At 66.4% G+C, this 42,240-nt stretch carries 35 protein-coding genes, 4 tRNA genes and 4 pseudogenes; 25 read left to right on the top strand and 18 right to left on the bottom strand.

Going from position 1 to position 42,240, the window contains the following annotated elements; genetic code table 11:
• Window positions 1-754, bottom strand: a 754-nt coding sequence (locus EET13_RS10735) for a PE family protein (protein WP_136623146.1), incomplete at its 3' end; no start/stop codon positions are given.
• A 448-nt stretch (window positions 755-1,202) separates the two neighbouring features.
• On the opposite strand from EET13_RS10735, the pseudogene EET13_RS10730 reads away from it, so the two are divergent.
• Both EET13_RS10730 and EET13_RS10725 read left to right on the top strand, forming a co-directional pair.
• Window positions 1,203-2,619, top strand: a pseudogene (locus EET13_RS10730) (DUF222 domain-containing protein).
• 49 nt (window positions 2,620-2,668) lie between these two features.
• Complete coding sequence (locus tag EET13_RS10725; protein WP_122442267.1) at window positions 2,669-3,298, top strand: phosphotransferase-like protein; 630 nt, start codon at window positions 2,669-2,671, stop codon at window positions 3,296-3,298.
• Window positions 3,299-3,319: 21 nt separating this feature from the next.
• Here the strand turns inward: EET13_RS10725 and EET13_RS10720 are convergent, their stop codons facing one another.
• Entirely contained in the window at window positions 3,320-4,957 is a 1,638-nt protein-coding gene (locus tag EET13_RS10720) for an acyl-CoA synthetase (protein ID WP_122442266.1), read from the bottom strand.
• Between the two features lie 285 nt (window positions 4,958-5,242).
• Here EET13_RS10720 and EET13_RS10715 point away from each other — a divergent pair, with 285 nt between their 5' ends.
• The gene (locus EET13_RS10715; RefSeq protein ID WP_122442265.1) at window positions 5,243-5,899 is read left to right on the top strand and encodes a DedA family protein; all 657 of its coding nucleotides are present in this window, start codon (window positions 5,243-5,245) and stop codon (window positions 5,897-5,899) included.
• A gap of 11 nt (window positions 5,900-5,910) precedes the next feature.
• On the opposite strand, the gene EET13_RS10710 is transcribed toward EET13_RS10715, so the two are convergent.
• Window positions 5,911-6,516: a TetR/AcrR family transcriptional regulator gene (locus EET13_RS10710; protein WP_122442264.1), complete on the bottom strand. Its 606-nt coding sequence runs from the start codon at window positions 6,514-6,516 to the stop codon at window positions 5,911-5,913.
• A 151-nt stretch (window positions 6,517-6,667) separates the two neighbouring features.
• Between EET13_RS10710 and EET13_RS10705 the strand changes: the two genes are divergently transcribed.
• Window positions 6,668-7,096: an anti-sigma factor antagonist gene (locus tag EET13_RS10705; RefSeq protein WP_122442263.1), complete on the top strand. Its 429-nt coding sequence runs from the start codon at window positions 6,668-6,670 to the stop codon at window positions 7,094-7,096.
• Between the two features lie 140 nt (window positions 7,097-7,236).
• On the opposite strand, the gene EET13_RS10700 is transcribed toward EET13_RS10705, so the two are convergent.
• The 4 genes from EET13_RS10700 to EET13_RS10685 form a co-directional block, all read right to left on the bottom strand.
• On the bottom strand, window positions 7,237-7,983 hold the full coding sequence (locus EET13_RS10700; protein WP_168991092.1) for a TetR/AcrR family transcriptional regulator: 747 nt from the start codon (window positions 7,981-7,983) through the stop codon (window positions 7,237-7,239).
• A gap of 169 nt (window positions 7,984-8,152) precedes the next feature.
• Window positions 8,153-9,574, bottom strand: coding sequence for a serine/threonine-protein kinase (locus EET13_RS10695; protein ID WP_244603853.1), 1,422 nt, complete (start codon window positions 9,572-9,574; stop codon window positions 8,153-8,155).
• Window positions 9,571-9,843, bottom strand: a complete 273-nt coding sequence (locus tag EET13_RS10690) for a hypothetical protein (protein ID WP_136623145.1) — start codon at window positions 9,841-9,843, stop codon at window positions 9,571-9,573. Before EET13_RS10690 ends, EET13_RS10695 begins: the two co-directional genes overlap by 4 nt.
• 213 nt (window positions 9,844-10,056) lie before the next feature.
• The gene (locus tag EET13_RS10685) at window positions 10,057-13,008 is read right to left on the bottom strand and encodes an AfsR/SARP family transcriptional regulator (RefSeq protein ID WP_122442272.1); all 2,952 of its coding nucleotides are present in this window, start codon (window positions 13,006-13,008) and stop codon (window positions 10,057-10,059) included.
• A 241-nt stretch (window positions 13,009-13,249) separates the two neighbouring features.
• Between EET13_RS10685 and EET13_RS10680 the strand changes: the two genes are divergently transcribed.
• Together EET13_RS10680 and EET13_RS10675 are read left to right on the top strand one after the other, a co-directional pair.
• Complete coding sequence (locus tag EET13_RS10680; RefSeq protein WP_122442260.1) at window positions 13,250-14,968, top strand: thiamine pyrophosphate-binding protein; 1,719 nt, start codon at window positions 13,250-13,252, stop codon at window positions 14,966-14,968.
• 143 nt (window positions 14,969-15,111) lie between these two features.
• Window positions 15,112-15,453: a hypothetical protein gene (locus EET13_RS10675; protein ID WP_122442259.1), complete on the top strand. Its 342-nt coding sequence runs from the start codon at window positions 15,112-15,114 to the stop codon at window positions 15,451-15,453.
• A 75-nt stretch (window positions 15,454-15,528) separates the two neighbouring features.
• On the opposite strand, the gene EET13_RS10670 is transcribed toward EET13_RS10675, so the two are convergent.
• Window positions 15,529-15,600, bottom strand: a tRNA-Val gene (locus tag EET13_RS10670).
• Between the two features lie 170 nt (window positions 15,601-15,770).
• Between EET13_RS10670 and EET13_RS10665 the strand changes: the two genes are divergently transcribed.
• The 3 genes from EET13_RS10665 (at window position 15,771) to EET13_RS10655 (ending at window position 16,035) form a co-directional block, all read left to right on the top strand.
• Window positions 15,771-15,843 (top strand) — tRNA-Gly (locus tag EET13_RS10665).
• Between the two features lie 29 nt (window positions 15,844-15,872).
• A tRNA-Cys gene (locus EET13_RS10660) sits at window positions 15,873-15,946 on the top strand.
• Window positions 15,947-15,960: 14 nt separating this feature from the next.
• Window positions 15,961-16,035: transfer RNA gene (locus tag EET13_RS10655), tRNA-Val, on the top strand.
• Between the two features lie 109 nt (window positions 16,036-16,144).
• Here the strand turns inward: EET13_RS10655 and EET13_RS10650 are convergent.
• The 4 genes and pseudogenes from EET13_RS10650 to EET13_RS10635 all read right to left on the bottom strand — a co-directional run bounded on the left by EET13_RS10650 (window position 16,145) and on the right by EET13_RS10635 (window position 19,020).
• Window positions 16,145-16,525, bottom strand: coding sequence for a type II toxin-antitoxin system VapC family toxin (locus tag EET13_RS10650; protein WP_122442271.1), 381 nt, complete (start codon window positions 16,523-16,525; stop codon window positions 16,145-16,147).
• Window positions 16,522-16,770: a type II toxin-antitoxin system Phd/YefM family antitoxin gene (locus tag EET13_RS10645; protein WP_122442258.1), complete on the bottom strand. Its 249-nt coding sequence runs from the start codon at window positions 16,768-16,770 to the stop codon at window positions 16,522-16,524. Before EET13_RS10645 ends, EET13_RS10650 begins: the two co-directional genes overlap by 4 nt.
• A 256-nt stretch (window positions 16,771-17,026) precedes the next feature.
• Window positions 17,027-18,573: pseudogene (locus EET13_RS10640) on the bottom strand (tetratricopeptide repeat protein); the annotation flags it as partial.
• Window positions 18,574-18,690: 117 nt separating this feature from the next.
• A complete protein-coding gene (locus EET13_RS10635; protein WP_168990741.1) occupies window positions 18,691-19,020 on the bottom strand; it encodes a DUF732 domain-containing protein in 330 nt (109 codons plus the stop codon).
• A 188-nt stretch (window positions 19,021-19,208) separates the two neighbouring features.
• Between EET13_RS10635 and EET13_RS10630 the strand changes: the two genes are divergently transcribed.
• Entirely contained in the window at window positions 19,209-19,727 is a 519-nt protein-coding gene (locus EET13_RS10630) for a hypothetical protein (protein ID WP_122442256.1), read from the top strand.
• The gene (locus tag EET13_RS10625) at window positions 19,708-20,307 is read left to right on the top strand and encodes a GNAT family N-acetyltransferase (protein WP_244603852.1); all 600 of its coding nucleotides are present in this window, start codon (window positions 19,708-19,710) and stop codon (window positions 20,305-20,307) included. Before EET13_RS10630 ends, EET13_RS10625 begins: the two co-directional genes overlap by 20 nt.
• On the opposite strand, the gene zapE is transcribed toward EET13_RS10625, so the two are convergent.
• Window positions 20,225-21,298 (bottom strand): cell division protein ZapE, encoded by a 1,074-nt coding sequence (gene zapE, locus EET13_RS10620; protein ID WP_122442270.1) that lies wholly within the window; start codon window positions 21,296-21,298, stop codon window positions 20,225-20,227. The genes EET13_RS10625 and zapE overlap by 83 nt on opposite strands.
• Between zapE and EET13_RS10615 the strand changes: the two genes are divergently transcribed.
• From EET13_RS10615 to msrB, 4 genes are read left to right on the top strand one after another with little or no spacing between them, the layout of a single operon-like run.
• Window positions 21,297-22,091 (top strand): pyrimidine reductase family protein, encoded by a 795-nt coding sequence (locus EET13_RS10615; protein WP_122442254.1) that lies wholly within the window; start codon window positions 21,297-21,299, stop codon window positions 22,089-22,091. The two genes, zapE and EET13_RS10615, sit on opposite strands and share 2 nt — an antisense overlap.
• A 16-nt stretch (window positions 22,092-22,107) precedes the next feature.
• On the top strand, window positions 22,108-23,676 hold the full coding sequence (locus EET13_RS10610; protein WP_122442253.1) for an alpha/beta hydrolase: 1,569 nt from the start codon (window positions 22,108-22,110) through the stop codon (window positions 23,674-23,676).
• Window positions 23,677-23,698: 22 nt separating this feature from the next.
• A complete protein-coding gene (gene aftC, locus EET13_RS10605; protein ID WP_122442252.1) occupies window positions 23,699-25,000 on the top strand; it encodes an arabinofuranan 3-O-arabinosyltransferase in 1,302 nt (433 codons plus the stop codon).
• Window positions 25,001-25,053: 53 nt separating this feature from the next.
• Entirely contained in the window at window positions 25,054-25,461 is a 408-nt protein-coding gene (msrB, locus tag EET13_RS10600) for a peptide-methionine (R)-S-oxide reductase MsrB (RefSeq protein ID WP_122442251.1), read from the top strand.
• An 88-nt stretch (window positions 25,462-25,549) separates the two neighbouring features.
• Here the strand turns inward: msrB and EET13_RS10595 are convergent, their stop codons facing one another.
• Genes EET13_RS10595 through hemE form a run of 4 tightly spaced genes read right to left on the bottom strand, consistent with a single transcriptional unit; the run spans window position 25,550 to window position 29,511 of the window.
• The gene (locus tag EET13_RS10595; RefSeq protein ID WP_122442250.1) at window positions 25,550-26,299 is read right to left on the bottom strand and encodes a class I SAM-dependent methyltransferase; all 750 of its coding nucleotides are present in this window, start codon (window positions 26,297-26,299) and stop codon (window positions 25,550-25,552) included.
• Window positions 26,296-27,039 carry a hydrogen peroxide-dependent heme synthase gene (gene hemQ / locus EET13_RS10590; RefSeq protein WP_122442249.1) on the bottom strand — a complete coding sequence of 248 codons (744 nt, stop codon included), beginning with the start codon at window positions 27,037-27,039 and terminating at the stop codon, window positions 26,296-26,298. Before hemQ ends, EET13_RS10595 begins: the two co-directional genes overlap by 4 nt.
• A 43-nt stretch (window positions 27,040-27,082) precedes the next feature.
• Entirely contained in the window at window positions 27,083-28,423 is a 1,341-nt protein-coding gene (locus EET13_RS10585; protein WP_122442248.1) for a protoporphyrinogen oxidase, read from the bottom strand.
• Window positions 28,420-29,511, bottom strand: a complete 1,092-nt coding sequence (hemE, locus tag EET13_RS10580; RefSeq protein ID WP_122442269.1) for a uroporphyrinogen decarboxylase — start codon at window positions 29,509-29,511, stop codon at window positions 28,420-28,422. Before hemE ends, EET13_RS10585 begins: the two co-directional genes overlap by 4 nt.
• Before the next feature lie 121 nt (window positions 29,512-29,632).
• Here hemE and EET13_RS10575 point away from each other — a divergent pair, with 121 nt between their 5' ends.
• From EET13_RS10575 to EET13_RS10550, 6 genes and pseudogenes are all read left to right on the top strand, one after another.
• The gene (locus tag EET13_RS10575; RefSeq protein WP_122442247.1) at window positions 29,633-30,112 is read left to right on the top strand and encodes a hypothetical protein; all 480 of its coding nucleotides are present in this window, start codon (window positions 29,633-29,635) and stop codon (window positions 30,110-30,112) included.
• 4 nt (window positions 30,113-30,116) lie between these two features.
• Window positions 30,117-30,854, top strand: coding sequence for a gluconate 2-dehydrogenase subunit 3 family protein (locus EET13_RS10570; RefSeq protein WP_122442246.1), 738 nt, complete (start codon window positions 30,117-30,119; stop codon window positions 30,852-30,854).
• Window positions 30,847-32,541 carry a GMC family oxidoreductase gene (locus tag EET13_RS10565; protein ID WP_122442245.1) on the top strand — a complete coding sequence of 565 codons (1,695 nt, stop codon included), beginning with the start codon at window positions 30,847-30,849 and terminating at the stop codon, window positions 32,539-32,541. The genes EET13_RS10570 and EET13_RS10565 overlap by 8 nt, the downstream gene beginning before the upstream one ends.
• 9 nt (window positions 32,542-32,550) lie before the next feature.
• The gene (locus EET13_RS10560; RefSeq protein ID WP_122442244.1) at window positions 32,551-33,372 is read left to right on the top strand and encodes an enoyl-CoA hydratase/isomerase family protein; all 822 of its coding nucleotides are present in this window, start codon (window positions 32,551-32,553) and stop codon (window positions 33,370-33,372) included.
• Between the two features lie 57 nt (window positions 33,373-33,429).
• Window positions 33,430-34,064: pseudogene (locus tag EET13_RS10555) on the top strand (DUF3000 domain-containing protein).
• Window position 34,065: 1 nt separating this feature from the next.
• Window positions 34,066-35,367, top strand: a complete 1,302-nt coding sequence (locus EET13_RS10550; RefSeq protein WP_122442242.1) for an HRDC domain-containing protein — start codon at window positions 34,066-34,068, stop codon at window positions 35,365-35,367.
• Here EET13_RS10550 and dxs read toward each other — a convergent pair.
• Complete coding sequence (gene dxs, locus EET13_RS10545; protein ID WP_122442241.1) at window positions 35,364-37,304, bottom strand: 1-deoxy-D-xylulose-5-phosphate synthase; 1,941 nt, start codon at window positions 37,302-37,304, stop codon at window positions 35,364-35,366. The genes EET13_RS10550 and dxs overlap by 4 nt on opposite strands.
• 193 nt (window positions 37,305-37,497) lie before the next feature.
• On the opposite strand from dxs, the gene EET13_RS10540 reads away from it, so the two are divergent.
• From EET13_RS10540 to EET13_RS10525, 4 genes and pseudogenes are all read left to right on the top strand, one after another.
• Window positions 37,498-37,941 (top strand): CBS domain-containing protein, encoded by a 444-nt coding sequence (locus EET13_RS10540; protein ID WP_122442240.1) that lies wholly within the window; start codon window positions 37,498-37,500, stop codon window positions 37,939-37,941.
• A gap of 37 nt (window positions 37,942-37,978) precedes the next feature.
• The gene (locus EET13_RS10535; protein WP_122442239.1) at window positions 37,979-39,268 is read left to right on the top strand and encodes an ArsB/NhaD family transporter; all 1,290 of its coding nucleotides are present in this window, start codon (window positions 37,979-37,981) and stop codon (window positions 39,266-39,268) included.
• Window positions 39,269-39,301: 33 nt separating this feature from the next.
• The gene (locus tag EET13_RS10530) at window positions 39,302-40,588 is read left to right on the top strand and encodes an ArsB/NhaD family transporter (protein ID WP_122442238.1); all 1,287 of its coding nucleotides are present in this window, start codon (window positions 39,302-39,304) and stop codon (window positions 40,586-40,588) included.
• Window positions 40,589-41,392: 804 nt separating this feature from the next.
• Window positions 41,393-42,076: pseudogene (locus tag EET13_RS10525) on the top strand (PPE family protein); the annotation flags it as partial.
• Between the last annotated feature and the right edge of the window lie 164 nt (window positions 42,077-42,240).

The raw sequence follows: 42,240 nt of genomic DNA, 5'->3' as shown, positions 1-42,240 counted from the left end.
GTTCGGCAACCCCGCCGGTACCACCGATCCCGCCCGTAGTGCCCGCCGCTCGGACACCACCGAAACCGCCGGTTCCCCCGCTGCCCACCAGCCCAGTAGCCCCGCCGACACCGCCGACGCCGCCCACTCCGCCAGCGGCTGCCGCTCCGCCAGCGCCTCCGGTGCCACCGTTGCCCAACAACCATCCGCCGGCCCCGCCGGCGCCGCCGGCGCCGCCGTTCCCGGCTACCGCATCCCCACCCTTCCCGCCGATTCCGCCGTTACCGAACAAACCCGCATCTCCGCCGGCGCCACCGGGCTGACCCGCCGCACCCGAACCGCCCCTACCGCCGTTCCCCAGCAAGAGCCCACCCGGGCCACCGGCAGCGCCGGTGCCGTCGGCGCCGTTGGTGCCATTGCCGATCAGCGGACGACCGAGCAGCGCCTGGGTGGGCGCATTGATCAATCCCAGCAAGTTTTCCAACGGCGCTGCGTTGGCCGCCTCGGCGGCCGTGTACGCGCCCGCGCCCGCCGCCAGCGCTGCCACGAACTGTTCATGAAACGCCGACACTTGCGCGCTGAGAGCCTGATAACCCTGCGCATGCGATCCGAACAAGGCCGCGATCGCTGCCGACACTTCATCTTCTGCTGCCGCAACTATCGCCGTCGTCGGTAAGGCTGCTGCCGCATTGGCGGCCTTGAGCGCAGAGCCGATCCCCGCCACGTCCGACGCCGTCGTCGCCATCCATTCCGGCGCCACCACAACAAACGACATGTGCAACCTCCCGACAGGACAACGCATCAGTTGCCAGGAACCATGAGGGACCGTTGAGCACTCGGCAGCAAAATCCTATCGCCGCAGCGAACACCTCGAGGGCATTTCAGCCAAGGCGAGTCGCCGTTGGCTAGGGCGACCAGATGTTGTGGTCAGCGTCCCTCGACGGTCGGCACTTTGGCTACCGCCCGGCGCACCGGTGCTGTCAATACCAGCAAACATGCTTGGCGGCGGATGCGGTAGGACGTTGCCCGGCGGCAGCGTGGACAACGCTCAGCTTCGCCAAGCGATCAGCGACGTTCGTCAGCTGGCCGGAACCACCTTGCGGACAAGGGCAAACTCGCAGCGTTGCTGCTCGGCGCGACGGAGTTATCCACAGTCCGAAGTTCATCCACAAGCGATGCCGCGGACCCGATCGGGTGTCACGCCCATCGATATGATCGAAATCATGTTCGAAGACGGCGCGCCGGGGTCTGCGGCTCTGGACCTCCTCAGGCCGGCGCAATGGGTCACCGCAGTCGAGAGGGCCTACCGGCAGGAGTCGGCCCTGACCGCGCGACGCCTCTCCTACGTGGCGGCGTTGCTGCGTCACCGCAGCGCCGCCGAGCGCCGTGACTCCGATCTGGCCTACGCGACCGTCGACGGTGCCCGAGCAGACGTGCGCCGAGGTAGCGGCGGCGTTGAATGTATTGGCGTACAGCGCAATTGATTATCAGCCGCACCGACCTGGTCAATGACGACAAACTGGTCGCCAGGCTCGACGAGTCACTTTTTGCACGTATCAGCGGGAGCGCCAGCGTCGCGCCGATGACGAACCCGAGATCGGCATCACGCTTCATCTCGACGGCATGGCCGAGCTGTGGGACAGCGTAACCGGCGCAGACGCCACCGCCTTCGACCGCAAATTGTCGCAGTCGGCAAAGGGCGTGTGCCGCAACGACCCACGCACCATCGCACAGCGTCGCGCCGACGCATTGGGAGCACTGACCCTAGGTGGCGCCGCGTCCCGCCGATGCGGATCGAGCGCCTGTCCGGCCCGGCCCGGCCGGGCAGCCGCACCAACCGGCGCACAGGTGCTCGTCAACGTCATCGCCACCGCTGACACGCTGTCGGACGAAAGCCAACAACCCGGATACGTCGAGGGCTACGGCGTCATCGATGCCGACCTGGTCTGCGACCTGACGGCCTCGGCGATTCATCGCCTCGCCACGGGCCCACCCATCGGCGCCGACGCCTTGACGTATCACCCCTCGGCGGTACCGCAGCGCGCGGTCCGCTGCTGTGATCTGACCTGCCGCTTTCACGGATGCAGCCGCGCGGCGCGGGCGTGCGATATCGATCACACCGTCCCGTTCAACCACGCCGACCCCGGCGCCAGCAGCCTGACGGTGCCCGCAAAGCTTAGATGCCTATGCCGAAAACATTAGCGGCTGAAGACATTTCACGGCGGCATCACCGGCTGGCGGGACAAGCAACTGTCCGACGGTACCGTGATCTGGACTTCGCCGACCGGCAAGACGTATCGGACGGTGCCCGCCGGCGCCGAATTGTTCTCGAGCGCTGCGCCGCGGCGATCCCGGACCCGCGCCGACAAGCACGCCGCGCGGATCGCGCGAGCCCGCAACCGCAACCACGTTCAACGCCGCGCCAACGCCGCCGAACAAGAGTTGCGGCAGGCGCGGAAAGCAGAGATCGAAGCCCGCAAATTTCGAAACCACATGCGCGACATGCTGTTTCTCTGAAAGGGCGCACCGAGCACCAGCCCATTTTGTACTTGGGTGAACGATCCTCGTGAATCCGAGGAACTCCCGCCCGACTGGCGGCCATCGCCGCCACCCCCATTGCCCGACGATCCACCCTTTTAACCGGCAACGGCCCGCATCTGGCGGGCTACTGCGCTACCCTCATTCGGCTATGGCTGAGACAGCACCGGGCAAACTCATCATCCTCAACGGCGGATCCAGCGCGGGCAAGACATCGCTGGCGTTGGCGTTCCAAGACCTGGCCGCCGAATGCTGGATGCATCTGGGGATCGACCTGTTCTGGTTTGCGCTGCCTCCGGCACAACTGGACCTCGCGCGCGTGCGACCCGAGTACTACACGTGGGACAGCGTGGTTGAGGACGACGGCCTCGACTGGTTCACGGTGCACCCCGGTCCGCTCCTGGATCAGGCCATGCATGCCCGGCACCACGCCATCCGGGCCTACCTGGACAACGGCATGAACGTGATTGCCGACGAGGTGATCTGGAAGCGTGCCTGGCTGGTGGACGCGCTCCGGATTTTCGAGGGCTGCACGGTGTGGATGGTGGGAGTCCACGTCTCCGACGCCGAGGGCGCCCGCCGGGAACAAGAGCGCGGCAACCGGTACCCCGGGTGGAACCGGGGCAGCGCCCGCGCCGCCCATGCTGACGCCGAGTACGACTTCGAATTGGACACCACGGCCACCCCGGCCCCGGTGCTGGCCCGGGAACTGCACGAGCGCTACCGGGCCTGCCGCGAGCCCACCGCTTTCAACCGGTTGCGCAAGCGATTCGTATCCTGAACAGGTCCCGAACTGAGCGAGTCAAACTCGTGGTGTCACTTGAGCTTTCGCCCACCGATAATCCGCCTTGCCGGACGGCGAACGTTGCACCCGGCTGCAGAAGACAATGTCCTTCGGTAGCTTGTAGCGAGCGATGTGACGAGCGGCCTCGGCGATAATGCTGTCCGGGTCGGCATGGCGGCCCTCCACCAGCTGGACGATCGCGACGACTTCGCTTCCCCACCGGATACTGGGACGGCCCGTCACCACCACGTCGTACACAGCGGGATGCTCGGCGATTGCGGCCTCGACCTCTTCGGCAAAGATCTTTTCCCCGCCGGAATTGATGGTGACCGAATCGCGGCCGAGCAGCTCGATTCCGCCGTCGGAGGCCCAACGGGCCCGGTCGCCGGGAACCGAATGGCGAATCCCTTCAATGACGGGAAACGTTCGCGCAGTCTTCTCGGGGTCGCCAAGGTATCCGAGCGGTATCAGACCCTGCTGAGCCAGCCAGCCGACTTCGTCGTCTCCGGGCGACAGGATCCGGGTCATGTCCGCGCTGACCACCACCGCGCCCGGGTTCGGAGCGAAGCGGCCGGAAGCCCCCTGTGTACGGGTGGACACCTGGCCCATCTGCGATCCGGACTCCGAGGACCCACCCGCGTCCAGGATCGCCAGTTGCGGCAGCAATTCCACGAAGCGCTGCTTGATCGGTGCGCTGAGTGCGGCTCCGCCGGTGACCAGAATCAGCAGCCCGGACAGGTCGTAATCGCCGGACTCGAGTTCGTCGATCAACGGCCGGCCGAAGGCGTCGCCAACGATCGACAGCGACACCACCCGCTCCCGGCTGGCCAGCGCCCACACTTCGGCCGGATCGAAGTGGGTGGTCGTCGGCGCCATGACAAACGTCCGTCCGCCGCACAGGTTGATGAATGCCGCCCACTGGGCCGCGCCGTGCATGAGCGGCGCCGCCGTCATCGAACCCGGCCCCTCCGGACGCGACCGTTCGACGATCTCGTCCAGGCTGGTGGCCATCTCGCCGGTGCCGAAGGCCCGTCCGCCCATGGCGTTCATGTAGATGTCGTGCTGACGCCACAGCACCGCTTTGGGCATCCCGGTGGTGCCGCCGGTGTAGAGAACGTACAAATCGTCGGGTGACGGAGTGACGTTGAGCGGCTCGTCGGACGTCGCGGCCAGCAGTTCCTCGTATCGCACCGCCCCGGGCAGCGGATCGTTTCCCGAGTGGTCGTCGACATGGATCAGACGCGGCTGCCGGCCGCATCTCTGTAGCGCCTCCGCCAGCGTAGGAGCGAAGCGGGCGTGGTAGACGACGGCGTCGGCTTCGGCATTGCCAAGCAGGTACACCAGTTCGTCGGCAACATAGCGATAGTTGACGTTGAACGGGGCGACCCGGGCGTGGTAGGCGCCGATCATCGCCTCCAGGAACTCGTTGCAGTTGGCCATATACAAACCGAGGTGGCTCTGCCCCGATTCGTAGGGTGCCAACTCCGAGCGTTCCCGGCGAACGCCGAGCCCCCACCGGTGCAGGGCGTGGGCGAATCGGCGGGCGCGTTCGTCGGTCTGCGCGTAGGTGAATCGCCGGTCCCCGAACACGATGCAGTCGCGATCCGCATTGGCCGCCGCCACCGCCGAGAACACCTGGGCGATATTGAATTCCACTGACCGGCCTCCTGGCGATCTGACTGCCGAAATGTGTCATCTCAGGGATGACGTCCGGCGTCGTCCCCACGGCTGCCACCAGGGGATTTCGACCTTGTTATGGGGGTGCAGCAGAATCCTGCTCGGCCTGCTGCCCGTTCTGTTTCGGGGATCGTAGCCCCCGAGCCATCCGGTGCGCCCTACGGCGGCCCCGACGGAGCGCGTCGGCAGCGCCCGGCGTGCACTCTTGGCGTCACACGCCTCGTTACGTGGGCGCGGCTCAGCTGTGTCAGGCATCCTTTAGCAATGGATGTGGAAGCCCTGCTGCACTCGATCCCGCCGCTGGCGGTGTATCTGCTGGTAGGCGGCGTAGTCGGGATCGAGAGTCTGGGCATTCCCCTTCCCGGGGAGATCGTGCTGGTCAGTGCGGCGCTGATGTCGTCGCATCATGACCTGGCCGTGAACCCCGTCGGAGTCGGCGTGGCCGCCGTGATCGGCGCTGTCGTCGGTGATTCGATTGGTTACTCGATCGGCCGCCGATTCGGCATGCCACTGTTCGACCGGCTCGGCCGGCGATTTCCGAAGCACTTCGGCCCCGGACATGTCGCGCTCGCCGAGCGCCTGTTCAACCGCTGGGGAGTTCGCGCGGTGTTCTTCGGTCGCTTTATCGCTTTGCTGCGGATCTTCGCCGGGCCGCTGGCCGGCGCCTTGAAAATGCACTATCCACGTTTCCTGGCCGCCAACGTGTCGGGTGCGATCTGTTGGGCTGGTGGCACCACCGCGCTCGTCTATTACGCCGGGGTAGCGGCTGAACGTTGGATGCAACGCTTCTCGTGGGTCGCGCTGGTCGTGGCCGTCGTGGTCGGGATCACCGCGGCGATCCTGCTGCGCGAGCGCACGTCGCGGGCTATCGCCGAACTCGAGCAGCAGCACTATCGCGAGGCGGACACCACGGCCGCCTGAGCAGAACTCATCTAACCGGGCGCCGCACGGCCGGGCCGATGCTGCTCGATGAGGACCCGCGCCATCTTCTGGGCGCGATGGGCCGCCTCGGAGTCCCCGACAGCCGCCAAGATCATGGCTCCCTTCATGAGGATGTGCCAGGACCAGGCGAAATCATCCACGTCGCGGAGCCCCGCCGCCACCGCCCGGCCCCGCACGATGCCACGAACGTGATCGATATGGGCAACGCAAGCCTGGCCGACCGGGTGATCGCGCCCCAATTCGAGTAGCACGTTGATGAATGAGCAGCCCTCATACCCGTCGCGACTTTGGAACCAATCGTGAAGTACGTCGAAGATTGCCAGCAATTGTTCCTCGGGGGTGTTGCCCAGCTCCCGCGAGCGTGCCTCGATCAGACCGTGTGTCCAGAGTTCTTCGCGCCGCTGCAGCGCCGCGAGTACCAGGTCGTTTTTAGTCGCGAAATGCCGGTACAGCGTGGCCCTGGCCACACTGGCTCGCTCAATCACCTCATCGGTGCCTACCGCTCGGATACCGCGCCGGCTGAACAGTTCGTAGGCGGCCCCCAGTATGCGCTCACGAGCGGGAACAGCCGGCGTGGCGAACTCCGGTACGGCCATAGCGAACCCTAACCATACTCTCAGACCACGGGTGTAGACAGACCGTCCTGTCTCGTTATACAAATGAAATCTAACGAACCAAGTCTGTCTTCAGACGCGCAGGACGGGCATCCATCGCGGCGCTACCGCGCCAGTCGATTAGGAGTGCGCCATGAGCGTGGTTACAGCAGAACCGATCACCCCTCACTTGATGCTCAGCACGCGGCTTGTCAGCGAGTTGGGTGACCCGCGGAGCACCTTGCGGGCAACCACCGACCGCAACGGAGCGGCGGTGTTGATACACGCGGGCGGCGAGGTCGATGCCTGCAATGAACATACTTGGCGCCAGCTGCTCACCGAGACGGCCGCCGGCGTCCCCCACGAGGGGTTGTTCGTCGTCGACATCACTGGCCTGGATTTCATGGGTTGTTGCGCCTACGCCGTGCTGGCCGACGAGGCCGATCGGTGTCGTCGCCGCGGGGCCGAGCTGCGCTTGGTGACTCCGCATTCGACTGTCGCCCGTATCGTGGCAGCCTGCGGGTTCAGCGACTTATTGCCCGTGTACCCGACAGTGGACTCTGCCCTGCGGTCGCGCTGGTAGGCCGGACGGTTGGCTGTTCGGCTGTTCGTCTAGGACGCGAACTCCTCGGCCCGGCGCGCGATTCGAGCCGAGCGATCGTTCGGCGCGGCTACGGGAATGCCGATGTGGACGCCCGAGTCCGCGCTCGTTGCGGCTGACCCTTACCCGGCAGCGCCCTTGAGGCCGCCGCTGAACGCGTAGGCGTCCTCACAGGCGTCCTCATGAGCGCCGTCATGGACGCGGACGACGCCGAGCCCCGCGTCGGATGTCACCCGGCGCGGGGTCGCCTGCACCGATTCGCTGTGGTGAACGGACGGAGGCCCGACCTCCAACACCGACCGCACCGCCGCGCGCAGATACTCGCGCAAAATGGGCGAGCTGTATCGCTCACCCCGCTTGGTGATCCACTTGGGCAGGTCGACAATGCACGTTGCGATCAGGTCGACTGCAGCCGTATCGCTGCGTCCCCACAACGCTATCGCCAACTGCGACATGACGGCCGTGAATTCACTATTGAGAGCCAGCAGTTGTTCGGCGGTCTCCTGCGGCATCGGGTGGCGCACGACCTTCTCGCGACGCACGGTCAGCAGCAACGCCGCCGAAGCCGGATACAGTTCGGGATACAGAAGTGACGTCTCCGCGGCTGCGTGCACCCCTTCCGACGGATCCCGAGACTGCGTGTTCGCGTCGGCAACCATATTGCTCAGCAGATTCAGGAAGCGGCGCTCAGCACGAATCCACGTGCGGCCAAGCAGTCCCCCGCGCGAGTGGAAGCTACGATAAATCGTGCCATTGGAAATCCCGGTAGCCTTGGTGAGCGCTCGAATTGTCAACGCTTCTATTCCATTTTGCGCCACCAGCTCTTCGGCGGCATCGAAGACGAGGTCGGGATTAAGCCCAGTACTCAACACGGCGTGATCGCTCCTTCGGAGAATTCGTAGAAACGTGTATACGGGCGCAGGTAAATCTAAAGACATGTCCGACCTCGCCTCGTTTTTTCTCGCTGACTATGACAATATTGCCGAGCCGATATTCGGTAAGTGTTCGCCGATCATGAAATGCAGTGGCCCCCCGTTTTCAGCCGACCAAGAGCCGCGATGGCATCGGCTCAGGGGAAGTCGTTCCGGCGGTAACGCCGCCCTGTTCGACCGTCGTGACCCGCACGTAACCGGAATGGTGCTGAGCGCCCGAGTGATGACGATGAGCCATCGCCAAGGCGAGGTAACCGAGCAATAGCGCGATCGCCACGATGACCGCTGCCGCCTTGCCCAGCCTTCCCAGCGTTCGATTCCTTGTTGCACCGCCAGCCCGCTGCGGCGGACTTGGAACAGCCGGCTCCTCCCGGAGCCGCTGCGCCGGCCCGCAGGTGCGGTGCGCAACGGGGTCCAGCTGGGCTCGGCTGCGACGTGGAAGATGCGGCAGCGCCGGACTGCAACCGGCGGTCATGGTGGCCCGCACCGCCCTGGCGAACTCGCCGGCGGTTTGGTAGCGATCGCCGGGGTCTTTGGCCATCGCGGTGGCAATGATGTCGTCGAGAGCGGCCGGCAGTCCTTCCACCCAGGCACTGACTCGCGGGGCGGGCTGATGAATGTGGGCCAGCATCACCGCGCCCAAGTCGGAGCGGTCGTCGTATGGGGCGTGACCGGTAAGCAGATGGAAAAGCGAGCATCCCAACGAGTAGATGTCGGTGCGACTGTCGAGAGGCCAGCCCTGCAGCAGTTCCGGGGAGGCATAGGCCACCGTGGTGATCACATCACCGGTTCGCGTCAGCCCATGGTTGTCATTGCCATTGCGAGCGATGCCAAAGTCGGCCAGCACCACCCGCTCCCCCTCGCCGGGCAGGCCCGGAGACAGCAGGATGTTCGCCGGTTTGACATCGCGATGCAACATGTTGCGCCGATGCAGATGATCCAAGGCCATCGCCACCCCGCTGACGATGAACTCGGCGCGCGTCGGACTCATCCGTCCGGCACGCAATTCCACCTCGGCGTCCGTTCCACGCACGTACTCCATCGCGATCCACAACGCACCGTCCGCGGTGGCACCGCGGTCGTAGACAGCGACGATGTTGGGATGATGCAGCCCGGCGGCCAAGTCGGCCTCTCGCATGAACCGCGCACGATACCGCGAGTCCCGGGCCTGGGGACCGTCGAGGACCTTGAGGGCGTCGCGGCGGGGCAAACTGGGATGACGGGCCAAATACACCGTTCCCATTCCGCCCGATGAGACGACAGCCTCGATGCGGTAGCCCGCCACCAAAGTTCCTACGCGCCAGGCCGGATCGCCGCTCCAACAGGTCGGCGCGGGCAGCCTGGCCGGATACCCGGCCGGCGATGTGCGCTGCATGGGGCGGCCCGCAACCGCACGGCGGAGCCCGCGATCACTGTTGCCTTCATAACCAGCCACGGCTACGGTGGCGAACCGAAACGGAGTTCGGCCATCGAGCGTCGGCGGCAGCAGCCGCAACTTGCGATACACATCAACACGGCGGGTCTTCATCGCCGGAATTCCCGGCGCGCGACCCCCCACAGTCGATCAACCCAGCCGGATACCCAGGTCGAAAGCATCTGCATACTCGACGCAGGGAGCTGATCCAGCCACACCGCCGGACCGGTCTGCATCAACAGGAACCGGCACAGTTGCACTACGACCCAGACCACGCCCGCCGCCGTCCCAAGCAACGGCAGCCACCACGACGGCGAGTTCTGGGCGTCCAGGACTTCCGCCATGTCACTGACCGCGTCGAGGTACAGCCGGGGTCCTGGCATCCGCATCACCCGCCAACGTGATGTGCTTGCGCAGCAGCGCAGAACTCGAGGGTGTTGCTCGATGTGGGCCGCATCTTCGTTGACACCGCGGTGACTGCCTTCCGGACAAAGAGACTGCTACGGGTCAACTGTGCGGCCCAGGCATTGGGAAACTCTTCGCCAACTATGAAATGCTCTGGTCAGATGGCTATCTTGGCGGACCGGAGAGCTTGGTCAGCACGCCGATACGGTGTCGTCTTCGTACTGCCGCCGCAGGCTCGATCGGGTCCGCGCCACGACCTCGGCGATGCCGGCGGGAGCGCTGAGCGCGTCGAGACCGGCAGCACCCAGGCGTTCGAGAAGAACGTCCATGTGGGCCGGGGTCAAGGGCGCCGGTTTGGCCGCGTTCATGAAAGCCCAATGGAGGAATGCAGCGTCCTCGTACGCACCTACCCGAATCAACAACCGCGCGACATAACGCAGGGCGAGCCATTGTTCGGTCACGTCGCCGAACCGTTCCCAGTGCTCGAGCACGCCGATGAACATCTGAGCCGCCACCCGGGCATCGCCATAGACCGAACGGATCGCGGCGGCCTCCATCAACGCACTGCCGTACACCCAGAAGTTCTGTACGTCGGCGGCCAGCCGCGCGGAGTCATCGAACAGGGCCAGGGCACGTTCGGGTTCAGACCTTCTGAGCAGGTAGCCCAGCGCGAAGTAGGCCATCGACCGCGCGGTCGGGTTGCCCGTGTTATCGGCCGTCTGCACGGCCTCCTGTGCCGCTGGGACGGCAGCGTCGTCGTTGCCCAGCACTCCCTGGCAAATCGCGAGGGTAAACAGCGTCCACCCCAGCCTTGTCGGGTTCGCGTCGCGGCGCGCGTGTTCCGCCTCCGCGGTCCAGTACGCGCGGGCCGCTTCCGGGTGGCCTTCGAACAGTGCGACGTCATTGAGCACGTCGTCGGGATTTATGACGCGCGCGCTGCTCCGGGGCGGCCGTCGCCCCTGGGCCTGAATCGCCAGCGACTTGGCGCGCGCAAAGTCGGCGCGAGCCCAGGCGGCCCGAGCGGCCGTTCCCACGATCGCCGGGAACAACGGGTGGTCGGGGTCAGCCACGGCGATGACGCGCTCGGCCCATTCGGCCACCTCGTATCCGACGCGCCAACCGACCAGCTCCGGCACGGCGGCGACGAGTCGCATCGCAAGGTCGATGTGGTGTTCGTCCAGCGCATGCTCGAACGCCGCGCGCAGGTTGTCGTAGTCGGGCAATACCCGCTCGACCCATTCACGCTCCTGCGCACTGAGCATGGCAGCCCCGGCCCGCTCGGCGAGCTCGGTGTAGTACTCCGCATGCCGCATCGCACAGCGCCGATCAATACCGTTGTCCCGCAGCCGTTCTCGTCCATACACTCGCATCGTCTCCAGGACGGCGTAACGGGCATGTTCATCGACGGCGCGCACCACAACCATGGACTTGTCGACCAAACAGGTCAGTAGCTCGAGTGTGTCGTGCTCGGCGGCGCCCTCGGAGGCGCATATCCCGTGCGCGGCTTCCACGTCGAAACCCCCTGCGAACACCGAAAGCCGCGCAAACAACGCCTGTTCGGGTTCGGTGAGTAACCGATACGACCATGCGATCGTCTCGGCAAGACTCTGCTGCCGGGGCAGCACACCGCGCTTGCCGCCACGCAGCAGCCGCAAGTAGTCCGGGCGCCGGGCCACGTCGAGGCTGCTCATCACCCGCATCCGCGCCGCTGCCAACTCCACGCCCAGCGGCAGGCAATCGACCCGTCGACAGATCTCGATCACTACCCCCATCGGCTGGTCGTCGAGGGTGAAGTCCGGTCGGCTGGCCAATGCCCGATCGACGAACAGCCGGGTGGCGTCCTGGACCGCCAACGGCGACACGGGCACAATCCGCTCACCCTCGACACCCAGCGGTTGCCGGCTGGTGGCCAGTACGGATATCCGCGGGCAGTAACGCACGATCTGCTCGACAAACCGTCCCGCCGGCTCCAGCACGTGCTCGCAATTGTCGAATACCAGTAACGCCTCCCGCGACCGCAGGTACTCGATCACGGATTCCTCGATGTCCATGCCGTGCTGTTGGCGCACCCCCACACACGCCGCAACCGTGTGTCTGACCGCGTCGCCGTGCTCCAGCGGCCCCAATTCACAGATCCACGCACTGGCGGCGAAGTGCCCCTTTTCGCGGCGCGCAACCTCGAGAGCCAGGCGCGTCTTGCCGACGCCGCCAACCCCGACCAACGTGACCAGCGGGGCCAGGAGCAGGGCTTCCATCGTTTGTGCCAATTCGCGCTCGTGGCCGACGAAACTCGTCAGGGGGCGCAACAGATCCGACTGTGGTCGCTGGTGAAGCACGAGTGGGGGCGCCGGCGCGGAATGGTAGGCCGGCGCCCACCCATCCGCGGGAACCGGGCGGGCCTGCTGCGTCGCGGCCTCGCCGGTGAGTATCTGTTGATGCACTGTGCGCAGTTCGGGACCGGGATCGACGCCGAGTTCCTCGACAAGCTGTTCCCGCACCCGGCGGTAGGTATCCAGAGCCTCGGCCTGCCGACCGCAGCGGTACTGGGTCAGCATCAACTGCGCCGCCAATCGCTCGTCCAACGGGTGCGCGGCCTGCGCCGCGGAGATCTGGACCAGCAACTCGGCGTGCCTGCCAACTCGCAAGGCCGCATCGTTGCGGTCCAATTCCACCGAGAGCCGTTCCGCCTGCAGGGCACGGCGGACGTCGTTTACCCACGGCGTGTCCAGCGACACGAACGGCTCACCCGACCAGATGTCCAATGCCTCGTCGAACAAGCTCGCGGCCTCATCGGGATCCGGGGTTTCCCGGGCCTGCGAGGCCAGGGCGCGGAAGCGGTACAAGTCCACCGATAACGGGTCTACGGCAAGGACATATCCGCCCGGCTCACGAGAAATCGTTGTCTCACCCGCCCCGGCCAGCAGATTTCGCAGCCGAGACACATAACCCGCCAAGGAGTTGCGGGCACGATACGGCGGCCGGTCCGACCATACGCGGTCGACCAGCTGATCAACCGGGATAGGCCGATTCACATCGATCAGCAGTGCCAGCAGCACGCACCGCTGGCGAGCATGACCGATTTCCAGTCGTCGCCCATCAAGTCGGGCTTCGACGTCGCCGAGCAAAGTAAACTCGACCGTCATCCAGCAACCCAATCTGCAGATCGCGGCCAGCGTCGCGGTTGTGCGGTGGTGGGCAGCATACGACGAGTGCGCGTCCGTCAGTGCAGTACGACCGGATTCGCGACCGTCGTGTTGTGCCATACCCGTTCCGGGTCGGCTGCTGCCGACGAGGATCGAAGTTAGGTGACTTCAGGCTCTTCTTCTCACCCGACCGCCGGTGGTGCAATCCATGGATTAGCGACTCACGCTTGGGAGGTTGACGATGACCGAGATCACCGGCGGCGAGCTGTTCGCCCGTTCGCTTCAGGCCGAGGGGATCGAATTCCTCTTCGGTCTGCCGTCCCCGGAGATCGACCCGCTTCTGGCGCAACTGGACGCGCACGGCATCCGGCTGGTGCCGGTGCGCCACGAAGCCGCCGGGGTGCACATGGCCGAAGGTCTGTACAAGACGACCGGCAAGGTCGCCGCGGTGCTGGGCAATCCCGGACCCGGATCGGCCAACCTGCTGCCCGGTGTGGTGACCGCGCTGCACGAAGGTGTTCCGGTGCTGGCCATCACCTCCCAGCACCGGCTCGGGATCGTCTATCCCGCACCGCCGTCGACCTTTCAGGGCCAAGACCAGCTCGACCTGTTCCGGCCCGCTGTCAAGTGGGGTGGCCCCATCTTCGAGTGGGCACGCATTCCCGAGGTACTGCGCCTGGCGTTCCGTGAGATGCACAACGGGCGGCCGGGACCCGTCCACGTCGAGCTGCCGGCGCCGATTCTGTATGAGACCGGCGATCCACGGACGGCGCCGGTGTGGCCGCCCGCCGCTTACCGGATTGGGCCGCCGCAGCCCTCGGACCGCCAGCTCGACGAGGCCGCCGAGCTGCTTGCTGCCGCCCAGCGGCCGGTGGTGATCGCCGGCCAGGGCGTCGACCGCGCCGATGCGCGCGATCGGGTGCTCGACGTCGCCGAGCTGCTGGGCTGCCCGGCCATCAGCTCAATGGCCGGGCGCGCTTGCGTCCCGGCCGATCATTCGCACTATGTGTTCGGGTTCGGCCCGGCCGGCGATCTCGCGCGCAGCGAGGCCGACGTGCTTCTGGTGGTCGGCTCGCGGATGGGGAACCTGGACGTCCCCTACGACACCTACTGGGGCCACCCGGAGGGCAAGCGGGTGATCCAGATCGACATCGACCCAAGCAATTTCGGCGTTACGCGGCCGCTGCACCTGGGCATCCTGGCCGACGCGGGAGTCGCACTCGACGGCATCGCCGCGCGGCTGCGCGCGGCCGATCTCGGTGTCCGCGACGGCGCCGACCTGGCCCGCTACCGCCAGCTCGACGAGCAGGTACGGATGCAGATGGCGACCCCGATCCTCGAATGGCAGGGCCCGGGCATCCATCCCGCGCGCGCGGTCGGGGTCATCGGCGCGGTGTTCGGCCCGGAAACGGTGTACACCGTCGACGGGGGCAACACATCGCTGTGGGCTTACAACGTGCTGCCCCCGACGCGGCCCCGCTCGTATCACTCGATTCTCGAACTCGGGATGCTGGGCACCGGGATCCCGTCGGCGATCGGGGCCAAGCTGGGCGCGCCCGAGCGCGAAGTCGTGTGCGTCACCGGCGACGGGGCGGCCGGTTTCAACGTCATGGAGCTGCAGACGGCTGCGCGCGAGGGCGTCGACATCACCGTGGTGGTGTTCGCCGAGGGTTCCTGGACGATGGAGGAGCTGAACGAACTTCAGTTGTACGGAACGACTTTCGGCACGGCTCAGGGCGAAATCCGATGGGACATCGTCGCGCAGGGACTCGGCTGCCATGGCGAGTACGTGGAGCGGATCGAGGATCTCGACGGTGCGCTGCGGCGTTCGGTTGAGCACCGCGGTCCGAGTCTGGTATGTCTGCGGACCGATCATGCCGCCAACCTCGCCATCCCCGCCGAGATGACGGCCCGGTTCTTCGAGGTCTACTCCGGCCCGGCCAAGCCGGCCTTCATCTAGAGGCGCCGGGCGGCCTATGAAGCCATATGGAGGCCTGCGATGGGGCGGCGCGGGGCCAAGGTGCACATGGCCGATGTCAACACCGCGGCAGCCGCGGCGGTTGCCCACGAATCGGCTGCAGCGCACCGGATTACACCGTCGACGTGAGTCGGCCCGAGGACGTCGACAACGCCGGCATCGGCCACGGTGGTGACCCTGCGCCCTGGCATCATCAACACCGCGATCGTTCCCGACGGGATCATGCGGCCACCAGGGGTCTCGACCATGACAAGATCGCGGCTTTCTACGACAAGCATGGCGCGCCGCCGGGTACCTTCGCCGCGGCGGTGTTGGATGCGCTGGCAAGGCCCTGCCTCGTGGTGGTGTCACGTCGGTCGCAGGTGCTGGCGCCTTATCTGTCGCAGCGGCTCTCGCCATGGCTGACGCAGTCGCTCGCCCGCGTTATCACCAAGGAGGGTCAGCCGCTGTGGGCGACGCGGGTGTGACTTTGTGGCGCCGCACAGCCCCCGGCTGTAGTGCACGAGAGGCCATAAAATCGCTCTGACCTGAATGTTTACTTGTGGTCCCGGCTGGGATCGAACCAGCGACCTTCCGCGTGTGAAGCGGACGCTCTTCCACTGAGCCACGGGACCGCGCCGAGCGGCAACGAGGTCGAAGACTAGCACGATCGGCGCCTGGGCCGAACGCGCTACCTGGGCCGGCGATAGCCGAAGCGTCCCAAAGTAACCTGGACATTTGTGTGCGCCGGGTCACGTGGACTATCGTCGTGCTTCGCACCGGGCGACGATCTCGTCCGTTGCGCGCGGATGTAGCGCAGTTGGTAGCGCATCACCTTGCCAAGGTGAGGGTCGCGGGTTCGAATCCCGTCATCCGCTCGAAGGTGCAAGTGGCATCAATCCCCCGCGGTGGAGTGGCCGAGTGGTGAGGCAACGGCCTGCAAAGCCGTGCACACGGGTTCGATTCCCGTCTCCACCTCCAGATTGCAATCCCCGGCGCGATTAGCTCAGCGGGAGAGCGCTTCCCTGACACGGAAGAGGTCACTGGTTCAATCCCAGTATCGCGCACCAAAGTTTTCGCAGGTCAGAGGCGGTTTTGCATTAAGACCGCTAACGGCTGCCGACTAAGCTGAGGCCGAACCCGATCGAGTACCGCTGTGGCCGGGCGGTCATCCAGGGTTCAGACTGCCACCACCTCGAGCAGGTCGTCGAGGCCGCCGAAATCATCCGCGTTGCGGGTATAGAGCCGGGCCGCGTGAGCGTGGGCGGTCGCCGCGATCAGCAGGTCCATCGATCGCGCCCGCGGCTGACGTCCCGCCTCAATGACGGCCGCGGCCAACTGCCCGTAGCTGGCCGCCACAGCGTCATCCAGCGGCAGCGCGTCAAACTTGCGCTGGAGGACCATGAGGCGTCGCAGTCGCTCGGAGCGCATCTTTTGCTGCTTTGCCACAAGGACCCCGAAATGCAGTTCGGCCAAAGTTACTGCGCTGATCGCCAGCTCGCCCGCCAGGGGGGGGACGTCGGTCGCAATGACCACACTCGTGTCCAGAACTGCTCTCACCGCGTCGTCCACGGGTCGATGAGGTGATCGGCTATTGCCTCACGGTCGGCATTCCAGGCGGGATCTGCGGGTCCCGCGAACAGGTCGGCCACCTCGGTCCACTGCCTCCAGGATCGAGACGCTGCGGGAACGAGGCGTGCGCCGGGGCGACCGGCCACAGTGATGGTGATCTCCTCTCCTAGCTCGGCGCGTCTAACGAGTTCGGAGGCGTTCTGCCGGAGTTCGCGCAAGCCAACGGTTTTCACCTAATCATGGTAGCATATGTTCAACTTGTGCTACCCTCAATGCCATCGCTGCTCTCGACAAAGCCCGGTGGCAGCCTTACGAAGCACGAGATTGACTGCAATCGAACTGGAAGCCACTCGACTCGCCGGTGTCGACCGCGGCCGCGGAAGCCCGCCTCAGCACGCTGAGGACGGTCCGCAGCACCAAGGACAACATCGACGCCGGCAAACGCGCACTGTACGAGGCACTAGAACAGTCCCGCGGCGCGAAAGGTGACGCTACCTCGGCGGTACGGCCGAGCCGCTGCAGGCATTCGTGATACCCGTGCAGGCTCCACACGTTCCCGGGGTGCTGACAGGACCTGGCCAGCGTCGCCTCCAGACCAAGGTCGGCGGCATATACGGCCGCCGCCTCTTCGACGTGTCCCTGTTCGAGCAGCAACGCACCGTAGGCGTGCCGGGTGGGTTGCATCCAGCCCCACGGCTCGTCGTAAGGCAGCGTGTCGTCGAGTTCGACCGCGCGTCTCAGCTGAGTGAATGCCTCGTCGAAACACGTTTCACGATAAGCGATTTCACCGTCAAGCATGGCGGCGGCCACGGCCAGGATCTCTCGACTGGTGTTGTTGAACAGGCACCGCGAGCGCGGTATCCGGTTGTACGCCTTCGTGAACGCGGCGCGCTCGGTACGTGCCCGCGCCAATTGGCCGGTGGCCGCCAGCGCAACACCGCGCCGTAGTGAATTGTGGCCGTGGTGGTGCAGTACAGCTCGAAGTTGTCCGGCAGTGGCTGCGCGATCAGCTCGTCCCATCGGCCGAACCGCACCAGGACGTGCGTCCGCAGCGGCACGAACGCCTCGAGCCAGTCGGCCATCGGCGGGGATTCGATCGACAGCAACTCGGCGGTCAGTTGACCGGTCAGCTCGTCGGCGGCCTGCAATGCGGTGTGCAGCCGTCCTTCCAGCATCGCCGAATAGACGATGAAGTGCAGATCATGCGCGCGGTACAGGGAGTAGAAGTTCAGCGGGCCCGCACGGCTTACAAAACGCCGGTCCGCTTGTATCGCAGCAAGATTGGCCAGCACCGAGCTGCGGTAGTCGCCGCACAGCACGTCGATGTGGCTGGGCATATGCTGCAGATGCCCGGCGTCAGGCACCAGGCCGCGCAACAGGTCCGCTGCGGGCAAGGCCTGCTCCGGAGTCGCCGACATCTCCATGGTGTGCAGATACAGGTGCAGGACTCCCGGATGTTCCCGACCGGCCGGCGTGGCCAGCGCCCTATCGAGGATCCGCTTGGCCTCCACCACCCGTGAACCCGCCGCCGGCTCGCCGGTTGCGGAGTCCCATAGTGCCCACGCGGTGACATTGACCAGCGCATCGGCGGCCAGCGCCTGCACATCGACGTCGTCCGGATAGGTCGCGGCCAGCGAAGTCATCGCGTCGGCATAGCCGGTGACGCCGGCATTCAGGCCGCCGGCCGGAAACCGCGCCCGCAGCGCGGTGATCAGGCCATGCTCCACCCGGCTGGCTCGGCCGCGCTCGGCCAGTCGCAGTTCGGCACGCGCGCGGGCCAGCGACCCGCTCAACTCGACTGGATCGAACGCCTCCCACGCCTTGTTGTAGTTGAGCCCGACGGCATAGGCGATTCCCCACCGCGCGATCGCCAGATCGGGGTCGAGTTTCAGAGCTGCTTCGAAGCAGCGAATCGCCTCTTCGTGGTTGAACGCATACGCCCACACCAGCCCCCGATCAAACCAGATCTGCGCTTGCGCGGACGTGGTCTCGATTGGCCGGTGATACGAGCCGAGGTCGAAATACTCGGCAGCTATCTCCGCACCCTAGCGCGCCGGGAGAACCCGCACCGGAAGCTAATCTGGCGACGCTCCAGCGGCGTGTCCCGTCGTGCGGTTCACCGTCGGCGTTCGGGCGGCGTGACCGAAAGACCTTCAGCCGCCGCTAGCGGGCTTGGTGCTACCGGGCAGTTGGTCGGGACAGTAGACACCGGCCGCGATCGCGGTGAACCTGGCGGCGTTGGACTGCGTCAGTTTCGGGCTGAGGTCTTGCAGGTATTGGACGACCTCGATGGCCGACTTACCCTCCTTGGCCATATCACACACCTTCTTACCCGTGGCGATCGTGGCATTGGCGTTCTGGTAGGTGATGCCGGCGGCTCCCAATGCGACCAGGAAAGCTTGATCTTGCTTGTCGTCGGCGCGCACCGGCGCCGCCAAGCCGACGACGGCGGCAACGCCGGCCAGCAGCAATAGGAGTCTCATGACCTCCGAATTGTCCCAAAGCCGCCGAGAGGATGCACCGCGCGCGGCGAACAGCAGGTGAACTTTGCATGATGTTGGCGGCCCACAACCGTTCGCCCGACGGCACATGCCCCCCGGACCCCTCCCCTTCCCGTTACGGCGTGTGTCATCATGCGAAGGTCCCCGAACCGGGAGCCGAGGAGGCACCGATGCAGCGCTTGCTGATCATCATTTCCACCTTCCTCGTCGCCGCAGCGGGTGTCCCGGCACTAGACACCGCCCGCGCGTGGGCCGGCGACGCACCGATCGGCCACATCGGCGACACGCTACGGGTGGATACCGGCACCTACATCGCCGACGTCACCGTAGGCAGCGTGGAGCCGGTCGACCCCCCGCCGGGGTTCGGCTACACCCGCAGCGGTGTCCCGGTGAAAAGCTTCCCCGGCAGCGCGGTCAACCGAGCCGACGTGACGGTCCGCGCGGTCCGGGTGCCCAACTCCTACATCATGGCGACCAACTTCAGCTTCGACGGAGTCACCCAGTTCGCCGACGCGTACAAGCCGCGGCCCTGCGACGCACCCGATTGGCTGGACGCCGCGCTGGGCAACGCCCCGCAGGGCGCAATCGTCCGCGGCGGAGTGTATTGGGATGCCTACCGCGACCCGGTCTCCGTGGTGGTCCTGCTGGACAGGAAGACCGGCCAGCACCTTGCCCAGTGGAACCTCTGAGCTGGCCGTTCGGATCATCACGACGGATTCCGCCGACGCGGCCGAGTTGGCGGCCGTTGCCGCACAGACCTTTCCGCTGGCCTGTCCGCCCTCGGTGGCCCCCGAGGACATCGCGTCATTCATCGACGCCAACCTGTCGACAGCCCGGTTCGCCGAGTACCTGGCCGATCCGCGGCGCGCCATCCTGGCCGCCCGGGACCAGGGTCGAATTATCGGTTACGCCATGCTCGTTCGCGGTATCGACCGTGATGACTCGGCCGAGTTGTCAAAGCTGTACGTGCTGGACGACTTTCACGGCACGGGGGTGTCCTCGACGTTGCTGGGCACCACGCTGGCCACCGCCGCCGAGTGGGGCGTTCACCGCATATGGCTGGGAGTGAACCGGAGAAATGTTCGCGCCCAACGCTTTTACTTCAAGAATGGGTTCACGGTCAGCGGAACCAGGACGTTTCAGCTGGGCGATCACCAAGAGCACGACTACGTCATGACCCGAGCCGTCAGCGGGCGGTCAGTGCCAACAGGCGCGACGTGGCCCGCAGATACTTCTTCCGGTAGCCACCAGCCAGCATCTCCTCGCTGAAGATGGTGTCCAGCTTCGCCCCGGAGGCCACCACCGGTATTCCGGCGTCGTAGAGGCGGTCGGTGAGCGCAACCAGTCGCAGCGCTACGTTCTGGTCGTCGATGCCATGCACGCCGGTCAAGAACACCGCTGTCACCCCCTCGAGCAACGTCAGATAGCGCGACGGGTGCATGGTCGCCAGGTGCGCACACAGGGCGTCGAAGTTGTCGAGGGTCGCCCCGTCGGCCCAGGCGGCCCGAGCGGCGACGTCCTCGTCCGACAACGGCGGCGGCGCGGGCGGCAGATCGCGGTGCCGGTAGTCGGGCCCCTCGATCCGTATCGTGGTGAAAATGCTTGCCAGCGTGTGGATTTCACGCAGAAAATCTTGGGCGGCAAAGCGTCCTTCGCCCAGCTGCTCGGGCAGCGTATTGGAAGTAGCGGCCACCGACACCCCGCGCTCGACCAGCGCGGACAGCATCCGCGAGATCAAGGTGGTGTTGCCGGGATCGTCCAGCTCGAACTCGTCGATGCACACCGCGGTGTAATGCGCCAGCATGTCGATGCATTCGGCGAAGCCGAAAACACCGGCTAGCTGGGTCAACTCGCCAAAGGTGGCGAACGCCTTGGGCCGCTCGCCGGGCAGCGCGTAGTAGGACGACGCCAGCAGATGGGTCTTGCCCACACCAAACCCGCCGTCCAGGTACAGGCCGACTCCCGGCAACACATCCCGCTTACCGAACAGCTTCTTGCGGCCCGCCCGCCGCTGCACAGCCTGCTGGCAGAACTGCTGGCAGGCCACGACCGCGGCGGCCTGAGTCGGCTCTTCCGGGTCGGGCCGATACGTCGCAAAGCTCACCTCGGCGAAGGTGGGCGGCGGCCGCAGTTGAGCGATCAGGCGTTCCGGCGACACCGTGGGATGCCGATCCACCAGGCGGCCCGGCCGGCCGGAAGCTCCCGCAGCGGTGGACCCGTGCATGCTGGCACTGTAGCGGCGTGCTGCAATCAGACCCATGCCCGACTTCGGGGCCGGCCCGGCCGCCAACCGATCCGCCGGCATCCGCCTGACATTGCTCGGGTCCGACCGCACGCTCGACGAATCCGGCCTAGCAGAGCTCTACGGCTATCCGCCGGACCTCCACGTCATCTGGTTACGGGCCAACTTCATCAGCAGCGTTGACGGCGGTGCGACCGTGGCAGGCACCAGCGGCGGACTCGGTGGGCCGGGCGACCGCGCCGTCTTTCATCTGCTGCGTGAGCTGGCAGACGTCATCGTCGTGGGCGCGGGCACCGTGCGGGTCGAGGGTTACTCCGGTGCCCAGCTCGGTGTCACCGAGCGCGGCCAGCGGCAGCTGCGGGGCCAAAGCGAGGTCCCGCAACTGGCCATCGTCACCAAGTCCGGTCACCTGGCCCGGGATCTGGCGGTGTTCACCCGCACCGAGGTGCCGCCGCTGGTGCTCACCACCGCGGCGGCCGTCGACGACACACGCCGGCGCCTCACCGGCCTTGCCGAGGTGATCGACTGCTCCGGCACCGATCCGGCCAAGGTCGACGAAGCTGTGCTGCTGGCCAGGCTCGCCGACCGCGGCCTGCGTCACATCCTCACCGAGGGCGGGCCGATACTGCTCGGATCGTTCATCGAGCGCGGCTTGCTCGACGAGCTGTGCCTGACGATCGCGCCGTTTGTCGTGGGCGGTCTGGCCCGGCGCATTGTCACCGGACCGGGCCAGCTGAAGACCCCGATGCGCTGCGCTCACGTGCTCACCGACGACGCCGGTTATCTGTATACCCGCTACGTCAGAGGCTGACGTTACTGTGGTCGGCATGAGTCGGCGCATCACGTCCGCAACGATCCTGGTCTCGCTGGCCTGCTCGGTGACCATGGTGTTGGCCGGCTGCGTCCCAATCCTTGGCGCTGACCCGCGCTTCGCCACCTATAGCGGCGCCAAGCCGCAGGGCGTCGCCACCACGACACCACCACCTAGCGGCCCCCCACCTATCGCGGCTCCCAAGAACGATCTGTCCTGGCGCGACTGCACTTCTCAGGTCTACGGCAACGCAGCGATCCCCGCCGCGCCGGGCATCAAACTGGAGTGCGCCAGCTTCGACTCCGACCTCGACCCGCTCAACGGTGGGTCCGGGTCGATCACCATCGGTGTGGTGCGGGCCCGTTCCGGCCAAACCCCGCGCGACGCGGGACCTCTGGTGTTCACCACCGGTTCCGATCTGCCGTCTTCCACCCAGCTGCCGGTGTGGTTGTCGCATGCAGGGTCCGACATCCTGCGCAGCCACCCGATCGTCGCCGTTGACCGCCGGGGCATGGGCATGTCGACTCCGATCGATTGCCGCGACCACTTCCAGCGTGACGAGATGCGCGACCAGTCGCAGTTCCAGACCGGCGACGATCCGGTGGCCAACCTCTCGGCGATCTCGAACGAGGCCACCACGAGCTGCACCGATGTCATCGCACCCGCTGATTCCGCCTACGACAACGGACACGCCGCCTCTGATCTGGAGCGGCTGCGCAACCTGTGGGATGTGCCGGCACTGGCGCTGGTCGGCATCGGCAACGGCGCTCAGGTGGCGCTCACCTATGCCGGCTCGCGCCCGGACAAGGTGGCCCGGTTGATCCTGGACTCGCCGGTCGCGTTGGGTGTCAGCGCCGAGGCGAAGGCCGAGCAACAGGTCAAAGGCCAGCAGGCCGCGCTGGACGCGTTCGCGGCGCAGTGCGTCGCGATCAACTGCGCGCTGGGTCCGGATCCGAAGGGCGCCGTGAGCGCGTTGCTGAGCACGGCTCGCTCGCTGCGGGGGTCCGGAACCTCGGTCGCGTCGATCGCCAACGCGATCACCGCCACACTGGGCTTTCCGACCGCCGACCGCATCGGCACCACCACCACGCTGGCCAACGCGTTGGCGGCCGCACGCGGGGGCGACATGAATCAGCTGTCGAACTTGATCAACCGCGCCGACGGCCTTCAGGACACCGACGGCCAATTCGTCAATTCCTGCAGCGACGCGGTCAACCGCCCGACGCCGGACCGGGTTCGCGAACTAGTGGTTGCCTGGGCCAAGCTCTATCCCCAGTTCGGCACGATCGCCGCGCTCAATCTGGTCAAATGCGTGCACTGGCCCACCGGTTCGTCGCCGCAATTGCCGAAAGACCTCAAGGTCGACGTCTTGTTGATGGGTGTGCAAGACGACCCGATCGTCGGCGTCGACGGGGTCGCGCAGACCGCTGCCACGGTCATCAATGCCAACGCCGCGAGCAAGCGGGTGATGTGGCAGGGCATCGGCCACGGCGCCAGCATCTATTCCTCCTGTACGGTGCCGCCGCTGGTCGGTTATCTCACCGACGGCAAGCTCCCCGGAACCGACACCTACTGTCCCGCCTGACACCTGCCGGCCAGCAGCCCCGGTGTACGGTGCGCTGGTGACGGCAGCTGACACAACTCGAACCCGCCTACGCGCATCGATGCTGGCCGCATTCCGTCCCCGCACCGGCGCACCGAGCACGGCGTCGATAGTGCGGGCGGCACTCTGGCCGGCCGCGATCATGTCGATACTGCATCGCACTATCGTGCTGACCACCAACGGAAATATCACCGACGACTTCAAGCCGGTCTACCGCGCGGTGCTGAACTTCCGGCATGGCTGGGACATCTACAACGAGCACTTCGACTACGTCGACCCGCACTACCTCTACCCGCCGGGCGGCACGCTGCTCATGGCGCCGTTTGGATACCTGCCGTTTGCGCCGTCGCGCTACCTGTTCATCTCCATCAACGCCCTGGCCATCCTGGTCGCGGCCTACCTGTTGCTGCGGATGTTCAACTTCACGCTGGCCTCGGTGGCCGCGCCCGCCCTGCTGCTGGCCATGTTCGCCACCGAGACGGTGACCAACACCCTGGTGTTCACCAACATCAACGGTTGCATCCTGCTGCTCGAGGTCCTGTTCCTTCGGTGGCTGCTCGACGAGCGGACGAGCCGTCAGTGGATGGCCGGGCTGGCCATCGGATTGACCCTGGTCCTCAAGCCCCTGCTAGGTCCGTTGCTGCTGCTGCCGCTGCTGAACCGCCAGTGGCGGGCGGTGCTGGCGGCCATCGTGGTGCCCGTCGTTGTCAACCTGGCCGCTCTGCCGCTGGTGAGCCACCCGATGGACTTCTTCACCCGGACCCTGCCCTACATCCTGGGCACCCGTGACTACTTCAACAGCTCCATCCAGGGCAACGGCGTGTACTTCGGCCTGCCGACCTGGTTGATCGTGTTCTTGCGGCTGCTGTTTACCGCCCTCGCGATCGCCAGCCTGTGGCTGCTGTACCGCTATTACCGCACCCGGGATCCGCTGTTCTGGTTCACCACGTCGTCGGGCGTGCTGCTGCTGTGGTCGTGGCTGGTGATGTCGCTGGCCCAGGGCTACTACTCGATGATGCTGTTCCCGTTCTTGATAACGGTGGTGCTGCCCAACTCGGTGATCCGCAACTGGCCGGCATGGTTGGCGATCTACGGCTTCATGACGCTGGACCGCTGGCTGCTGTTCAACTGGATGCGGTGGGGCCGCGCCCTGGAATACCTGAAGATCACCTACGGCTGGTCGCTGCTGTTGATCGTCACGTTCACCGTGCTCTACTTCCGCTATCTGGATGCCAAGGCCGAAAACCGGCTAGGCGCTGGTATCGACCCGACCTGGCTGACGGCCGAGCGGGAGCGCGCGCGGTGATCGCAAGCGCGGGGGACCCAACGGGTCACCGCCATTGGCGCTAGCGTGGACGTATGACGCGTCCGAAGCTGGAACTGACCGACGACCAGTGGCGCCAAAGGCTCACCCAGCAGGAATTCGACGTCCTGCGCCGGGCCGGCACCGAGCGACCCTTCACTGGCAAGTACACCGACACCAAAACCGAGGGCGTCTACCAGTGCCGGGCATGTGGTGCCGAATTGTTCCGCAGCACAGAGAAATTCGAGTCGCATTGCGGCTGGCCCTCGTTCTTCGACCCGGCGAGCTCCGAAGCGGTCATCCTGCGTCCCGACCACTCGCTGGGGATGACACGCACCGAGGTTGTCTGCGCGAACTGCCACAGCCACCTGGGTCACGTGTTCGCCGGCGAGGGCTATCCGACGCCGACGGATCAGCGTTACTGCATCAACTCGATCTCGCTGCGCCTGGTCCCGAGGGACTAACGTCGCCGAGACGGTAATTTCGCAGGCCCTTACTCGCACTTTCGCTGCAGAATTTCAGTTTCGGCGGATGTGCCCCCAGCGGCATCCGTCAGTCCAGCCGAGTGGCGTGCACTTCCCAGAAGGGTGCGTGTACTCGGCCACCGACCAGCCATGGTTGCATCGCCCGGAACCGTTCTAGCATGGGTCGCACCTTGTCGGCCATATCGGGATTGCGCGCCGCCATCATTTCGATCACCTCGACGCTGAGGTTGATCTGATAGGTGGTCGGTCCCATATATGTGATCTCCCAGCCGCCGACGGGCAGCACCTGGCGAAAGTCGTCCTGGGACAAGGACCGCTCCATCGTGAAGCCGTTGACGTCATGCTCCCCGAACTCGAACATGTACAGCCGCGCACCGGGTTTGGTGGCCCGGTACAGCGCCTGGACGTAGGACTTTTGTAGCTCCGGGGCCGTGCTGAACGTGTGATAGAAAGCGCAGTCGACGACGGTGTCGAACCGATTGTCCAGCCCCGCCAATTTGGTGGCGTCGGCCACTCGGAAGTCCACTGACACGCCGGCCTTCCGTGCGTTGGCGCGGGCGCGCTCGATAGCGGCGGCCGACCCGTCCACGCCGGTAGCCGATAAGCCCTTGGCGGCGTAATAGATCGCGTGGTGGCCCGGCCCGGTGCCCGGGTCGAGCACCTCACCCTTGATCGCACCCAGCGCGACGAGTTGCTGGACCACCGGTTGGGGTCCGCCGATATCCCAGGGCGTGGCCGCGGGAAGGCCGTGGATTACTCGCTCGTCGCGGTACATCTCCTCGAAGCGGGTGGGATCGGTCGGGTCGGGTCGGGTCATGGCAGCGAGTTCACCAGCTGCTCTACCGGCACCCGCGGCCCGCTGAAAAACGGCGTCTCGGCGCGGGTGTGCCGCCGAGCGTCGGTGGCACGCAGTTCCCGCATCAGATCGACGATACGGTGCAGTTCGGGGGCCTCGAACGCCAGGATCCATTCGTAGTCGCCCAGCGCGAACGCCGGCACCGTGTTGGCCCGCACGTCCTTGTATTCGCGGGCGGCCATGCCATGCTCGGCGAGCATGCGGCGCCGCTCGTCGTCGGGCAGCAGGTACCACTCATAGGACCGCACAAAGGGATACACGCAGATGTAGGCACCCGGCTCCTCGCCGGCCAGAAACGCCGGAATGTGGCTCTTGTTGAACTCCGCCGGCCGGTGCAGCGCAACACTGCTCCACACCGGCATGCAAGCCCGGCCCAGGGCGGTGCTGCGCCGAAAGTCGGCATAGGTGGCTTGCAGCGCTTCCACCCGCTCGGCGTGGGTCCAGATCATGAAATCGGCGTCGGCCCGCAGGCCCGCCACGTCGTAGAGGCCGCGCACCACGACGCCGCGTTCCTCCTGCTGCTTGAAGAACATCGCAGCATCATCCACCACTGCCTCCCGCTGCTCCCCGAGCTCGCCGGGACGCACCGCGAACACCGAGAACATCAGGTAGCGAATGGTGGCGTTCAAGGCCGCATAGTCAAGTTTCGCGTCAAGTTTCGCGTCAAGTTTCGCGTCAAGTTTCGCGCCCAGGCGTGCCATGGCACCTATCGTGCCATCTGTGCGGCCACGCCTGCTCAGGGCCTCACAAGGCCTCGATGATGCCGGTGACCGCCCGATCGGCCGCTGCGACACAGGCCGGCACACCGATCCCGTCGAGGTAGCTGCCCGCCACGGCCAATCCCGCAGGCAAACCGGCGCGCACCTCGGCCGCCAGATCCGCGTGCCCGGGTCCGTACTGCGGCATCGCCTCGATCCAGCGCTGCACACGAAAATCGATGGGGTGCACGGCCAGACCGAACACCGTGGCCAGATCGTCGAGGGACCAGGCCAGCAACTCCTCGTCGGACGCGCGCTCGGCCAGGTCATCGCCGAACCGCCCGAACGACAGGCGCAACAGCTGCGTGTCCCCGCGCGGGCCCCACTTGCGTGACGACAACGTGATCGCCTTGGACCGCAACCGCTCGCCACTGGCCACCAGTACCCCGGAACACCGCGGAAACGGGATGTCGAGTGGCACCGCCAGCGCCACCACCGCCGACGAGGCACTTGTTATCCGGCGGGCGGCCGCGGCGCTGCGCGGGGCGATTTCGTCGACCAACGGCCCCAGGCGCGGGGCCGGGATGGCCAGGATCACCGCGTCCGCAGGCCAACGACCGCCCGAGTCATCGCACACCGCCCAGCCGGGCTCAAGCTGCGTCACGGTGGCGCGCACCCACTGCGCCCGGCTGCGGGCCACCAGCTCGTCCACCAGCACCCGGTATCCCCCGTCCAGCGCGCCGAATACCGGTCCATCGCCAACCGCCGGCAGCCCGTGCCGAACCGCGTCGGTCAAGCTGGCGGCGCCGTGATCGAGCGCCGCCGCCACAGTCGGGGCGGCCGCGCGCAACCCGATCGTCGCCGCCGAGCCCGCATACACCCCGCACAGCAGCGGGTCCACCGACCGAGCCACCGTCTGCTCGCCGAACCGGTCGGCCACCAGCTCCGCCACCGCTGGGTCGCTGCCCGGACGCCAGCTGAACGGTCGACCGGGTTCGCCCTCGATGCGCGCGATCGTGGCGTCGTCGACGAGACCGGCCAGCGACGACGCCGACGTCGGGATCCCCATTACCGTCCCCGACGGCAGCGCGTGCAGCTGTTGGCCGCTGTAGATCAGCGGCCGGACGCCGGTGGTGGCGCGTTGAGACTCGACCAGGCCCAACTCGGCCAGCAGTGCGGGCACCTCGGGCCGGCGCAGCACGAACGCTTCAGCACCCACATCCATCGGTTGTCCGCCGACTACCTCGGTGCGCAATATCCCGCCGAGCCGGTCCCCCGGGTCGAACACCGTGATGGTCGCGTCGGCACCGGCGGCAGCCCGCAACCGATACGCTGCTGTCAATCCCGAAATCCCGCCGCCCACAACGCAATACGCGCGCGGGCTCATAGCGAATGGACCAGCGAAACCAGTTCGGTCAGCATGCCGGGATCGGTCTGCGGCAACACCCCGTGGCCGAGGTTGAAGATGTGACCGGCGGCGCCCGCGTCGACCGCGCGGCGTCCGTCGTCGACGACGGCGCGGGCGGCGCGTTCCACCACAGGCCAGCCCGCCAGCAGCAACACCGGGTCGAGGTTGCCCTGCAGCGCCGTGCCCGGCTGCACCCTGGCGGCCGCATCGGCCAGCGCGGTCCGCCAGTCGACGCCGACGACGGTCGCCGTACCCGGCTGGACAGCCTCCGACATGGCGCCGAGCAGCTCGGCGGTGCCGACCCCGAAGTGCGTCATCGGCACGCCGTGTTCGGCCAGCGTGCCGAACACCCGCGCACTGTGCGGCAGCACGTACTGGCGGTAGTCGCTCAGCGACAACATGCCAGCCCAGGAATCGAACACCTGGATGGCGTCCACACCGGAGTGGATCTGGCCGCGAAGGAAGGCGATGGTGAGGTCGGTCAGCTTGCTCATCAGCGCATGCCAGCTCGCCGGCTCGGCCAGCATCATCGCCTTGGTGCGGATGTAGTGGCGACTGGGTCCGCCCTCGATAAGGTAGGACGCCAGCGTGAACGGCGCACCGGCGAAACCGATCAGCGGGACATCACCCAGCGCCGCGACCAACAGCTCAACGGTCTGCAGGACTGGTTGAATAGCTTGTGGGTCAAGGGGTTTGATGTGTTCGATATCGGCGGCGGTGCGCACCGGGTGGGCGATCACCGGGCCCACGTCGGCCACGATGTCCAGCTCAACGCCCGCAGCCCGCAGTGGCACCACGATGTCGGAAAACAGGATCGCCGCGTCCACACCGTAGCGGCGTACCGGCTGCAGGGTGATCTCGCAGGCCACGTCCGGCTCGAGGCAGGCCTGCAGCATGCTGTGCTGCTGGCGCAGCGCGCGATATTCGGGTAGCGAACGGCCGGCCTGCCGCATGAACCACACCGGCACTCGGCTGGGTTTGCGACCGGCCACCGCGGCCAGATAGGGCGAGTGCGGAAGCTCGCGGCGGGTACGCGCAGGAGTATTCACTGGCCTCAATGCTGCCATGACGCGCACACCGGCACGTGTGCCCCATGGGTTGTTTGGGTACTGCCCAATACAGCGGTCCCCGCAGTGCGCGGAAATTCGCCCCGCGAAGACCACAGATGGCAGGCAAGGAGACGGGTTCATGTTGCTGACTCGAGATTCGGCACCGAGCGGGCACTTGGTCGAGGAGGCGGAGTATTTCGTCGACCGGGTGCTGCACAACGTCGCCCACGGTCGCTTCGAGCGGTCATTGTCGGGGCTGACGGCGTTCGCGGCGCTGGTGACCACCGCGGAGATCTACTTCGAGCACTATCGCGCCAGCTTCGGCAACAAATGGATGTGGAGCCCGATCGTGGTCACCCCGCCGGTGGTGATCGCCGGGGTGGGCGGGGTGTTCTCCAAGCGCTGGGCCAAGCGGTGGCTGCCGGCCACGGCGGCGGTGTACGCGGCGAATGGGCTGATGGGCCAGTATTTCCACGCGCGCGGCGTCGCGCGGCGACCCGGCGGGTGGCGACTGTACAACTACAACGTCCCGATGGGTCCTCCCATCGCCGCACCCGGCCTGATGAGCATCGTGGGGGCGATGGGTCTGCTGGCCGCGGTTTTGCGACGGGAGAAGTAGCGCCGTGCCCGACATCTCGAACGGACAGCACCTGCCGAAGCTGCGACCGGACGGCAAGCCGCTGCATCCGTCGTGGCTGCCGCGCCAGCGCCGCGGCGTCACACCGCAGATGATCGGCCGCTATCCCGACTACGACGTGCTGTCGACCGTCGACAGCTGGGATGCGGCCACCCGGCGCGTGGTGCTGGCCCGGCTGGACAAGCCGGGGCCACTGCGGTTCTTCGAGGCGTCGCAGGAACCGGCGCTGCGCGCCTTTTGTGACACCGTCCTGGCCCAGGACGCCGAGCCGCGGATACCAGTGGCCGAGTTCGTCGACGCCAAGCTCGCCGATGGCCGGCTGGACGGCTATCAATACGACGACATGCCCGACGACCGCGACACCTGGCGGCTGGTGCTGTCGGGCCTCGACGAATCCGCCCGCGTCGCCGGCGCCGAGTCGTTCGCGGCGGCCGACCTCGCGACCCGCGAATCGGTGGTGCAGCAGTTCGCCGACGGCGAGTTGTCCGGCGGCAGCTGGGAGAAAGTGAACGTCTCCCGGGCCTGGTCGGTGGTGATGCGGATGACCCTGAGCGGCTTCTACAGCCACCCATGGGCATGGAACGAGATCGGCTTCGGTGGGCCGGCCTATCCTCGCGGCTTCATGCGGCTGGGCGGAGTGGGAAGCCGGGAGCCGTTCGAAGCCCCGGGAGCCACCTCCGAAGACCCGGTCGCCACTGTCGAACAGGAACACATCGATGGGTGACTTTTGGCGCGGGCTGCTCAAGGGCTCGCTCGGGCCGCGCGACAACGATTCGCGGTTCCTGCTCGACGTGCACTCGCGTGACCTGCCCGGCGAGGCCACCATGCGCCGCTACTCCGACGACGAGGAGGTCGACCTGGTGGTCGTCGGCGCCGGCGCCGGCGGTTCGGTACTGGCTCAGCGGCTGGCCCGGGCGGGCTGGCGCATCGTGATCCTGGAGGCTGGCCCGTTCTGGCACCCCGACGAGGACTGGGTGTCCGACGAGGCGGGGTCGCACGAGCTGTACTGGACTCAGAAGCGGATCATCGGCGGATCGGATCCGGTCGAACTGGGCAAGAACAACTCCGGCCGCGGCGTCGGCGGGTCGATGGTGCACTACGCCGGCTACACGCCGCGCTTTCATCCCAGCGACTTCGAGACCTTCACCCGCGACCGGGTCGGCGCCGACTGGCCGATCAGCTACGCCGACCTGCGGCCACACTACGAGCGCCTCGAACTCGAGTTGCCGGTAGCCGGTCAGGACTGGCCGTGGGGCTACCCGCACCGCTATCCGCATGCGCCGCATCCGGTTTCGGGCGCCGCGATGAAACTCTGGGAAGGCGCGATGAATCTCGGCATCGAGATGCGAGTCGGCCCGGTCGGCATCGTCAACGGCACCTTCGGCAACCGGCCGCACTGCATCTACCGCGGCTACTGCCTGCAGGGTTGCAAGGTCAACGCCAAAGCCAGCCCGTATGTCACTCACCTACCCGACGCGCTGGCCCACGGCGTCGAGATCCGGGCGAACTGCATGGCCAGCCGTGTCGAACTCGACGAATCCGGAAATGCCAGCGGTGTAACATATTTGGACGAGATTGGGGCCCGTGAGCGGTTCCAGAGGGCCAAAGTGGTTGCAGTGGCCTGCTATTCGATCGAAACTCCGCGATTGCTGCTCAACTCCACCAGCCCGCGTTTCCCGAAGGGCTTGTGCAACAACCACGACCAGGTGGGCCGCTACGTCATGGTGCAGGGAGCATCACAGACCGCGGGCCGCTGGCCGGAGGAACTGCGCATGTACAAGGCGCCGCCGCCGGAGGTGTCCTCGGAGCAGTTCTACGAAACCGACCCCGACCGCGGATTCGCCCGGGGCTTCTCCATCCAGACGGTGTCCCCGCTGCCGATCGGCTGGGCCGAGCATGTCCTTGCCGACGGGCATTGGGGCGCCGCGCTGCGCGAGTACATGCGCGACTACAACCACTGGTCCACCATCGGCGTGCTCAACGAGCTGCTCCCGCACGCCGACAACCGCGTCACCCTGGTCGAGGAAACCGATCACTACGGGCTGCCCATCGCACGATTCGACTACCGCCTGTCGGACAACGACAAGGCCAACATGGAGTACTCCACTGAGGTGATCACCAACATCCTGCACGCCGCAGGGGCGCAGGATGTGCTGACCATCCAGCGCTTTGCCCACCTCATCGGTGGTGCCCGGATGGGCAGCGACCCGCAGAGCAGCGTCGTCAACTCCGACCAGCGAAGCTGGGCGGTGCCCAACTTGTTCATCGCCGACGGTTCGGTGTGCCCCACCCAGGGCAGCGCCAACCCGGCACTGACCATCATGGCGCTGGCCTCGCGGCTGGCCGAGCGGATCGTGCGCGGTGAGGTCAAGGCAGACGCCCTGGTCGGCGGCCGATCGGCCCGTGCGTAACATCCAGGTATGTCAGTGCGCCACCCGCCTGTCGACTACGGCGAGTTTCCAAGTCTGCGAATAGAACCCACCGATAACGGCGTGCTGAACCTGGTTCTGGACTCCCCCGGCCTGAATTCGGTCGGGCCGCAGATGCATCGCGACCTGGCCGACATCTGGCCGGTGATCGGCCGCGACCCAGCCGTGCGGGCGGTGCTGGTCCGCGGTGCGGGCAAAGCGTTTTCCTCCGGCGGCAGCTTCGACCTGATCGACCAGACGATGGGCGCCTATGAAGACCGGGTCCGCATCATGCGCGAGGCCCGCGATCTGGTGCTCAACCTGGTCAACCTCGACAAACCGGTGGTCTCGGCGATCCGCGGCCCGGCCGTCGGCGCCGGCCTGGTGGTGGCCCTGCTGGCCGACATCTCGGTGGCGGGGCGGACCGCGAAGATCATCGACGGACACACCAAGCTCGGGGTGGCCGCCGGGGACCACGCCGCGATCTGCTGGCCGCTGCTGGTGGGCATGGCCAAGGCCAAGTACTACCTGCTGACCTGTGAGCCGCTGTCCGGCGCGGAAGCCGAGCGCATCGGTCTGGTCTCGACATGCGTCGACGACGACGACGTGCTCGCCACCGCGACGCGCCTTGCCGAGAATCTGGCGCAAGGCGCCCAGCACGCGATCCGCTGGACCAAGCACAGCCTCAATCACTGGTACCGCATGTTCGGGCCCGCCTTCGAAACGTCGCTGGGCCTGGAATTCCTCAGCTTCAGTGGCCCTGACGTGCGGGAAGGACTGGCCGCGCACCGCGAGAAACGCCCGGCGCGATTTGACGCCGGTTCCGGGGGCTGAGCATGATTCGGCGCGCCTGTCTGCGGGTGTCGGACGTTAGGTCTACCGTCGGATTTTGTGACCCGCGCCGACGACAATGCGGAGCGCAGCGACGAGCAGGAGCCAAGCTCGTGACCGCAGCCGAACCGGCCCCCTTCCGCGAGGCGGTCGCGGCCATGAACGCTGTCACCGTGCGCCCGGAGATCGAACTCGGCCCCATCCGTCCACCGCAGCGGCTGGCGCCCTACAGCTACGCGCTGGGAGCCGAGGTCAAACATCCCGATCTCGACATCGTCCCCGAGCAGTCCGAGGGTGACGCGTTCGGCCGGCTCATCCTGCTCTACGACCCGGAGGGCTCCGACGCCTGGGACGGCACCATCCGCCTGGTCGCCTACATCCAGGCCGACCTCGACTCACAGGAAGCCATCGATCCGTTGCTGCCGGAGGTGGCGTGGAGTTGGCTGGTGGAGGCTCTCGAGTCGCGTACCGAGCACATGACCGCGCTGGGCGGCACCGTCACCGCCACCACCTCGGTGCGCTACGGCGATATCTCCGGACCGCCACGCGCCCACCAGCTCGAGCTGCGGGCATCGTGGACGGCCACCACACCCGAGGTGGGCAGCCACGTCGAGGCGTTCTGCGATGTTCTCGAACATGCCGCGGGCCTACCCCCGGCCGGGGTGGTCGACCTGAGCTCGCGGTCACGCGCCTGACATGTGCCCCGATCCGTCTCCGGCGGAGACTGAACCGTCGGGCAGTACGGCACCCGTGCCGACGCCGCTACTGCGTCCGGCGGAGGGAATGCCGGAGCTGTCGGTGACCGTCGCCCAGATCGAAGCCGCCGCAGAGCTCTTGGATCGCGGCCACGGGCCTTTTGCGGTCGACGCCGAACGGGCGTCGGGTTTTCGCTACTCCAACCGGGCCTATCTGATCCAGATCCGGCGGGCCGGCGCCGGCACCGTACTGATCGATCCGGTCAGCCACGGCGGCGAGCCGGCGACCGTGCTGCAGCCGGTCGCCGAGGTGCTCCGGGAAGACGAGTGGATCCTGCACTCGGCCGATCAGGACCTGCCGTGTCTGGCCGAGGTCGGCATGCGGCCGTCGGCGCTCTACGACACCGAGCTCGCCGGACGCCTGGCCGGGTTCGACCGGGTGAACTTGGCGACCATGGTCGAGCGGCTGCTGGGTCTGGGGCTGGCCAAGGGCCACGGCGCGGCCGACTGGTCCAAGCGTCCGCTGCCGGCGGCCTGGCTGAACTACGCCGCCCTCGACGTCGAACTGCTGATCGAGCTGCGCGCAGCGATCTCGCAGGTGCTGACCGAACAAGGCAAAACTGGTTGGGCCGCAGAGGAATTCGAGCATCTTCGGAAATACGAGTCGAGGTCGTCCGCGGTTTCGGCGCGACCGGACCGCTGGCGGCGAACCTCCGGCGTCCACAAGGTGCGCGACCGCCGGGGGTTGGCCGCGGTTCGCGAGCTGTGGCTGGCCCGGGACCGGATTGCCCAGTTGCGCGACATCGCGCCGCGCCGGATCCTGCCGGACTCGGCCATCATCGACGCGGCCATCGCCGACCCGAGATCGGTCGAGGACCTGGTCGCGCTGCCGGTGTTCGGCGGGCGCAACCAGCGTCGCAATGCCGCGACGTGGCTGGCGGCGCTGGAAGCGGCCCGGCGAAACCAGAATCCACCCGAGGTAACCGACTCGGCCAACGGGCCCCCGCTACCGGCGCGGTGGAGCAGGCGGAAACCCGAGGCGGCCGCCCGGTTGGAGGCGGTCCGGGCGGCGCTGTCCGACCTGTCTCAGCGGGTGGGGGTGCCGACGGAAAACCTGGTTTCGCCCGAGTTGGTGCGACGGCTGTGCTGGGAGTGGGCGGATTCGTTCGAGGGCGCTGCCGACGCGATCGACGAGTTCCTGCGGGTCGGCCATGCGCGGGCGTGGCAACGCCGGCTGGTGGTGCCGGTGCTGGCCGCAGCGATGGCCCGGGCCAACGCCCAATCCGAGGGCGACAGTCGCTAGTCGAGACGCTCGCTGATCTCCGACGCCGTCCCCAGAGACCGGCCGTACCCGCCCGCTTCTGACATCCCCAGCGCGGCAACCCAACCGGTGATGCGGCGGGCCACGTCCTGGTCGGTCAGCCCCAGATCGGCCAGCACCTCACCTCGTGACGCGTGATCGAAGAACCCCTGCGGCAGCCCGACGTCGCGGCACGGCACGTCGATCTCCGCATGCCGCAATGCGGCCGACACCGCTGAGCCGACGCCGCCGTTGACCCCGTTGTCCTCCAGCGTGACCAGCAGCTTGTGCCGCACCGCCAGCTCGCGAACACCGTCGGGCACCGGCAGCACCCATCTCGGATCGATCACCGTCACCCCGATGCCCTGGTTGTGCAGCCGCTTGGCCACCGCCAGCGCCATCACGGCCAGCGGGCCCACCGCCACCAGCAGCACATCGTGGTTCAGGCCCTCGGCCGGCACCGCGAGCACGTCCACTCCGGCCCGCCGCTCCAGCGCCGGAATATCTTCTCCGACATCGCCTTTCGGGAACCGCAAGGCCGTCGGGCCGTCGGTGACGTCGAGTGCCTCACCCAGTTCCTCGCGCAGCCGGGTGGCGTCGCGGGGTGCGGCCACCCGGATGCCGGGCACGATGTTCAGCATCGACAGATCCCACATGCCGTTGTGGCTGGGGCCATCCGAGCCGGTGACACCGGCGCGATCCAGCACCATGGTGACCGGCAGCTTGTGCAGCGCCACATCCATCATGATCTGGTCGAACGCGCGGTTCAGGAACGTCGAATAGATGGCGACCACCGGGTGCATGCCGCCCATCGCCAGCCCGGCAGCCGAGGTGATCGCGTGCTGTTCGGCGATGCCGACATCGAACAACCGGTCGGGAAAGCGCTGCCCGAATACGGTCAGGCCGGTGGGTCCCGGCATCGCCGCGGTGATGGCAACGATGTCGCGCCGCTTCGTGCCGTAACCGATCAGCGCGTCGGAGAACGTTGCCGTCCAGCCCGGGCCGGCCGTCTTGGTGGCCTGCCCGGTCACCGGGTCGATCGGAACGGTGGAGTGCATCTGCTCGGCCTCGTCGGCTTCGGCCGGGGCATAGCCCATTCCCTTGCGGGTGACGACATGCACGATCACCGGTCGGCCAAAGCCGCGGGCCTTGCGCAGCGCGACCTCCACCGCGCGTTCGTCGTGACCGTCGACCGGGCCGACGTACTTCAGTCCGAGGTCGGTGAACATCAGCTGCGGTGACAAGGAGTCCTTGATGCCGGCTTTGACGCTGTGCAGGAAGTGATAGCAGACCTCACCGACCAGTGGCACCGCGCGCACCACGTCGCGGCCCTTCTCGAGCATCTGCTCGTAGGCCGGCTGCAGCCGCAGGGTGGCGAGATGATCGGCGACGCCGCCGATGGTCGGGGCGTAGCTACGGCCGTTGTCATTGACCACGATGATCACGGGCCGGTGCGAACCCGCGATATTGTTCAGCGCCTCCCAGCACATGCCGCCGGTGAGTGCGCCGTCACCCACCACCGCGACCACGTGCCGATTGCGGTGCCCGGTCAACTCGAAAGCCTTGGCCAGGCCGTCAGCATACGACAGCGCCGCGCTGGCATGGCTGGACTCGACCCAGTCGTGTTCGCTTTCGGCACGGCACGGATACCCCGAGAGCCCACCTTTCTTGCGCAGGCTTTCGAAATCCTGGGCGCGTCCGGTGAGCATCTTGTGGACGTAGGCCTGATGACCCGTGTCGAAAATGATCGGGTCGTGCGGCGAATCGAATACCCGATGCAGCGCCAGCGTCAGCTCCACGACCCCCAGGTTGGGCCCGAGGTGTCCCCCGGTGGCGGCCACCTTGTGGATCAGAAACTCACGGATCTCCTGGGCCAGCTCCCGTAACTGGGCCTGGGAGAGGTGCTGCAGATCGGCGGGCCCACGGATCTGTTGCAGCATCTCGCCAGTGTACGCAGCAAGGGCCCATTTAGCCCCCGTGCTCGACCTTGATAACGTCAGTGCCCGGTGTGCCGGGAAGCCTGGTCGGCGTCGAGTGATACCGCAATGTCCGACGACGGCGAAAGAACATCCTGAGAAGATCATGGCCACAGCAGAGCTGACCGCGACCGGAAAAGCGACGTATCGTCGCCCTATGCGGGCCGAGGATATCGCCGAAGATTTTCCGGTTATCGACATCAATTCGAACGCGCTGGACGCGGCTCGCCTGTTGGCCGAGCATCGCCTGCCTGGGCTGCTGGTCACCAAGCCCTCAGGAAAACCGTACGCGGTGTTGCCGGCCTCCCAAGTCGTGCGATTCCTGGTGCCCCGCTATGTCCAGGACGACCCCTCGCTGGCCGGCGTGCTCAACGAATCGATGGCCGACCGCTGCGCCGAAAAGTTGAGCGGTAAGACGGTTCGCGAGGTGTTGCCCGACCACCTGGCCGAAGTGCCGCCGGTCAACGCCGACGACACCATCATCGAGGTGGCCGCGATCATGGCCCGGCTGCGCAGCCCGCTGCTCGCGGTGGTCAAGGACGGCAAGTTGCACGGGGTGATCACCGCATCGCGCCTCCTAGCAGCGGCGCTGCAGCGTTGATCGCACGGGATTCGGCGACAGTACAGGCAATTATCCGATGAGCGCGTTCGCGCTCACGGTCTTTGTGGTTGCTTACGCACTGATCGCCAGCGAACGCGTCAACAAGACGCTGGTGGCGCTGGCGGGCGCAGCAATCGTGGTCGCGCTGCCGGTCATCAACTCCGAGGACGTCTTCTATTCCCACCAGACCGGAATCGATTGGGACGTCATCTTTTTGCTGCTGGGCATGATGATCATCGTCGGCGTGCTGCGCCAGACCGGCGTGTTCGAGTACGTGTCGATCTGGGCGGCCAAGCGGGCCCGCGGCTCGCCACTGCGGATCATGATCCTGCTGGTTCTGGTCACCGCGGTCGCATCGGCCTTGCTGGACAACGTCACCACGGTGCTGCTGATTGCGCCCGTCACGCTGCTGGTGTGCGAGCGGCTAGCGATCAACGCCGCACCGTATTTGATCGCCGAAGCGCTGGCGTCCAACATCGGCGGCACGGCCACCCTGGTCGGGGATCCGCCCAACATCGTGATCGCCAGCCGAGGCGGCCTGAGCTTCAACGACTTTCTGATCCACTTGGCCCCCATCGTCATGATCGTGGTCGCGGTCTTCATCGTCATGCTGCCGCGGTTGTTTCCCGGAGCATTCGCCGCGGACCCGGATCGGGTCGCCGATGTGATGCAGCTCGAAGAGAAAGAGGCCATCCGCGATCACGGGCTGCTGATCAAGTGTGGTGTCGTGCTGCTGGCGGTGTTCGCGGCGTTCGTCGCCAACGAGCCCCTGCATATGAAGCCGTCCATGGTGGCGCTGGTCGGGGCCGGCATCCTGGTCGTGATCTCCCGGCTCGAGCAGGCCGATTATCTGGCCAGCGTCGAATGGGACACGCTGTTGTTCTTCGCCGGCCTGTTCATCATGGTCGGCGCTCTGGTGAAGACGGGTGTCGTCAAACAGATGGCGGAGTTGGCAGTCACCGCGACCGGCGGCAACACGTTGCTGGCGACGATGGTGATTCTGGCCGCATCGCTGGTGATCAGCGGGGTCGTCAACAACGTCCCCTATGCCGCGACCATGACGCCGATCGTCGCCGAGCTGACACCGGTGCTCGTCGACCGGGGAAATCCGGACGTGCTGTGGTGGGCCTTGGCGTTGGGCACCGACTTCGGCGGCAACCTCACCGCCATCGGCGCCAGCGCCAACGTCGTCATCCTGGGAATCGCCGCGCGGGCGGACAATCCCATCTCATTTTGGGAGTTCACGCGCAAAGGCATCATCGTGACAACCATGTCGTTGGCGCTGGCAGCGCTATACCTCTGGGTGCGCTACTTCGTGTTGGGATGACCGAATCGCAGCGGGAACGATGGAGGACAGCCGATGAGCGTCATCGCCATCACGATATTCGTGGTCGCCTACGCACTGATCGCCAGCGACCGGGTCAGCAAGACCCTGGTGGCGCTGGCAGGGGCGGGGATGATGCTCGCGATTCGAGTCGTCGGCTCCCACGACGCGTTCTATTCGTCGCAGACCGGGATCGACTGGGACGTCATCTTTTTGCTGCTGGGCATGATGATCATCGTCGGCGTGCTGCGCCAGACCGGTGTCTTCGAATACGTGGCCATCTGGGCGGTCAAACGCGCGAAGGGCTCGCCGCGCCGGATCATGATCCTGCTGGTGCTGGTCATGGCGTTCGGCTCGGCCATGCTGGACAACGTCACCACGGTGCTGTTGATCGCGCCGGTCACGCTGCTGGTATGTGACCGGCTGGCGATCAACGCATCGCCATTCCTGATGGCCGAGGTCTTCGCGTCCAACATCGGCGGCGCGGCGACGCTGGTGGGCGACCCGCCCAACATCATCATCGCCAGCCGGGCGGGGTTGACGTTCAACGACTTCCTGATCCACATGGCGCCGATCGTGCTGATCGTGCTCGTGGTCTTCGTCGCCCTGCTACCGGTACTGTTCGGCTCCATCGAGGTCCAGGCCGACCGCGTCGCCGACGTCATGTCACTGGACGAACGGGAAGCCATCCGCGACACCGGTCTGTTGATCAAGTGCGGCGCGGTGCTGCTAATGGTGTTCGCGGCGTTCGTCGCCCATCCGGTGCTGCACGTCCAGCCGTCCGTGGTGGCGTTGCTGGGCGCCGGCGTCCTCGTCGTGATTTCGGGGCTGGGGCGCTCGGATTACCTGTCCAGCGTCGAGTGGGACACGCTGCTGTTCTTCGCGGGGTTGTTCGTCATGGTCGGCGCTTTGGTGAAGACGGGCGTCGTCGACAAGCTGGCGCGGGCCGCAACAGAGTTGACCGGCGGAAATGAAACGCTCACGGTATTCCTGATCCTCGGCGCCTCAGCACCGATATCGGGCATCATCGACAACATTCCGTATGTGGCCACCATGACGCCGATTGTCACCGAACTGGTCGCAGCCATGCCGGGTCACATCCACCCCAACACGCTGTGGTGGGCGCTGGCGCTGGGCGCCGACCTCGGCGGCAATCTGACCGCGGTGGGCGCCAGCGCCAATGTCGTCATGCTCGGAATCGCCCGGCGCGCAGGCACTCCCATCTCGTTCTGGGAATTCACCCGAAAAGGGTTTGTGGTCACTGCGGTGTCAATCGCATTATCGGCAATCTACTTGTGGCTGCGTTACTTCGTATTGGGATAGCCGTAGGTCAGTGAGCTGAGCGCCCGGCGAGACTTACTGTTGGCGCTGAGACTGCGCCCACCGCACGCCAAGTGGCTTGGCGCGCACGCTCATCGCGGTCTCGCCGCGGATCGGGTCTCGGCAGCGGCAATGACCACGGCCCGTGCGGTTTGCGAACTTCTGGTTGAAGCGAGTTTGCTTCTTGGCCGCGCCGTGCGATTCGACCGAACCGCCGCGTCTGAATGCGTGCCCCACTGATTCGGTGTCTGGACATGGACCGGTTTAACGTGCCCGTCAGCGGGTATCTCACTCACCCTAAGCGCGCAGGGCAGTCCGGCTGCCCTGGTTGCACGCGGTGCCGAGCGTAGGGCATGGGGGCAGACAGTGTGCGAGATAGTGGAAAAGCTACGGTGCGCGATAGCGGCCCACCCCGGTTCTTGCTACGCGGCGCCAAGACCCTGGCGCACTGGAGTCCAACTCAACCGCAGCGTCGAAGGGTATCTGCAGCGCCGGCAACACCGGCCATGGCGTAATCGCGGATCATGACGTAACGGCGTATTTACGCCGTCGACAAACTCGAGCACCGAGCTCGGCGACTCCGCTGATCACTGTTGACTTCAGACCGCATGATGGTTCCCTAACCGACCATCAGGCCTGGCAATAGTCAAGCTCATGCGGCGTCAGGTGGACGCGAACATCGCGGTGACGATCCCTTGTCCGACACGCCATTTCGGCGATGTACCCATGGGTTCGCTGACCTCGCGCACCGGCGCGCATGCGCCGAACCGAATCCGCAGCCCATTCGCCAACTGGAGGTTGCAGAAAATGGACTTTGGGATGTTGCCTCCCGAGATCAATTCCAGCCGGATGTATGCCGGTCCCGGATCGGGACCAATGATGGCCGCCGCCACGTCCTGGGACATGCTCGCCGCCGACCTACGTTCGATGAGCGGTGTCTACCAAGGGGTGATCTCAGCGCTGACAAGCCAAGGGTGGCTGGGGCCGGCATCGGCCGCGATGCTGGGCGCGGCCGAACCATATATCGCATGGCTGTCCGCCACGTCTGTCCAAGCCGAACAAACCGCCGCTCAGGCCAGGGCCGCGGCCGCGGCATACGAGACGGCGTTCCTGCTGACGGTGCCGCCGCCGGTGATCGCCGCCAACCGGGCACAGTTGGCCGCGCTGGTGGCTACCAACTTTTTCGGTCAGAACACTGCCGCGATCGCAGGCGCCGAAGCCCAATACGGCGAAATGTGGGCACAGGACGCGACCGCGATGTACAACTACGCTGGCTCGTCGGCGACGGCGGCGAAATTGATGCCGTTTACTGCTCCCCCGCCAACCACCAACCCCGCCGGTCTGGCCGGCCAGGCCGGCGGGGTTGCCCATGCGGTGAGCACAGCTGCGGGACACCACACTCGGCTGCTTTCCAGCATGCCTGCGGCGTTGCAGCGACTTGCAGCCCCGATGGCGCCCGCGCCCAGTTCACCCTCACCGTTGTCGATGCTGAAAATGCTGGAGACCGCGGTTTCCATCGCTGTCTCGGTGTCGCTTGCCAGGGTGATGGGACCACCTGATTGCCAGGGGGATGGGACCACCGTGGCGCGTTATTGAGGATGGTCGTTGGGATGGTCGGGGTCAAGTTGGCCGGGTCGGGTGCGTTGGCGGTAGGA

Origin of the sequence: Mycobacterium attenuatum, from assembly GCF_900566085.1 — a bacterium.
Classification (GTDB): Bacteria; Actinomycetota; Actinomycetes; order Mycobacteriales; family Mycobacteriaceae; genus Mycobacterium; species Mycobacterium attenuatum.
The sequence above is the reverse complement of the archived record's forward strand: the minus strand, read 5'-3'. Positions and strand labels throughout refer to the sequence as shown.

Excerpts from the sequence above, each read along its gene's own strand:
- hemE (WP_122442269.1), bottom strand. The coding sequence starts at position 29,511 with ATGGCAGCATTGAGGCCAGTGAATACTCCTGCGCGTACCCGCCGCGAG.
- EET13_RS10575 (WP_122442247.1), top strand. The coding sequence starts at position 29,633 with ATGTTGCTGACTCGAGATTCGGCACCGAGCGGGCACTTGGTCGAGGAG.
- EET13_RS10630 (WP_122442256.1), top strand. The coding sequence starts at position 19,209 with ATGCAGCGCTTGCTGATCATCATTTCCACCTTCCTCGTCGCCGCAGCG.
- EET13_RS10585 (WP_122442248.1), bottom strand. The coding sequence starts at position 28,423 with ATGAGCCCGCGCGCGTATTGCGTTGTGGGCGGCGGGATTTCGGGATTG.
- EET13_RS10550 (WP_122442242.1), top strand. The coding sequence starts at position 34,066 with ATGTGCCCCGATCCGTCTCCGGCGGAGACTGAACCGTCGGGCAGTACG.
- EET13_RS10680 (WP_122442260.1), top strand. The coding sequence starts at position 13,250 with ATGACCGAGATCACCGGCGGCGAGCTGTTCGCCCGTTCGCTTCAGGCC.
- EET13_RS10530 (WP_122442238.1), top strand. The coding sequence starts at position 39,302 with ATGAGCGTCATCGCCATCACGATATTCGTGGTCGCCTACGCACTGATC.
- EET13_RS10540 (WP_122442240.1), top strand. The coding sequence starts at position 37,498 with ATGCGGGCCGAGGATATCGCCGAAGATTTTCCGGTTATCGACATCAAT.
- dxs (WP_122442241.1), bottom strand. The coding sequence starts at position 37,304 with ATGCTGCAACAGATCCGTGGGCCCGCCGATCTGCAGCACCTCTCCCAG.
- EET13_RS10535 (WP_122442239.1), top strand. The coding sequence starts at position 37,979 with ATGAGCGCGTTCGCGCTCACGGTCTTTGTGGTTGCTTACGCACTGATC.
- EET13_RS10690 (WP_136623145.1), bottom strand. The coding sequence starts at position 9,843 with ATGCCAGGACCCCGGCTGTACCTCGACGCGGTCAGTGACATGGCGGAA.
- zapE (WP_122442270.1), bottom strand. The coding sequence starts at position 21,298 with ATGGGTCTGATTGCAGCACGCCGCTACAGTGCCAGCATGCACGGGTCC.
- EET13_RS10725 (WP_122442267.1), top strand. The coding sequence starts at position 2,669 with ATGGCTGAGACAGCACCGGGCAAACTCATCATCCTCAACGGCGGATCC.
- EET13_RS10595 (WP_122442250.1), bottom strand. The coding sequence starts at position 26,299 with ATGACCCGACCCGACCCGACCGATCCCACCCGCTTCGAGGAGATGTAC.
- EET13_RS10705 (WP_122442263.1), top strand. The coding sequence starts at position 6,668 with ATGAGCGTGGTTACAGCAGAACCGATCACCCCTCACTTGATGCTCAGC.
- EET13_RS10615 (WP_122442254.1), top strand. The coding sequence starts at position 21,297 with ATGCCCGACTTCGGGGCCGGCCCGGCCGCCAACCGATCCGCCGGCATC.
- EET13_RS10695 (WP_244603853.1), bottom strand. The coding sequence starts at position 9,574 with ATGAAGACCCGCCGTGTTGATGTGTATCGCAAGTTGCGGCTGCTGCCG.
- msrB (WP_122442251.1), top strand. The coding sequence starts at position 25,054 with ATGACGCGTCCGAAGCTGGAACTGACCGACGACCAGTGGCGCCAAAGG.
- EET13_RS10610 (WP_122442253.1), top strand. The coding sequence starts at position 22,108 with ATGAGTCGGCGCATCACGTCCGCAACGATCCTGGTCTCGCTGGCCTGC.
- EET13_RS10710 (WP_122442264.1), bottom strand. The coding sequence starts at position 6,516 with ATGGCCGTACCGGAGTTCGCCACGCCGGCTGTTCCCGCTCGTGAGCGC.
- EET13_RS10635 (WP_168990741.1), bottom strand. The coding sequence starts at position 19,020 with ATGAGACTCCTATTGCTGCTGGCCGGCGTTGCCGCCGTCGTCGGCTTG.
- EET13_RS10560 (WP_122442244.1), top strand. The coding sequence starts at position 32,551 with ATGTCAGTGCGCCACCCGCCTGTCGACTACGGCGAGTTTCCAAGTCTG.
- EET13_RS10715 (WP_122442265.1), top strand. The coding sequence starts at position 5,243 with ATGGATGTGGAAGCCCTGCTGCACTCGATCCCGCCGCTGGCGGTGTAT.
- hemQ (WP_122442249.1), bottom strand. The coding sequence starts at position 27,039 with ATGGCACGCCTGGGCGCGAAACTTGACGCGAAACTTGACGCGAAACTT.
- EET13_RS10685 (WP_122442272.1), bottom strand. The coding sequence starts at position 13,008 with ATGACGGTCGAGTTTACTTTGCTCGGCGACGTCGAAGCCCGACTTGAT.
- EET13_RS10565 (WP_122442245.1), top strand. The coding sequence starts at position 30,847 with ATGGGTGACTTTTGGCGCGGGCTGCTCAAGGGCTCGCTCGGGCCGCGC.